The organism is Escherichia sp. 93.0816, from assembly GCF_013368855.2.
GTDB classification, from domain to species: domain Bacteria; phylum Pseudomonadota; class Gammaproteobacteria; order Enterobacterales; family Enterobacteriaceae; genus Escherichia; species Escherichia ruysiae.
The window spans coordinates 1-57,671 of sequence record NZ_JABWNC020000006.1; the positions used below are offsets into that span (position 1 = coordinate 1).

50 protein-coding genes, 1 other RNA gene and 2 pseudogenes (1 of these 53 running past the window's edge) are annotated in these 57,671 nt (G+C 51.2%); 27 read left to right on the forward strand and 26 right to left on the reverse strand.

From position 1 onward, the window contains the following. Window positions 1-69: 69 nt before the first annotated feature. Both ibsC and HEM79_RS08920 read left to right on the forward strand, forming a co-directional pair. On the forward strand, window positions 70-129 hold the full coding sequence (gene ibsC / locus HEM79_RS08915) for a type I toxin-antitoxin system toxin IbsC (RefSeq protein WP_071524576.1): 60 nt from the start codon (window positions 70-72) through the stop codon (window positions 127-129). A 333-nt stretch (window positions 130-462) separates the two neighbouring features. Continuing rightward, window positions 463-522, forward strand: a pseudogene (locus tag HEM79_RS08920) (type I toxin-antitoxin system Ibs family toxin). A 100-nt stretch (window positions 523-622) separates the two neighbouring features. On the opposite strand, the gene HEM79_RS08925 reads toward HEM79_RS08920, so the two are convergent. The 3 genes from HEM79_RS08925 to zapA all read right to left on the reverse strand — a co-directional run bounded on the left by HEM79_RS08925 (window position 623) and on the right by zapA (window position 1,800). Further along, entirely contained in the window at window positions 623-1,225 is a 603-nt protein-coding gene (locus tag HEM79_RS08925; RefSeq protein WP_176242638.1) for a 5-formyltetrahydrofolate cyclo-ligase, read from the reverse strand. A gap of 20 nt (window positions 1,226-1,245) precedes the next feature. Then, window positions 1,246-1,429: non-coding RNA, 6S RNA (gene ssrS, locus HEM79_RS08930), on the reverse strand. 41 nt (window positions 1,430-1,470) lie between these two features. Next, the gene (gene zapA / locus HEM79_RS08935) at window positions 1,471-1,800 is read right to left on the reverse strand and encodes a cell division protein ZapA (RefSeq protein ID WP_001276008.1); all 330 of its coding nucleotides are present in this window, start codon (window positions 1,798-1,800) and stop codon (window positions 1,471-1,473) included. Window positions 1,801-1,966: 166 nt separating this feature from the next. Here zapA and ygfB point away from each other — a divergent pair, with 166 nt between their 5' ends. The 4 genes from ygfB to ubiI are packed head-to-tail and all read left to right on the forward strand — an operon-like array spanning window position 1,967 to window position 6,296. Continuing rightward, the gene (ygfB, locus tag HEM79_RS08940) at window positions 1,967-2,545 is read left to right on the forward strand and encodes a UPF0149 family protein YgfB (RefSeq protein WP_001295378.1); all 579 of its coding nucleotides are present in this window, start codon (window positions 1,967-1,969) and stop codon (window positions 2,543-2,545) included. 25 nt (window positions 2,546-2,570) lie between these two features. Continuing rightward, window positions 2,571-3,896, forward strand: a complete 1,326-nt coding sequence (gene pepP, locus HEM79_RS08945) for a Xaa-Pro aminopeptidase (protein WP_176242636.1) — start codon at window positions 2,571-2,573, stop codon at window positions 3,894-3,896. Further along, window positions 3,893-5,071 (forward strand): 2-octaprenyl-6-methoxyphenyl hydroxylase, encoded by a 1,179-nt coding sequence (gene ubiH, locus HEM79_RS08950; RefSeq protein ID WP_176242634.1) that lies wholly within the window; start codon window positions 3,893-3,895, stop codon window positions 5,069-5,071. The genes pepP and ubiH overlap by 4 nt, the downstream gene beginning before the upstream one ends. 22 nt (window positions 5,072-5,093) lie before the next feature. Next, window positions 5,094-6,296 carry an FAD-dependent 2-octaprenylphenol hydroxylase gene (gene ubiI, locus HEM79_RS08955; protein ID WP_176242632.1) on the forward strand — a complete coding sequence of 401 codons (1,203 nt, stop codon included), beginning with the start codon at window positions 5,094-5,096 and terminating at the stop codon, window positions 6,294-6,296. A gap of 73 nt (window positions 6,297-6,369) precedes the next feature. On the opposite strand, the pseudogene HEM79_RS23170 reads toward ubiI, so the two are convergent. Next, window positions 6,370-6,429, reverse strand: a pseudogene (locus HEM79_RS23170) (hypothetical protein); the annotation flags it as partial. A gap of 313 nt (window positions 6,430-6,742) precedes the next feature. On the opposite strand from HEM79_RS23170, the gene gcvT reads away from it, so the two are divergent. The 4 genes from gcvT (at window position 6,743) to HEM79_RS08975 (ending at window position 12,188) form a co-directional block, all read left to right on the forward strand. After that, the gene (gene gcvT / locus HEM79_RS08960; protein ID WP_176242630.1) at window positions 6,743-7,837 is read left to right on the forward strand and encodes a glycine cleavage system aminomethyltransferase GcvT; all 1,095 of its coding nucleotides are present in this window, start codon (window positions 6,743-6,745) and stop codon (window positions 7,835-7,837) included. Between the two features lie 23 nt (window positions 7,838-7,860). Beyond that, entirely contained in the window at window positions 7,861-8,250 is a 390-nt protein-coding gene (gene gcvH, locus HEM79_RS08965) for a glycine cleavage system protein GcvH (RefSeq protein ID WP_176242628.1), read from the forward strand. A gap of 118 nt (window positions 8,251-8,368) precedes the next feature. Beyond that, window positions 8,369-11,242: an aminomethyl-transferring glycine dehydrogenase gene (gcvP, locus tag HEM79_RS08970; RefSeq protein ID WP_176242626.1), complete on the forward strand. Its 2,874-nt coding sequence runs from the start codon at window positions 8,369-8,371 to the stop codon at window positions 11,240-11,242. Between the two features lie 202 nt (window positions 11,243-11,444). After that, window positions 11,445-12,188: an SDR family oxidoreductase gene (locus HEM79_RS08975; RefSeq protein WP_176242624.1), complete on the forward strand. Its 744-nt coding sequence runs from the start codon at window positions 11,445-11,447 to the stop codon at window positions 12,186-12,188. Between the two features lie 61 nt (window positions 12,189-12,249). On the opposite strand, the gene bglA is transcribed toward HEM79_RS08975, so the two are convergent. After that, window positions 12,250-13,683 carry a 6-phospho-beta-glucosidase BglA gene (gene bglA, locus HEM79_RS08980; protein WP_176242622.1) on the reverse strand — a complete coding sequence of 478 codons (1,434 nt, stop codon included), beginning with the start codon at window positions 13,681-13,683 and terminating at the stop codon, window positions 12,250-12,252. 44 nt (window positions 13,684-13,727) lie between these two features. Here bglA and yqfB point away from each other — a divergent pair, with 44 nt between their 5' ends. Together yqfB and trhA are read left to right on the forward strand one after the other, a co-directional pair. Further along, window positions 13,728-14,039, forward strand: coding sequence for a N(4)-acetylcytidine aminohydrolase (gene yqfB, locus HEM79_RS08985; RefSeq protein ID WP_105285495.1), 312 nt, complete (start codon window positions 13,728-13,730; stop codon window positions 14,037-14,039). A 163-nt stretch (window positions 14,040-14,202) separates the two neighbouring features. Next, window positions 14,203-14,862: a PAQR family membrane homeostasis protein TrhA gene (gene trhA, locus HEM79_RS08990; protein WP_176242620.1), complete on the forward strand. Its 660-nt coding sequence runs from the start codon at window positions 14,203-14,205 to the stop codon at window positions 14,860-14,862. A gap of 195 nt (window positions 14,863-15,057) precedes the next feature. Here the strand turns inward: trhA and ygfZ are convergent, their stop codons facing one another. After that, entirely contained in the window at window positions 15,058-16,038 is a 981-nt protein-coding gene (ygfZ, locus tag HEM79_RS08995) for a tRNA-modifying protein YgfZ (protein WP_021551332.1), read from the reverse strand. Between the two features lie 32 nt (window positions 16,039-16,070). On the opposite strand from ygfZ, the gene HEM79_RS09000 reads away from it, so the two are divergent. The 3 genes from HEM79_RS09000 to HEM79_RS09010 are packed head-to-tail and all read left to right on the forward strand — an operon-like array spanning window position 16,071 to window position 16,945. Next, window positions 16,071-16,301 (forward strand): hypothetical protein, encoded by a 231-nt coding sequence (locus HEM79_RS09000; protein ID WP_176242618.1) that lies wholly within the window; start codon window positions 16,071-16,073, stop codon window positions 16,299-16,301. Further along, complete coding sequence (sdhE, locus tag HEM79_RS09005; protein ID WP_000354046.1) at window positions 16,291-16,557, forward strand: FAD assembly factor SdhE; 267 nt, start codon at window positions 16,291-16,293, stop codon at window positions 16,555-16,557. The genes HEM79_RS09000 and sdhE overlap by 11 nt, the downstream gene beginning before the upstream one ends. Then, entirely contained in the window at window positions 16,538-16,945 is a 408-nt protein-coding gene (locus tag HEM79_RS09010; protein ID WP_000244787.1) for a protein YgfX, read from the forward strand. Before sdhE ends, HEM79_RS09010 begins: the two co-directional genes overlap by 20 nt. A gap of 39 nt (window positions 16,946-16,984) precedes the next feature. On the opposite strand, the gene fldB is transcribed toward HEM79_RS09010, so the two are convergent. After that, window positions 16,985-17,506, reverse strand: coding sequence for a flavodoxin FldB (gene fldB, locus HEM79_RS09015; protein WP_001055874.1), 522 nt, complete (start codon window positions 17,504-17,506; stop codon window positions 16,985-16,987). 111 nt (window positions 17,507-17,617) lie between these two features. Here fldB and xerD point away from each other — a divergent pair, with 111 nt between their 5' ends. The 5 genes from xerD to lysS all read left to right on the forward strand — a co-directional run bounded on the left by xerD (window position 17,618) and on the right by lysS (window position 23,704). Continuing rightward, entirely contained in the window at window positions 17,618-18,514 is an 897-nt protein-coding gene (gene xerD, locus HEM79_RS09020; protein ID WP_000806649.1) for a site-specific tyrosine recombinase XerD, read from the forward strand. A 24-nt stretch (window positions 18,515-18,538) separates the two neighbouring features. Continuing rightward, the gene (gene dsbC / locus HEM79_RS09025) at window positions 18,539-19,249 is read left to right on the forward strand and encodes a bifunctional protein-disulfide isomerase/oxidoreductase DsbC (protein ID WP_000715234.1); all 711 of its coding nucleotides are present in this window, start codon (window positions 18,539-18,541) and stop codon (window positions 19,247-19,249) included. 5 nt (window positions 19,250-19,254) lie between these two features. After that, window positions 19,255-20,988, forward strand: coding sequence for a single-stranded-DNA-specific exonuclease RecJ (gene recJ, locus HEM79_RS09030; RefSeq protein ID WP_176242616.1), 1,734 nt, complete (start codon window positions 19,255-19,257; stop codon window positions 20,986-20,988). A 90-nt stretch (window positions 20,989-21,078) separates the two neighbouring features. After that, window positions 21,079-22,177 (forward strand): peptide chain release factor 2 gene (gene prfB / locus HEM79_RS09035; protein WP_001701073.1). Its coding sequence is split into 2 segments (ribosomal slippage): window positions 21,079-21,153 and window positions 21,155-22,177, totalling 1,098 coding nucleotides; the frame shifts between segments, so codons are not numbered across the junction. A gap of 9 nt (window positions 22,178-22,186) precedes the next feature. Continuing rightward, complete coding sequence (gene lysS, locus HEM79_RS09040) at window positions 22,187-23,704, forward strand: lysine--tRNA ligase (RefSeq protein WP_176242613.1); 1,518 nt, start codon at window positions 22,187-22,189, stop codon at window positions 23,702-23,704. A 43-nt stretch (window positions 23,705-23,747) separates the two neighbouring features. On the opposite strand, the gene idi is transcribed toward lysS, so the two are convergent. Then, window positions 23,748-24,296, reverse strand: a complete 549-nt coding sequence (idi, locus tag HEM79_RS09045; RefSeq protein WP_176242611.1) for an isopentenyl-diphosphate Delta-isomerase — start codon at window positions 24,294-24,296, stop codon at window positions 23,748-23,750. A 54-nt stretch (window positions 24,297-24,350) separates the two neighbouring features. On the opposite strand from idi, the gene HEM79_RS09050 reads away from it, so the two are divergent. Next, window positions 24,351-24,422, forward strand: a complete 72-nt coding sequence (locus HEM79_RS09050; protein WP_123056740.1) for a hypothetical protein — start codon at window positions 24,351-24,353, stop codon at window positions 24,420-24,422. Here the strand turns inward: HEM79_RS09050 and yqfG are convergent. Together yqfG and uacT are read right to left on the reverse strand one after the other, a co-directional pair. Continuing rightward, window positions 24,419-24,544: a protein YqfG gene (gene yqfG, locus HEM79_RS09055; RefSeq protein ID WP_016159664.1), complete on the reverse strand. Its 126-nt coding sequence runs from the start codon at window positions 24,542-24,544 to the stop codon at window positions 24,419-24,421. The two genes, HEM79_RS09050 and yqfG, sit on opposite strands and share 4 nt — an antisense overlap. Window position 24,545: 1 nt before the next feature. Then, a complete protein-coding gene (gene uacT / locus HEM79_RS09060) occupies window positions 24,546-25,994 on the reverse strand; it encodes a urate/proton symporter UacT (RefSeq protein ID WP_010347966.1) in 1,449 nt (482 codons plus the stop codon). Window positions 25,995-26,428: 434 nt separating this feature from the next. Between uacT and ygfT the strand changes: the two genes are divergently transcribed. Further along, complete coding sequence (ygfT, locus tag HEM79_RS09065) at window positions 26,429-28,351, forward strand: formate-dependent uric acid utilization protein YgfT (protein ID WP_176242609.1); 1,923 nt, start codon at window positions 26,429-26,431, stop codon at window positions 28,349-28,351. Further along, window positions 28,348-28,836, forward strand: coding sequence for a 4Fe-4S dicluster domain-containing protein (locus HEM79_RS09070; RefSeq protein WP_176242608.1), 489 nt, complete (start codon window positions 28,348-28,350; stop codon window positions 28,834-28,836). Before ygfT ends, HEM79_RS09070 begins: the two co-directional genes overlap by 4 nt. Before the next feature lie 35 nt (window positions 28,837-28,871). Here HEM79_RS09070 and ghxQ read toward each other — a convergent pair whose 3' ends face one another. From ghxQ to mocA, 8 genes are all read right to left on the reverse strand, one after another. After that, window positions 28,872-30,239, reverse strand: a complete 1,368-nt coding sequence (gene ghxQ / locus HEM79_RS09075; RefSeq protein WP_000012141.1) for a guanine/hypoxanthine transporter GhxQ — start codon at window positions 30,237-30,239, stop codon at window positions 28,872-28,874. 25 nt (window positions 30,240-30,264) lie between these two features. Further along, window positions 30,265-31,581, reverse strand: coding sequence for a guanine deaminase (guaD, locus tag HEM79_RS09080; protein ID WP_010349348.1), 1,317 nt, complete (start codon window positions 31,579-31,581; stop codon window positions 30,265-30,267). A gap of 17 nt (window positions 31,582-31,598) precedes the next feature. Beyond that, window positions 31,599-32,999, reverse strand: a complete 1,401-nt coding sequence (gene xanQ, locus HEM79_RS09085; protein ID WP_176242606.1) for a xanthine/proton symporter XanQ — start codon at window positions 32,997-32,999, stop codon at window positions 31,599-31,601. Window positions 33,000-33,332: 333 nt separating this feature from the next. Then, window positions 33,333-36,203 (reverse strand): molybdopterin-dependent oxidoreductase Mo/Fe-S-binding subunit, encoded by a 2,871-nt coding sequence (locus HEM79_RS09090; protein WP_176242604.1) that lies wholly within the window; start codon window positions 36,201-36,203, stop codon window positions 33,333-33,335. Continuing rightward, complete coding sequence (ygfM, locus tag HEM79_RS09095; RefSeq protein WP_176242601.1) at window positions 36,200-36,979, reverse strand: molybdopterin-dependent oxidoreductase FAD-binding subunit; 780 nt, start codon at window positions 36,977-36,979, stop codon at window positions 36,200-36,202. The genes HEM79_RS09090 and ygfM overlap by 4 nt, the downstream gene beginning before the upstream one ends. Window positions 36,980-37,029: 50 nt before the next feature. Then, window positions 37,030-38,358: a putative aminohydrolase SsnA gene (ssnA, locus tag HEM79_RS09100; protein ID WP_176242599.1), complete on the reverse strand. Its 1,329-nt coding sequence runs from the start codon at window positions 38,356-38,358 to the stop codon at window positions 37,030-37,032. 2 nt (window positions 38,359-38,360) lie between these two features. Continuing rightward, on the reverse strand, window positions 38,361-41,459 hold the full coding sequence (gene ygfK, locus HEM79_RS09105; RefSeq protein ID WP_176242598.1) for a putative selenate reductase subunit YgfK: 3,099 nt from the start codon (window positions 41,457-41,459) through the stop codon (window positions 38,361-38,363). Between the two features lie 322 nt (window positions 41,460-41,781). Next, window positions 41,782-42,360 carry a molybdenum cofactor cytidylyltransferase gene (gene mocA / locus HEM79_RS09110; RefSeq protein ID WP_176242595.1) on the reverse strand — a complete coding sequence of 193 codons (579 nt, stop codon included), beginning with the start codon at window positions 42,358-42,360 and terminating at the stop codon, window positions 41,782-41,784. A 104-nt stretch (window positions 42,361-42,464) separates the two neighbouring features. Here mocA and yqeC point away from each other — a divergent pair, with 104 nt between their 5' ends. Together yqeC and yqeB are read left to right on the forward strand one after the other, a co-directional pair. Then, window positions 42,465-43,235: a selenium cofactor biosynthesis protein YqeC gene (gene yqeC / locus HEM79_RS09115; RefSeq protein WP_176242593.1), complete on the forward strand. Its 771-nt coding sequence runs from the start codon at window positions 42,465-42,467 to the stop codon at window positions 43,233-43,235. 47 nt (window positions 43,236-43,282) lie between these two features. Beyond that, on the forward strand, window positions 43,283-44,908 hold the full coding sequence (yqeB, locus tag HEM79_RS09120) for a selenium-dependent molybdenum cofactor biosynthesis protein YqeB (RefSeq protein WP_176242591.1): 1,626 nt from the start codon (window positions 43,283-43,285) through the stop codon (window positions 44,906-44,908). Window positions 44,909-44,948: 40 nt separating this feature from the next. On the opposite strand, the gene arcC is transcribed toward yqeB, so the two are convergent. The 5 genes from arcC to ygeW are packed head-to-tail and all read right to left on the reverse strand — an operon-like array spanning window position 44,949 to window position 51,076. Then, window positions 44,949-45,881: a carbamate kinase gene (gene arcC, locus HEM79_RS09125; protein WP_176242589.1), complete on the reverse strand. Its 933-nt coding sequence runs from the start codon at window positions 45,879-45,881 to the stop codon at window positions 44,949-44,951. Between the two features lie 47 nt (window positions 45,882-45,928). Then, the gene (hyuA, locus tag HEM79_RS09130; RefSeq protein WP_176242587.1) at window positions 45,929-47,314 is read right to left on the reverse strand and encodes a D-phenylhydantoinase; all 1,386 of its coding nucleotides are present in this window, start codon (window positions 47,312-47,314) and stop codon (window positions 45,929-45,931) included. 52 nt (window positions 47,315-47,366) lie between these two features. Next, the gene (locus tag HEM79_RS09135) at window positions 47,367-48,578 is read right to left on the reverse strand and encodes a YgeY family selenium metabolism-linked hydrolase (RefSeq protein WP_001107129.1); all 1,212 of its coding nucleotides are present in this window, start codon (window positions 48,576-48,578) and stop codon (window positions 47,367-47,369) included. A 56-nt stretch (window positions 48,579-48,634) separates the two neighbouring features. Beyond that, a complete protein-coding gene (dpaL, locus tag HEM79_RS09140; RefSeq protein ID WP_176242585.1) occupies window positions 48,635-49,831 on the reverse strand; it encodes a diaminopropionate ammonia-lyase in 1,197 nt (398 codons plus the stop codon). Between the two features lie 57 nt (window positions 49,832-49,888). Next, window positions 49,889-51,076, reverse strand: a complete 1,188-nt coding sequence (ygeW, locus tag HEM79_RS09145) for a knotted carbamoyltransferase YgeW (protein WP_001360948.1) — start codon at window positions 51,074-51,076, stop codon at window positions 49,889-49,891. Between the two features lie 479 nt (window positions 51,077-51,555). Here ygeW and HEM79_RS09150 point away from each other — a divergent pair, with 479 nt between their 5' ends. Continuing rightward, on the forward strand, window positions 51,556-53,334 hold the full coding sequence (locus HEM79_RS09150; RefSeq protein ID WP_000424616.1) for a sigma-54 interaction domain-containing protein: 1,779 nt from the start codon (window positions 51,556-51,558) through the stop codon (window positions 53,332-53,334). 39 nt (window positions 53,335-53,373) lie between these two features. On the opposite strand, the gene xdhC is transcribed toward HEM79_RS09150, so the two are convergent. The 3 genes from xdhC to xdhA are packed head-to-tail and all read right to left on the reverse strand — an operon-like array spanning window position 53,374 to window position 57,036. Then, window positions 53,374-53,853: a xanthine dehydrogenase iron sulfur-binding subunit XdhC gene (gene xdhC / locus HEM79_RS09155; RefSeq protein ID WP_176242583.1), complete on the reverse strand. Its 480-nt coding sequence runs from the start codon at window positions 53,851-53,853 to the stop codon at window positions 53,374-53,376. Further along, window positions 53,850-54,728 carry a xanthine dehydrogenase FAD-binding subunit XdhB gene (gene xdhB, locus HEM79_RS09160; protein WP_176242581.1) on the reverse strand — a complete coding sequence of 293 codons (879 nt, stop codon included), beginning with the start codon at window positions 54,726-54,728 and terminating at the stop codon, window positions 53,850-53,852. The genes xdhC and xdhB overlap by 4 nt, the downstream gene beginning before the upstream one ends. A 10-nt stretch (window positions 54,729-54,738) precedes the next feature. Continuing rightward, window positions 54,739-57,036, reverse strand: a complete 2,298-nt coding sequence (xdhA, locus tag HEM79_RS09165) for a xanthine dehydrogenase molybdenum-binding subunit XdhA (RefSeq protein WP_176242579.1) — start codon at window positions 57,034-57,036, stop codon at window positions 54,739-54,741. Window positions 57,037-57,425: 389 nt separating this feature from the next. Here xdhA and actS point away from each other — a divergent pair, with 389 nt between their 5' ends. After that, window positions 57,426-57,671 carry the beginning of an amidase activator ActS gene (actS, locus tag HEM79_RS09170; protein ID WP_176242576.1) on the forward strand. 510 nt of this gene lie beyond the right edge of the window, so 246 of the gene's 756 nt are visible here — the first part of the coding sequence; its start codon is at window positions 57,426-57,428; its stop codon lies off the right edge, out of view.

Sequence of the window (57,671 nt, forward strand, 5' to 3'; positions counted from 1 at the left end):
GATGGCGGGGCAGCACAGGGCTGTAACGGTAAAGCCCTCACCGAAGCGAGGGCTTGAAGGAGAAGGGGTATGATGCGACTTGTCATCATACTGATTGTACTGTTACTCATAAGTTTCGGAGCTTATTAACAGTCAGTCACAGGGGAGGAGCAATCCTCCCTTACCCTTACTCACTAAATTAGGTCAAAGAATCAACGATGTCAATCAGGGCGATGCGGGAGGCGTCGCCCTGAACCGATCTTTTTGATAGTCACATCACTGTCCTCGTTTACTGCCGTAATAAATCTCTTTTGCCCACAATGTATTCATACCTTGCATGACGTTTTACGAGCGCGCTCGAAGAAAAGATTTAAAGCCAGATCAAAGCGTTGTGGTTATTTAAAGAGAGTTTACGATGGCGGGGCAGCACAGGGCTGTAACGGTAAAGCCCTCACCGAAGCGAGGGCTTAAAGGAGAAGGGTTATGATGTGACTTGTCATCATACTGATTGTACTGTTACTGATAAGTTTGCCAGCTTATTAACAGTCAGTCTCAGGGGAGGAGTAATCCTCCCTTACCCTTACTCACTAAATTAGGTTAAAGAATCAACGATGTCAATCAGGGCGATGCGGGAGTATCGCCCTCACCACTCCCAGACTTTCGACGGTGTAACCACCGCAGGCAGTGGGATATCCCACTCTTCAACCGGCAGTTTTTCTACTAACTGACAATCATGCGCATAACCTACTGGCTGCATTTTGTAGTGCTGCCAGTTTTGCAATGTCCGATCATAAAAACCGCCGCCCATTCCCAGGCGTTGACCGTACTCATCAAAGGCGACCAGCGGTGTGACCAGCACATCTAACCGGGAAAGGGGAAGCACATCGCGCACGTCCAGTTTTGGCTCGTGGATCTTTAACCTGTTCACTACCAGTTCACTTTGCGGATGGTAATTCAGGAATAGTAAGTTACCGGCACTAAAGGGATGCAAAACTGGAAGATACACGCGCTTACCGGCACGCCAGAGTTGTTCTATGAGCGGTTGGGTGTCGAGCTCGCCATCAAAAGAGAGGAATACAGCGACCGTATGCGCCATCACCACCGGGGGATAAGTCATCATCCGGGTAGCGGCTTGTTGACCCATTTCTTTCTGTTGTTCCGGCGTTAACGCACGACGACGTTGCCGAATCATTTTACGGATTTCTTGTCGGGATAATGTCTGTGGGAGTTCTGGTAGTTGCGTCATGGCTGGTGCCAGATAAGAAGGGAATCTCCGAGATGCCGCCGCAGGCTGTAACCCTTGAACCCTTGGTTCAAGGTGAATGTGTCGTCGCAGTTTTAAGGCTTCTCGGACGAACCGAGCATGCTCACCAACCACGGAGCGCCACATTCTTGTGGTATGAAATATCGGCTCAGGGGACTGGCCCGCTTGCGAACATCTCAGAGAAATTTTGTCTTCACGGTTACTCTACCACAGTAAACCGAAAAGTGTCATTCAAAGTTTTGGTTCGTTTTTTCGGTGATGCGACCTTGTTCAAGTAACGCTTGTTCTATGGTCTGTTGCAGCATCCGAATACGCTGTTCCATACTTGCCGCGTAGTCACGAGTCTTCGCTTTTTCTTGCGCTAACTCATAGCTGATATTCAATGCAGCAATGAAGACCAACTGTTCAGTATTTGTGACTCTAGTGCGTTCTTTCAGATCTTGCAACCGCTGATTCAGATCGTCTGCGGCCTGATTCAACGCATCCCTTTGGTCAGGCGGGCAGTTCACACGCAGTGAACGGCCAAAAATTTGGATATCGACGGGTTGTGCAGACATGCCACCTTCCTGCTGATTGACTGCGCTTCCTTCGTCTTCAGACCCATGGTCTGCGAAGGGGCGAACTATAGCTACCCTGATGAGAAGAGACAAGCCCTTTTCTGGTTCACCAGGGTCCAAAGTGGTAGCATATCATGAATCTTCCTCCCTTTGATGACGAATGCTTATGTCTATACAGAACGAAATGCCTGGTTACAACGAAATGAACCAGTATCTGAACCAACAAGGGACGGGTCTGACCCCTGCTGAGATGCACGGTTTAATCAGCGGGATGATTTGCGGTGGCAATGATGACAGTTCATGGTTGCCGCTGCTTCACGACCTGACGAACGAAGGCATGGCTTTCGGTCATGAGCTGGCACAGGCATTGCGCAAAATGCACTCAGCCACCAGCGATGCCCTGCAAGATGACGGCTTCCTTTTTCAGCTTTATCTGCCTGATGGCGATGATGTCAGCGTTTTCGATCGCGCTGATGCGCTGGCAGGCTGGGTAAATCACTTCCTGCTTGGTCTTGGCGTGACTCAGCCGAAGCTGGATAAAGTGACTGGCGAAACCGGTGAAGCCATCGACGATCTGCGTAACATTGCGCAACTGGGATATGACGAAGACGAAGATCAGGAAGAGCTGGAAATGTCGCTTGAAGAGATCATCGAGTACGTCCGTGTTGCCGCGCTGTTATGCCACGACACCTTTACTCATCCGCAACCGACTGCGCCAGAAGTACAAAAACCGACTCTACACTAAAAACAAAAAACGTAAGGAGAGTGTTATGAGTGATATATCCCCGCAAGAATTTCAGCGTCGCCGTCAGGCTTTGGTGGAGCAAATGCAACCCGGCAGCGCCGCGCTGATTTTTGCCGCGCCGGAAGTGACCCGTAGCGCCGACAGCGAATATCCGTATCGTCAAAACAGTGACTTCTGGTACTTCACCGGCTTTAACGAACCGGAAGCGGTGCTGGTGCTGATTAAAAGCGATGACACTCATAACCACAGCGTTCTGTTTAACCGCGTTCGCGACCTGACGGCGGAGATCTGGTTTGGCCGTCGCTTAGGTCAGGATGCCGCGCCAGAGAAACTGGGCGTTGACCGTGCGCTGGCGTTCAGCGAAATCAATCAGCAACTTTATCAACTGCTCAACGGTCTGGATGTGGTTTACCACGCTCAGGGCGAATATACCTATGCTGATGAAATCGTGAACAGCGCGCTGGAAAAACTGCGTAAAGGCTCACGGCAAAATCTCACCGCTCCGGCAACGATGATCGACTGGCGTCCCATTGTTCATGAAATGCGCCTGTTCAAATCACCAGAAGAGATTGCCGTACTTCGCCGCGCGGGGGAAATCACCGCACTGGCGCACACCCGGGCGATGGAAAAATGTCGTCCGGGAATGTTCGAGTACCATCTGGAAGGCGAAATTCACCACGAATTTAACCGCCACGGCGCGCGTTATCCTTCCTACAACACCATAGTCGGCAGCGGTGAAAACGGCTGCATTCTGCACTACACCGAAAATGAGTGTGAAATGCGTGATGGCGACCTGGTGTTGATTGATGCGGGTTGTGAATACAAAGGTTACGCTGGCGATATTACCCGCACCTTCCCGGTCAACGGCAAATTCACTCAGGCTCAGCGTGAAATCTACGACATTGTGCTGGAGTCTCTTGAAACCAGCTTGCGCCTGTATCGTCCGGGAACTTCCATTCAGGAAGTCACCGGTGAAGTGGTGCGCATTATGATTAACGGCCTGGTAAAACTCGGTATCCTGAAAGGTGATGTCGATGAGCTGATCGCTCAAAACGCCCACCGTCCTTTCTTTATGCATGGCCTTAGCCACTGGTTAGGTCTGGATGTCCATGACGTAGGTGTTTATGGTCAGGATCGCTCGCGCATTCTTGAACCTGGCATGGTGTTGACCGTAGAGCCAGGTCTGTATATTGCACCGGATGCGGATGTGCCAGAACAATATCGCGGTATCGGCATTCGTATTGAAGACGATATTGTGATTACCGAAACTGGCAACGAAAACCTCACTGCCAGCGTGGTGAAAAAGCCGGAAGAAATCGAAGCGTTGATGGCAGCTGCGAGAAAGCAATGAGCGTAATCATCGTCGGTGGCGGCATGGCGGGCGCGACGCTGGCGCTGGCTATTTCCCGGTTAAGTCACGGGGCGCTGCCAGTACATCTGATTGAAGCGACCGCGCCAGAGTCTCATACTCATCCGGGCTTTGATGGCCGGGCTATTGCGCTGGCGGCGGGCACCTGCCAGCAGCTGGCACGTATCGGCGTCTGGCAATCTCTGGCTGATTGCGCAACCGCCATCACTACCGTGCATGTCAGCGATCGCGGTCATGCCGGATTCGTCACCCTCGCCGCAGAAGATTACCAACTGGCGGCGCTGGGGCAGGTTGTCGAGTTGCATAATGTCGGGCAACGGCTGTTTGCGCTGTTGCGCAAAGCGCCAGGCGTAACGCTGCATTGCCCGGATCGCGTTGCTAACGTTTCCCGTACACAGGATACCGTTGAAGTGACGCTGGAGAGCGGCGGGACGCTGACGGGGCGCGTGCTGGTAGCCGCTGACGGCACCCATTCAGCATTAGCCAGCGCCTGCGGCGTTGACTGGCAGCAGGAGCCTTACGAACAACTGGCGGTAATTGCCAACGTTGCGACCTCCGTTGCGCACGAAGGCCGTGCTTTTGAACGTTTCACGCAATACGGTCCGTTGGCAATGTTGCCGATGTCTGACGGACGTTGTTCGCTGGTCTGGTGTCATCCACTGGAACGGCGCGAAGAGGTACTGGCGTGGAGCGACGAGAAGTTTTGCCGTGAACTCCAGGCTGCGTTTGGCTGGCGGCTGGGGCAAATTACCCACGCCGGAAAACGCAGTGCTTATCCGCTGGCGTTAACCCGTGCCGCCAAACCTATTACCCATCGCACCGTGCTGGTGGGCAATGCGGCGCAAACCCTGCACCCGATCGCCGGGCAAGGATTTAACCTCGGTATGCGTGATGTTATGAGCCTTGCGGAAACCCTGACTCAGGCGCGGGAGCGCGGAGAAGACATTGGTGATTACAGCGTATTGTGTCGTTATCAGCAGCGTCGACAGAGCGATCGCGAAGCAACCATTGGCGTCACGGACAGCCTTGTACATCTTTTTGCCAACCGTTGGACGCCGCTGGTTGTCGGGCGCAACATCGGGCTGATGACGATGGAATTATTCACCCCGGCACGCGATGTGCTGGCGCAGCGCACCCTCGGTTGGGTGGCGCGTTGAAGGCGGTTTTAAGGAATAAACAATGCAAAGTGTTGATGTAGCCATTGTTGGCGGCGGCATGGTGGGGCTGGCGGTTGCCTGCGGCTTACAGGGTAGCGGCTTACGCGTTGCCGTACTGGAGCAGCGCGTACCGGAACCTCTGGCGGCGGATGCACCACCACAACTGCGCGTTTCGGCTATCAATGCCGCCAGCGAAAAATTACTTACCCGTCTTGGCGTCTGGCAGGACATCCTCTCCCGCAGAGCCAGTTGCTATCACGGCATGGACGTGTGGGACAAAGACAGCTTTGGTCACATCTCGTTTGACGATCAAAGCATGGGCTATAGCCATCTTGGGCATATTGTTGAAAATTCAGTAGTTCATTACGCGCTGTGGAACAAAGCGCAGCAGTCGTCAGATATCACTCTGCTGGCCCCCGCAGAATTACAGCAGGTCGCCTGGGGAGAGAACGAAACCTTCCTGACGCTGAAAGACGGCAGTATGTTAACGGCGCGTCTGGTGATTGGCGCGGACGGCGCTAATTCCTGGTTGCGCAACAAAGCCGATATCCCCCTGACTTTCTGGGATTATCAGCATCACGCGCTGGTGGCGACCATTCGCACGCAGGAGCTGCATGGCGCTGTGGCGCGCCAGGTTTTCCACGGCGAAGGCATTCTGGCCTTTTTACCGCTTAGCGATCCGCATCTGTGCTCGATTGTCTGGTCACTGCCGCCAGAGGAAGCGCAGCGGATGCAGCAGGCAGGTGAAGACGAATTTAATCGCGCGTTAAATATCGCTTTTGATAATCGCCTGGGCTTATGCAAGGTTGAGAGCGAGCGTCAGGTATTTCCGCTGACGGGGCGTTATGCGCGCCAGTTTGCCGCGCACCGTCTGGCGCTGGTGGGCGACGCCGCGCATACCATTCATCCGCTGGCGGGGCAGGGCGTTAATCTCGGCTTTATGGACGCCGCAGAGTTGATTGCTGAACTGAAACGGTTGCATCGTCAGGGTAAAGACATCGGGCAGTATATTTACCTGCGTCGCTATGAGCGTAGCCGCAAGCACAGTGCTGCGCTGATGCTGGCTGGTATGCAGGGCTTTCGCGATCTGTTTTCCGGAGCCAATCCGGCGAAAAAACTGCTGCGCGATATTGGCCTGAAACTGGCCGACACGCTTCCTGGCGTTAAGCCGCAACTTATCCGTCAGGCAATGGGATTAAACGATTTGCCTGAATGGCTGCGTTAAAAATTTCTCCTCTTCTGTTTATTTGATACCCATCACACTTTCATCTCCCGGTTTTTTCGCCGGGAGATTTTCCTCATTTGAAATAAACTAATTTCACCATCAATTTCGCATTATATTTTCTAATGTTACGATTTTTTCATTGAGTGATTTTTGACATATTTTCAGTTCTTAATATTGGTTTATCCAAATCTGTTTCTTGAAAGCATCATATTTATATAAAAATAAAATAAATTTTTGGTTTTTTATTCTGTTGAGATTTTTGTATTTTTTAACCATAAGCTAATGTGATGATCAATTTTACCTTATGGTTAACCGTCTGTTTCGGTGGTAAGTTCAGGGAAAAGAGAACGATTGCGTTGGGGACCGGGAGTGGCTCCGATGCTGGGTTTCGTGGTGATAATTTCGCCATGAAAAGTTGTCAGCCCCGTTTATTCAATGAGGACAAGATGGCACAACAGACTCCTTTGTACGAACAACACACGCTTTGCGGCGCTCGCATGGTGGATTTCCACGGCTGGATGATGCCGCTGCATTACGGTTCGCAAATCGACGAACATCATGCGGTACGTACCGATGCCGGAATGTTTGATGTGTCGCATATGACCATCGTCGATCTTCGCGGCAGCCGCACCCGGGAGTTTCTGCGTTATCTGCTGGCGAACGATGTGGCGAAGCTCACCAAAAGTGGCAAAGCCCTCTACTCCGGGATGTTGAATGCCTCTGGCGGTGTGATAGATGACCTCATCGTCTACTACTTCACTGAAGATTTCTTCCGCCTCGTTGTAAACTCCGCCACCCGCGAAAAAGACCTCTCCTGGATTACCCAACACGCTGAACCCTTCGGCATCGAAATTACCGTTCGTGATGACCTTTCCATGATTGCCGTACAAGGGCCGAATGCGCAGGCAAAAGCTGCCACACTGTTTAATGACGCTCAGCGTCAGGCGGTGGAAGGAATGAAACCGTTCTTTGGCGTGCAGGCGGGTGATCTGTTTATTGCCACCACCGGTTACACCGGTGAAGCGGGCTATGAAATTGCGCTGCCCAATGAAAAAGCGGCGGATTTCTGGCGCGCGCTGGTGGAAGCGGGCGTTAAGCCCTGCGGCCTGGGCGCGCGTGACACGCTGCGTCTGGAAGCGGGCATGAATCTTTATAGTCAGGAGATGGACGAAACCATTTCTCCTTTAGCCGCCAACATGGGCTGGACCATTGCCTGGGAGCCGGCAGATCGTGACTTTATCGGTCGTGAAGCCCTGGAAGCGCAGCGTGAACATGGCACAGAAAAACTGGTTGGTCTGGTGATGACCGAAAAAGGCGTGCTGCGTAATGAACTACCGGTACGTTTTACCGACGCGCAGGGCAACCAGCATGAAGGTGTTATTACCAGCGGGACTTTCTCCCCGACGCTGGGTTACAGCATTGCGCTGGCGCGCGTGCCGGAAGGCATTGGCGAAACGGCGATTGTGCAAATTCGCAACCGTGAAATGCCGGTTAAAGTGACGAAACCTGTTTTTGTGCGTAACGGCAAAGCCGTCGCGTGATTTACTTTTTTGGAGATTGATTGATGAGCAACGTACCAGCAGAACTGAAATACAGCAAAGAACACGAATGGCTGCGTAAAGAAGCCGACGGCACTTACACCGTTGGTATCACCGAACACGCTCAGGAGCTGTTAGGCGATATGGTGTTTGTTGACCTACCGGAAGTGGGCGCAACGGTTAGCGCGGGCGATGACTGCGCGGTTGCCGAATCAGTAAAAGCGGCGTCAGACATTTATGCGCCAGTAAGCGGTGAAATCGAGGCGGTAAACGACGCACTGAGCGATTCCCCGGAACTGGTGAACAGCGAACCGTATGCAGGCGGTTGGATCTTTAAAATCAAAGCCAGCGATGAAAGCGAACTGGATTCACTGCTGGATGCGACCGCATACGAAGCATTGTTAGAAGACGAGTAACGGCTTTAATCCTCTTCTTTGGGAGAGGATAAGGGTGAGGAAATTGTACGCCTCACCCTCACTCTCTTCGCAAGGAGAGAGGTTCACAATTCACTGCACGTTTCAGGAACCATCGCTCATGACACAGACGTTAAGCCAGCTTGAAAATAGCGGCGCTTTTATTGAACGCCATATCGGACCGGACGCCGCGCAACAGCAAGAAATGCTGAATGCCGTTGGTGCACAATCGTTAAACGCGCTGACCGGCCAGATTGTGCCGAAAGATATTCAGCTTGCGACTCCGCCTCAGGTTGGCGCACCGGCGACCGAATACGCCGCACTGGCAGAACTCAAGGCTATTGCCAGTCGCAATAAACGCTTCACGTCTTACATCGGCATGGGGTACACCGCCGTGCAGTTACCGCCGGTTATCCTGCGTAACATGCTGGAAAATCCGGGCTGGTATACCGCGTATACTCCGTATCAACCTGAAGTCTCCCAGGGCCGCCTTGAAGCACTGCTCAACTTCCAGCAGGTAACGCTGGATTTAACCGGGCTGGATATGGCATCGGCTTCTCTTCTTGACGAAGCCACCGCTGCCGCCGAAGCAATGGCGATGGCGAAACGCGTCAGCAAACTGAAAAATGCCAACCGCTTCTTTGTGGCTTCTGACGTGCATCCGCAAACGCTGGATGTGGTCCGTACTCGTGCCGAAACCTTTGGTTTTGAAGTGATTGTCGATGACGCGCAAAAAGTGCTCGACCATCAGGACGTGTTCGGCGTGCTGTTACAGCAGGTCGGCACTACTGGTGAAATTCACGACTACACTGCACTCATCTGCGAACTAAAATCACGCAAAATTGTGGTCAGCGTCGCCGCTGATATTATGGCGCTGGTTCTGTTAACTGCGCCGGGCAAACAGGGTGCGGATATTGTCTTTGGTTCGGCGCAACGCTTCGGTGTGCCGATGGGCTACGGTGGCCCGCACGCGGCATTCTTTGCGGCGAAAGATGAATACAAACGCTCCATGCCGGGGCGCATTATCGGCGTATCGAAAGATGCGGCTGGTAATACTGCGCTACGCATGGCAATGCAGACTCGCGAGCAACATATTCGTCGCGAGAAAGCGAACTCCAACATTTGTACTTCCCAGGTACTGCTGGCAAACATCGCCAGCCTGTATGCCGTTTATCACGGCCCGGTTGGCCTGAAACGTATCGCTAACCGCATCCACCGTCTGACCGATATCCTGGCGGCAGGCCTGCAACAAAAAGGTCTGAAACTGCGTCATGCGCACTATTTCGACACCTTGTGTGTGGAAGTGGCAGACAAAGCGGGCGTACTGACGCGTGCCGAAGCGGCTGAAATCAACCTGCGTAGCGATATTCTGAACGCGGTGGGGATCACCCTTGATGAAACTACCACGCGTGAAAACGTGATGCAGCTTTTCAGCGTGCTGCTGGGCGATAACCACGGGCTGGACATCGACACGCTGGACAAAGACGTGGCTCACGACAGCCGCTCTATTCAGCCTGCGATGCTGCGCGACGACGAAATCCTCACTCATCCGGTGTTTAATCGCTACCACAGCGAAACCGAAATGATGCGCTATATGCACTCGCTGGAGCGTAAAGATCTGGCGCTGAATCAGGCGATGATCCCGCTGGGTTCCTGCACCATGAAACTGAACGCCGCCGCCGAGATGATCCCAATCACCTGGCCGGAATTTGCCGAACTGCACCCGTTCTGCCCGCCGGAACAGGCCGAAGGTTATCAGCAGATGATCGCGCAGCTGGCTGACTGGCTGGTGAAACTGACCGGTTACGACGCCGTTTGTATGCAGCCGAACTCTGGCGCACAGGGCGAATACGCGGGCCTGTTGGCGATTCGTCATTATCATGAAAGCCGCAACGAAGGGCATCGCGATATCTGCCTGATCCCGGCTTCTGCGCACGGAACTAACCCCGCTTCTGCACATATGGCAGGAATGCAGGTGGTGGTTGTGGCGTGTGATAAAAACGGCAACATCGATCTGACTGATCTGCGCGCGAAAGCGGAACAGGCGGGCGATAACCTCTCCTGCATCATGGTGACCTATCCTTCCACCCACGGCGTGTATGAAGAAACGATCCGTGAAGTGTGTGAAGTTGTACATCAGTTCGGCGGTCAGGTTTACCTTGATGGCGCGAACATGAACGCCCAGGTTGGCATCACCTCGCCGGGCTTTATTGGCGCGGACGTTTCGCACCTTAACCTGCATAAAACTTTCTGCATTCCGCACGGCGGTGGCGGCCCGGGTATGGGACCGATCGGCGTGAAAGCGCATCTGGCGCCGTTTGTACCGGGTCATAGCGTGGTGCAAATCGAAGGCATGTTAACCCGTCAGGGCGCGGTTTCTGCGGCACCGTTCGGTAGCGCATCCATCCTGCCAATCAGCTGGATGTACATCCGCATGATGGGTGCCGAAGGGCTGAAAAAAGCAAGCCAGGTGGCAATTCTTAACGCCAACTATATTGCCAGCCGCCTGCAGAATGCCTTCCCGGTGCTGTATACCGGTCGCGACGGTCGCGTGGCGCACGAATGTATTCTCGATATTCGTCCGTTGAAAGAAGAAACTGGCATCAGCGAGCTGGATATTGCCAAGCGTCTGATCGACTACGGTTTCCACGCGCCGACCATGTCGTTCCCGGTGGCGGGTACGCTGATGGTTGAACCGACCGAATCCGAAAGCAAAGTGGAACTGGATCGCTTTATCGACGCGATGCTGGCTATCCGTGCAGAAATCGACCAGGTGAAAGCCGGTGTCTGGCCGCTGGAAGATAACCCGCTGGTGAACGCGCCGCACATTCAGAACGAACTGGTCGCCGAGTGGGTGCATCCGTACAGCCGCGAAGTTGCGGTATTCCCGACAGGCGTGGCAGACAAATACTGGCCGACGGTGAAACGTCTGGATGATGTTTACGGCGACCGTAACCTGTTCTGCTCCTGCGTACCGATTAGCGAATACCAGTAATTTACTGATTCGACTATCTTCAAAAGGCGCTTCGGCGCCTTTTTAGTCAGATGACAAAGTACAAAAGTGCTCAGACAGTCCCCTCGCCCCTTCGGGGAGAGGGTTAGGGTGAGGGGGAAAAGCGTGCCAACATTGAAGATTGAGCCAGTTTGTTAGCAATCTCAAAGATACGTCAACGACTTAATTTTTCTCGTAAAAACAAATGGCTATAGCACTTGTGACTGGTGGCAGTCGCGGCATCGGGCGGGCAACTGCGCTGCTGCTGGCAAAAGAAGGATATACGGTGGCGGTTAATTATCAGCAAAACCTCCATGCGGCGCAGGAGGTGGTGAACTTAATAACTAAAGCCGGTGGTAAGGCATTCGTGCTCCAGGCGGATATCAGCGACGAAAATCAGGTCATCGCAATGTTCACAGCAATCGATCAGCACGATGAACCGCTAGCTGCGCTGGTCAATAACGCCGGGATCTTGTTTACCCAGTGCACCGTAGAAAACCTTACCGCAGAGCGAATCAACCGGGTGCTTTCCACCAATGTGACGGGATATTTTCTCTGCTGCCGCGAGGCGGTAAAACGCATGGCGCTTAAAAACGGCGGTAGCGGCGGCGCTATCGTCAATGTTTCTTCGGTAGCCTCACGGCTGGGATCTCCGGGGGAATATGTTGATTATGCGGCATCGAAAGGGGCGATTGATACGTTAACCACCGGACTATCGCTGGAAGTCGCCGCGCAGGGGATCCGTGTTAACGGCGTGCGGCCAGGGTTTATTTATACCGAAATGCACGCCAACGGTGGCGAACCAGGACGCGTCGATCGCGTTAAGTCGAACATCCCCATGCAGCGCGGCGGACAGGCGGAAGAGGTCGCGCAGGCCATTGTCTGGCTGTTAAGCGATAAAGCCTCTTACGTCACGGGAAGTTTTATCGATTTGGCGGGCGGAAAATAAGATGGGAAAGTGGTCTGGGCGGATGCAACGCAATCGGCGTCGCATCCGTCATGTCATCTAATCAAAGCTTCTCGCCGTTGCTGGCAATCACCTCTTTGTACCAGTTGAAGCTCTTCTTACGTGAACGCGACATATCACCAGTACCGTCGTCGTGCTTATTCACATAGATAAAGCCGTAGCGTTTGCTGTACTGCCCGGTGGTAAACGATACACAGTCGATGCAGCCCCACGGCGTGTAGCCCATCAGATCCACACCATCGTAAGTTACCGCTTTTTTCATCTCTTCAATATGGGCGCGCAGATAGTCAATGCGGTAGTCGTCGTTGATGCTGCCATCTTCTTCCACTTTGTCGTAAGCGCCAAAACCGTTTTCGACAATAAACAGTGGCTTCTGGTAACGCTCATACAGTTCGCAAAGTGCGTAACGCAGACCCACAGGATCAATCTGCCAGCCCCAGTCAGACGCTTTAACATACGGGTTCGGTACGCTGCCTTCGAAACCAGAAATCGCATCGCCGGTGCCGCCTTCGGCCTTCACCGCGTTGGTCATGTAATAGCTGAAGCCAAGATAAGCGCAGGTGCCTTCGCGCAGCACATTCAGATCGCCATCTTCCATTTTGATGTTAAATCCGCGACGTTCCCACTCGTTCAACACATAAGAAGGGTAGTAGCCGCGTAGCTGGATATCGGTAAAGACGTAACGTTCGCGCATCGACTCCTGGGCAAACATCACATCATCCGGGTTACAGGAGTAAGGATAGAGCGGCACCATCGCCAGCATACAGCCAACTTTCATCTCAGGATTGATACGACGCGCGACTTTCACCGCCAGGGCGCTGGCGACAAACTGGTGATGCAGCACCTGATACATCGTCTCTTCCGGGTTTTCATGCTCGGTATAAACCACGCCAGAGCAGCAGTAACCGAACAGCGGCGCGCGCCAGTTACGCTGGTTGTTAATTTCGTTGAAGGTCATCCAGTATTTGACTTTGTGCTTATAGCGTTCAAATACCACTTCCGCGAAACGGACAAAGAAATCAACCACTTTACGGTTGGTCCAGCTACCGTATTGCTGCACCAGATGCAGCGGCATTTCAAAATGGGAGAGGGTGATCACCGGTTCGATGTTGTATTTCAGCAGTTCATCGAACATATCGTCGTAAAACTTCAGCCCTTCTTCGTTTGGCTGAGCTTCATCGCCTTTCGGAAATATGCGCGTCCAGGCGATGGAAGTACGAAAACATTTGAAGCCCATTTCGGCAAATAGCTTGATGTCTTCCTTGTAGTGACCGTAAAAATCTACCGCTTCATGGTTCGGATAGTATTTGCCCGGCAAGACTTCTTTGGTGATTTCGCGCGGCACGCCGTGTGCGCCGCCGGTCAGTACGTCACAAATACTCGGCCCTTTGCCGCCTTTGTTCCAGCCGCCTTCGACCTGATGAGCGGCAACTGCGCCGCCCCATAAGAAATCTTTCGGTAAGGTGAGTTTTTTCACTATCATAGGCTCCAGATGAGTCAATTCTTACAGGAAATAGTACCATGCAGCCAAACAACATCACTTTTTTTCAACGATTCCAGGATGACATTCTGGCTGGGCGTAAAACCATCACTATCCGTGACGAGTCTGAATCGCACTTTAAAGCTGGCGATGTGCTTCGCGTCGGGCGCTTTGAAGATGACGGCTATTTTTGCACTATTGAAGTCACTGCAACCTCAACGGTGACGCTGGATACTCTCACAGAAAAACACGCGCAACAGGAAAATATGACCCTGGCTGAATTGAAAAAGGTCATTGCCGATATCTATCCCGGTCAGACACAGTTTTATGTAATTGAATTTAAATGTCTTTAAATTGAACTCACGCCTGTTAGTTGAAATTTCGCATTTAATTTCATGATTTTTCGGAGATTAGTCTCAAATCAGAATTTATTTTAGCTAACAGGTGTTCACTGGAACTATTCTCAGTTACGCTGGAGAGGTATACATGTGCGTGTACGTTTCTCCGGAGTAAGTTATGGTTCAGAAGCCCCTCATTAAGCAGGGATATTCGCTGGCAGAGGAAATTGCCAACAGCGTCAGTCACGGTATTGGACTGGTGTTTGGTATCGTCGGGCTGGTATTGCTACTGGTTCAGGCGGTGGATCTCAATGCCAGCACCACGGCGATAACCAGTTACAGCCTCTATGGCGGCAGTATGATCCTGCTGTTTCTTGCTTCGACGCTTTATCACGCCATTCCTCATCAACGGGCAAAAATGTGGCTGAAGAAATTTGACCACTGCGCCATTTATCTGTTGATTGCCGGAACCTACACGCCGTTTTTGCTGGTGGGGCTGGATTCTCCGTTAGCGCGCGGGTTGATGGTTGTTATCTGGAGCCTGGCATTGCTGGGGATTCTGTTCAAACTGACCATCGCGCACCGATTTAAAATCTTATCTCTGGTAACTTATCTGGCTATGGGCTGGCTGTCGTTGGTGGTGATTTATGAAATGGCAGTTAAGCTCGCGGCGGGCAGCGTTACCTTACTGGCCGTAGGCGGTGTAGTTTACTCGCTCGGGGTGATTTTCTACGTCTGCAAACGCATTCCCTACAACCACGCCATCTGGCACGGCTTTGTGCTCGGCGGCAGCGTGTGCCATTTCCTGGCGATTTATTTGTATATTGGGCAGGCGTAATTGGTATGCCTTTGTTGGAATGAAAAGACACACCAGCGTCGCATCAGGCATCGGAGCGCAACTGCCGGATGCGGCGTGAACGCCTTATCCGACCTACGGGCTGCGTCCCTGTTGTGATAAAGGCACCAAATCCCAGGCCTGATAAGACGCGTCAGCATCGCATCAGGCAATAGGTGCCTGAAGCGATACAGAAATTTACTCTTCCAGCGAATACGGCAGCGGCTCGATATGCAATGTATTCGCATCGTCACGAACGCGGAAAACGCTGTCCGGTTCCATGTCATTATTCATGACTACCTGAACCACGACCTGCCCATCTTCCAGTTTGACCGCCGCCAGCACGGTTCCGGTACGACGCCAGTTTTCGCCCATTTTCAGCTCTAAGTCTTCACCTGCTTCCGGCAGTCGGCTGGCGCTACCTGCCAGCAACCAGAGCGCGCGTTTGTTGGCACCACGGAATTTTGCTCGCGCCACCATCTCTTGCCCGGTATAGCAGCCTTTCTTAAAGCTGATGCCGCCCAGCGCCTGGAGATTGGTCGCCTGGGGGATAAACTGCCCGCTATTAGCCGCATCAATCACCGGGAAACCTGCTTCAATGTTTAATGCCAGCCACTGTTGGCTATTGTTCAGTTCCGCTTCGCCGCGCAGTTTATCTGTCAGCGCACTGGCGGTAGTTTCATCGGTCACGATCAGAAAACGTTCTGCTGGATGTTCAAACCATAGCAGGGTAGTTGCACCTTCTCTGACTACCTGTTTTTCCTTCGAAGGCAGTTCACTAAAGAGATTCGCCAGCGCGGCGCGTGCCTGAAAACCGGCAACACCAAGCAGCACGCGCTCGTCGTCTGGCGCGATGGTCACTTTAGAAAATACCGCATATTTTTTCAGTTCGGTAAGCTGCGACTCACGCACGCTGCGCCGTTCAATCCATGCGAAACCGTCGCCATCGTGGAACAGACGCAAATTGCTCCACATCTTACCTTTGGCATCGCAATGTGCGGCGAGCAGGTGCTGATCTTCTGTCATCTGGCTGACATCTGCTGTCACCTGACCCTGCATATATTTTTCACTGTCCGCACCAGTAATGGTGGCAAGCGCCCAGTCATCAAGCGTCATCAGCGTCAACGGTAAACGGGCAGAAGCCGTAGGCTGACGGGGAGGAAAAGGTGTAAAAGCCATAATGGAGTCCTGTTTTACAAACGGCGTAATTAATGACTAATGGTAAAAGAGCTATGGGGCATTGCAAGTGCTTTCACTACGCGATCCGTGCCTTCAGCCAGGCTTTGCGAGGTGACTTCCAAAAAAATGAAGCCATTGAATTGTTGTGGATTAATTTCGCGATCGTGATTGTGTTTACCGATATTCCCGCAAAAGAAGTCGAAAAACACGTTACAATAGCCAGGTACTGGATTTTCGTGAGACAGGAAGAAGATGGACATTAACAACAAAGCCCGCATTCATTGGGCATGCCGCCGTGGTATGCGCGAACTTGATATTTCGATCATGCCGTTTTTCGAACATGAGTACGACAGCTTAAGCGATGACGAAAAACGCATCTTTATTCGTCTGCTGGAATGTGACGATCCCGACCTGTTCAACTGGCTGATGAATCACGGTAAACCGGCCGATGCAGAACTGGAAATGATGGTCCGACTCATCCAGACACGGAACCGGGAACGTGGTCCTGTGGCAATCTGAACTGCGCGTCTCCTGGCGCGCGCAGTGGCTTTCCTTGCTGATTCATGGGCTGGTTGCCGCTGTTATTTTACTCATGCCCTGGCCGCTTAGTTACACTCCGTTATGGCTGGTGTTGCTTTCGCTGGTGGTGTTTGATTGCGTCCGTAGTCAGCGGCGTATTAATGCTCGTCAGGGCGAGATTCGTCTGCTGATGGATGGGCGTTTACGCTGGCAGGGGCAGGAGTGGAGCATCGTTAAAGCGCCGTGGATGATTAAAAGCGGCATGATGTTGCGTTTACGTTCTGATAGCGGCAAACGTCAGCATCTGTGGCTGGCAGCAGACAGCATGGATGAAGCCGAATGGCGAGATTTGCGGCGGATTTTGTTACAGCAGGAGACGCAAAAATAATGGCGACGGCAAAGCGAGTGCGCTATGCCGTCAGTAATCTCAGGCGTAATGCTCAGCCATTTCGTTGAGGATTTGCTCGCACCAGCTCTGAATACGCTCGTCGCTGAGGTCATACTGGTTAGTTTCATCCAGCGCCAGACCTACGAACAGTTGCCCGTCAGCAATCACCGGTTTCGGACTGGTGAACTCATACCCTTCCGTTGGCCAGTAGCCGACGAACTTCACGCCTTTGGTCGAGAGTTTGTCATGCAGCATACCGAGTGCATCGAGGAACCACTCACCATATCCCAGTTGATCGCCTAGCCCATACAGCGCAACAATTTTACCTTCGAGGTTCAGGTCGTCGAGCTGATCCCAGACGGCTTCCCAGTCTTCCTGGATTTCACCAAAATCCCAGGTCGGGATTCCCAGGATGAGCACATCGTACTGCTCCATTAATTTAGGGGAGTCGTCCTTGAGGTTATGTAAGGTCACCAGTTCTGGGCCGATAATATCGCGGATTTTTTCCGCTGCCATCTCGGTATAACAGGTGCTGGAACCGTAAAAAAGACCCATATTCATAACGTAAGCTTCTCGATTCTGCTGTGGCTTTTGCGGCTAGTGTATCAGAATCGCTTTAGTCACGGCACAATAAGGCATAATGGATCAAACGAGTAACGATAAGGGGCGCAAGTGAAACAGGATCTGGCACGCATCGAGCAGTTTCTTGATGCCCTGTGGTTGGAAAAAAATCTGGCAGAAAATACGTTGAACGCATATCGTCGCGATCTGTCAATGATGGTGGAGTGGTTGCATCATCGTGGACTGACGCTGGCAACGGCGCAAAGCGGCGACTTACAGGCATTACTGGCAGAACGGCTGGAAGGCGGGTATAAAGCCACCAGTTCCGCTCGTTTGCTGAGTGCGGTGCGCCGATTGTTCCAGTATCTTTATCGCGAAAAGTTTCGTGAAGACGATCCCAGTGCGCATCTTGCTTCGCCAAAATTACCCCAGCGTCTACCGAAAGATTTAAGTGAAGCGCAAGTTGAAAGGTTATTGCAGGCACCGCTGGTTGATCAGCCTCTGGAGCTACGCGACAAAGCGATGCTCGAAGTGCTGTATGCTACCGGATTGCGTGTCTCTGAACTTGTAGGGCTGACGATGAGCGATATCAGCTTGCGTCAGGGCGTGGTGCGGGTAATTGGTAAAGGCAACAAAGAACGCCTGGTGCCGTTAGGTGAAGAGGCAGTTTACTGGCTGGAAACCTATCTGGAACACGGGCGACCGTGGTTGCTAAACGGTGTGTCAATTGATGTACTGTTTCCCAGCCAGCGTGCGCAGCAGATGACGAGACAAACTTTCTGGCATCGCATTAAACATTATGCCGTGCTGGCGGGGATCGACAGCGAAAAGCTGTCACCGCATGTGTTGCGTCACGCCTTTGCCACCCATTTGTTAAATCATGGTGCGGATTTACGCGTTGTGCAGATGTTGCTGGGTCATAGCGATCTCTCGACGACTCAAATTTATACGCATGTCGCTACTGAGCGTCTGCGGCAACTTCATCAACAGCATCACCCTCGGGCGTGATAGCTGAAAAGAACGGGATGATTTATGAAGAAAGGTTTTATGTTGTTTACTTTGTTGACGGCGTTTTCTGGCTTTGTTCAGGCGGATGACGCGGCAATACAACAAACGTTAGCCAAAATGGGCATCAAAAGCAGCGATATTCAGCCAGCACCCGTGGCAGGCATGAAGACAGTTCTGACTAACAGCGGTGTGCTGTACATCACCGATGATGGTAAACACATCATTCAGGGGCCAATGTATGACGTTAGCGGCGCGGCACCGATCAACGTCACCAACCAGATGTTGTTAAAGCAACTGAACGCGCTCGAAAAAGAGATGATCATCTACAAAGCGCCGCAAGAAAAGCACGTCATCACCGTGTTTACCGACATTACCTGCGGCTACTGCCACAAAATGCATGAGCAGATGGCTGACTATAATGCGCTGGGGATCACCGTGCGTTATCTCGCGTTCCCGCGTCAGGGACTGGAAAGCCAGGCGGAGCAACAAATGAAAGCCATCTGGTGTGCAAAAGATAAAAATAAAGCCTTTGATGACGTAATGGCAGGCAAAGCCGTTACCCCGGCAAGTTGCGATATCGATATTGCCGACCATTACGCACTTGGCGTCCAGCTTGGCGTTAGCGGTACTCCGGCAGTTGTGCTGAGTAATGGCACACTTGTTCCGGGTTACCAGCCGCCGAAAGAGATGAAAGAATTCCTCGACGAACATCAAAAAATGACCAGCGGTAAATAATTCGCGTGAAACAACAGATACAACTTCGTCGTCGTAAAGTCGACGAAACGGCAGACCTGCCCGCTGACCTGCCCCCCTTGCTGCGGCGTTTATACGCCAGCCGGGGCGTGCGCAGCGCGCAGGAACTGGAGCGTAGCGTTAAAGGTATGCTGCCCTGGCAGCAACTGAGCGGTGTTGAAAAGGCCGTTGAGATCCTTTACAACGCTTTTCGCGAAGGAACACGGATTATTGTGGTCGGTGATTTCGACGCCGACGGTGCCACCAGCACAGCTCTTAGTGTGCTGGCGATGCGTTCTCTCGGCTGTGACAACATCGACTACCTTGTACCGAACCGTTTCGAAGACGGTTACGGCTTAAGTCCGGAAGTGGTCGATCAGGCTCATGCGCGTGGCGCGCAGTTGATTGTAACGGTTGATAACGGCATTTCTTCCCACGCAGGTGTTGAACATGCCCGATCGTTGGGCATTCCGGTTATTGTTACCGATCATCATTTGCCTGGCGAAACTTTACCTGCGGCGGAAGCCATTATTAATCCCAATCTGCGTGACTGCGAGTTTCCGTCGAAATCGCTGGCAGGCGTTGGCGTAGCGTTTTATCTGATGCTGGCGTTACGCACATTTTTGCGCGATCGGGGTTGGTTCGATGAGCGTGGTATCGCAATACCGAATCTGGCGGAATTGCTGGATCTGGTGGCGCTGGGTACGGTGGCGGATGTAGTGCCGCTGGACGCCAATAATCGCATTCTGACCTGGCAGGGGATGAGTCGCATCCGTGCCGGGAAGTGCCGTCCGGGGATTAAAGCTCTACTGGAAGTGGCAAACCGCGATGCACAAAAACTCGCTGCCAGCGATTTAGGTTTTGCGCTGGGGCCGCGTCTCAATGCCGCCGGACGACTGGATGATATGTCCGTTGGCGTGGCACTGTTACTTTGCGACAACATCGGCGAAGCGCGCGTTCTGGCTAATGAGCTTGATGCACTAAACCAGACGCGAAAAGAGATTGAACAGGGAATGCAGGTCGAAGCACTGACTTTGTGCGAGCAACTGGAGCGTAGCCGCGATACGCTGCCTGGCGGGCTGGCAATGTATCACCCTGAATGGCATCAGGGCGTCGTTGGTATTCTGGCTTCGCGCATCAAAGAGCGTTTTCATCGTCCGGTTATCGCCTTTGCGCCTGCGGGCGACGGTACATTGAAAGGTTCTGGGCGCTCCATTCAGGGACTGCATATGCGCGACGCGCTGGAGCGGTTAGACACGCTCTACCCTGGCATGATGCTCAAGTTTGGCGGTCATGCGATGGCGGCAGGATTGTCGCTGGAAGAGGACAAATTCGAACTCTTTCAGCAACGCTTTGGCGAACTGGTTACCGAGTGGCTGGACCCGGCATTATTACAGGGTGAAGTGGTTTCCGACGGCCCGTTAAGTGCAGCGGAGATGACCATGGAAGTTGCGCAACTGCTGCGTGATGCCGGTCCGTGGGGGCAGATGTTCCCGGAACCGCTGTTTGACGGTCATTTCCGCCTGCTGCAACAGCGGCTGGTGGGGGAGCGCCATCTGAAGGTCATGGTTGAACCGGTCGGCGGCGGCCCGCTGCTGGATGGTATTGCGTTTAACGTTGATACGGCCCTTTGGCCTGATAACGGCGTTCGTGAAGTACAACTGGCCTACAAACTGGATATCAACGAGTTTCGTGGCAACCGCAGTCTACAGATTATCATCGATAATATCTGGCCACTTTAGCGTCGTCTTCTCTATAAAAAAGAGTGTGGATTGGGTACAATCCCGCTCTTATCACCGCATTTTGACTAGCTCAATAAAAGAAATCAGACCATGTTTGAAATTAATCCGGTAAATAATCGCATTCAGGACCTCACGGAACGCTCCGACGTTCTTAGGGGGTATCTTTGACTACGACGCCAAGAAAGAGCGTCTGGAAGAAGTAAACGCCGAGCTGGAACAGCCGGATGTCTGGAACGAACCCGAACGTGCGCAGGCGCTGGGTAAAGAGCGTTCCTCCCTCGAGGCTGTTGTCGATACCCTCGACCAAATGAAACAAGGGCTGGAAGATGTTTCCGGTCTGCTGGAACTGGCTGTAGAAGCTGACGACGAAGAAACCTTTAACGAAGCCGTTGCTGAACTCGACGCCCTGGAAGAAAAACTGGCGCAGCTTGAGTTCCGCCGCATGTTCTCCGGCGAATATGACAGCGCCGATTGCTACCTTGATATCCAGGCAGGTTCCGGCGGTACGGAAGCACAGGACTGGGCAAGTATGCTTGAGCGTATGTATCTGCGCTGGGCAGAATCGCGCGGTTTCAAAACTGAAATTATCGAAGAGTCAGAAGGTGAAGTGGCGGGTATCAAATCCGTGACTATCAAGATCTCCGGCGATTACGCTTATGGTTGGCTGCGCACAGAAACCGGCGTTCACCGTCTGGTGCGTAAGAGCCCGTTTGACTCCGGCGGTCGTCGTCACACGTCGTTTAGTTCCGCGTTTGTTTACCCAGAAGTGGATGACGATATTGATATCGAAATCAACCCAGCGGATCTGCGCATTGATGTATATCGCGCGTCCGGTGCAGGCGGTCAGCACGTTAACCGTACCGAATCTGCGGTGCGTATTACTCACATCCCGACCGGGATTGTGACCCAGTGCCAGAACGACCGTTCCCAGCACAAGAACAAAGACCAGGCCATGAAGCAGATGAAAGCGAAGCTTTATGAGCTGGAGATGCAGAAGAAGAATGCTGAGAAACAGGCGATGGAAGACAATAAATCTGACATCGGCTGGGGCAGCCAGATTCGTTCTTATGTCCTTGATGACTCCCGCATTAAAGATCTGCGTACCGGGGTTGAAACCCGCAACACGCAGGCAGTGCTGGATGGCAGCCTGGATCAATTTATCGAAGCAAGTTTGAAAGCTGGGTTATAAGGAACCAACATGTCTGAACAACACGTACAAGGCACTGACGCGGTAACCGATCTTAACAATGAACTGAAAACACGTCGCGAAAAGCTGGCGAACCTGCGCGAGCAGGGGATTGCCTTTCCGAATGATTTCCGTCGCGACCATACTTCTGACCAACTGCATACAGACTTCGACGGTAAAGAGAACGAAGAGCTGGAAGAGTTGAACATCGAAGTCGCTGTAGCTGGTCGCATGATGACTCGCCGAATTATGGGTAAAGCCTCTTTCGTTACCCTGCAGGACGTCGGTGGTCGCATTCAGCTGTATGTAGCTCGTGATGATCTGCCGGAAGGCATTTATAACGATCAATTTAAGAAATGGGATCTTGGCGATATTATCGGCGCAAAAGGTAAGCTGTTTAAAACCAAAACCGGCGAACTGTCGATCCACTGCACCGAGCTGCGTCTGCTGACCAAAGCACTGCGCCCGCTGCCGGATAAATTCCACGGCTTGCAAGATCAGGAAGCGCGTTATCGTCAGCGTTATCTGGATCTCATCTCTAACGATGATTCCCGCAACACCTTTAAAGTGCGTTCACAGATCCTCTCTGGCATTCGCCAGTTCATGGTGAATCGCGGCTTTATGGAAGTTGAAACCCCGATGATGCAGGTTATCCCAGGCGGTGCGGCTGCGCGTCCGTTTATCACCCATCATAACGCGCTGGATCTCGACATGTACCTGCGTATTGCGCCGGAACTGTACCTCAAGCGTCTGGTGGTTGGCGGCTTTGAACGAGTGTTCGAAATCAACCGTAACTTCCGTAACGAAGGTATCTCCGTACGCCATAACCCAGAGTTCACCATGATGGAACTCTATATGGCTTACGCGGATTACAAAGATCTGATCGAACTGACCGAATCGCTGTTCCGCACTCTGGCGCAGGATATTCTCGGTAAGACCGAAGTAACCTACGGTGATGTGGTACTGGACTTCGGTAAGCCGTTCGAAAAACTGACCATGCGTGAAGCGATTAAGAAATATCGTCCGGAAACCGACATGGCAGATCTGGATAACTTCGACTCTGCGAAAGCGATTGCTGAATCTCTCGGCATTCACGTTGAGAAGAGCTGGGGGCTGGGTCGTATTGTGACCGAGATCTTTGACGAAGTGGCAGAAGCGAATCTGATTCAGCCGACCTTCATTACTGAATACCCGGCTGAAGTTTCTCCGCTGGCGCGTCGTAACGACGTCAACCCGGAAATCACCGATCGCTTTGAATTCTTTATTGGCGGTCGTGAGATTGGTAACGGCTTTAGCGAATTGAACGATGCAGAAGATCAGGCGCAGCGTTTCCTGGATCAGGTTGCGGCGAAAGACGCAGGCGACGATGAAGCAATGTTCTACGATGAAGATTACGTTACTGCGCTGGAACATGGTCTGCCGCCGACAGCTGGTCTGGGAATTGGTATCGACCGTATGGTTATGCTTTTCACCAACAGCCATACTATCCGCGACGTTATTCTGTTCCCGGCGATGCGTCCGGTAAAATAAGTATTATGCGTAAGCACATAACCCCGGCAAACGTCGGGGTTTTTTATTTAAGCTGTGTAAATGCAGACAATTGTTTTCTGACTTCGCTATTGGCTGCCTGCATCACCATCCACGGGCTGAATGCCCACGGCGTGGCATCAATACCGCGTAATACATCTGCTAAATCACACCATTGATAATCCATCACTTCATCATTGTTGGGCTGTAACTCGCTGATTACGCGAGCGGCAAATACCGGGCACACTTCATTTTCGACAATGCCACTCGGATCGGTGGCGCGGTAGTGAAAGTCAGGATAAAACGGTTCTGGTGATGTTATTTCCACACCCAGTTCAAAGCGGCAACGGCGGATCACCGCGTCTTCGTTGCTTTCTCCCAGTTGTGGATGCCCACAAACCGAGTTTGTCCACACACCCGGCCATGCTTTTTTGCTCAGCGCGCGGCGGGTAACTAATAATTGCCCTTTGGCATTAAACAGCCAACTGGAGAACGCGAGATGTAAGGGGGTATTTGCCGTGTGTGCAGCATATTTTTCCAGTGTACCCGAAGGGACTCCCTGTGCATTCAGTAAAATGACGTGTTCCGTTTGCATAATTTCTCACATGTAATTCTAATCACTCGTCATTATAGATAACAGAAGTGTTAAATGATTAACCAAGTGAGCGTTTATCGACAACCGCCCGTTTTGAGCGGATGCCGACAGAGAAAGACCATTTAAAAAAGCAACATCATATATTTGAAGCGGCTTTCAATAGCCATTGCAACGCAGTCAGAAATGACAGGAATGGAGATCATTAAGAGTAATAACAGACTGAATATAGCGCGCATTAAAAGATTCATATTATTCTCCATGCTCATTTTTCTTCAGCTTACGCATCAGAAGCCACATACGTACTGTCCTGACTTTTAGATCTTTATCAGAGACGGATTCCTTCACCAGGTCAGCATGATGCTGATAGCCATTAAAGAAGACGTTCAGCACAACGGCGCTAAGGGTTGCGAGCATAATGCCGCTATGCAGCAACGGTTGCAGTACGGCCGGTAATTTAGAAAAAAAATCGTGAGAAAGCGTCGGAGTCATGCCAACGCCGAGACTGATTGCCACAATATAGAGGTTGTAACGGTTGGTGGTGTAGTTACAGCGCGACAGAATCCGAATCCCTGTTGCCAGCACCATGCCGAACATCACCAGCCCCGCACCGCCCAGCACAAATTGCGGAATGGAAGCCACCAGCACCGCCATTTTGGGCACCATGCCGAACAGAATTAAAATAATCCCCGAAGAAATACACACCCAGCGGCTATGAACGCGCGTCACGCTGACCAGACCGACGTTTTGTGAAAAAGATGTATGCGGAAAACTGTTAAACGTTCCGCCGATCATGGTTCCTACGCCATCCACGCGCAGCCCGCGAATAATGTCGTGCGAAGAGAGCTTACGACCGACTATTTCACCCAGTGCCAGGAACATCCCCATCGACTCAATAAATACGATGATGAGAACTGCGGTCATGGTCAAAATAGAAACGGGGTCGAAAATCGGCATACCAAACGACATCGGCGTAACAATCGCAAACCACGAAGCATCATGTAGCCCGGATAAATTGACTTCATTCATCATCCACGAAAGTAAAAAGCCAAATACAATCCCCAGTAATACGGCAACATTGGACATAAAGCCTTTTGCATAGCGAGTAATAAGCAAGATGAAAATTAAGACTGCGAAGGAGATTCCTAAATAAACGGGATTACCATATTGCGGATTTCCTTTACCTCCCGCAGCCCAATCAATGCCCACCTGAATAATACTCAGCCCGATAGAGGTAATAACCACACCGGTAACCAGCGGTGGGAACAAAGGCATTAAGCGACCAATAAGCGGCGCTAATAATGTAGTGATAAATCCGGCTGCGATGGTTGCGCCAAAAATCCCCAGCAGCCCGATATCCGGGTTCATCCCGATAGCTATCATTGGCGTTACAGCTGCAAAGGTCACTGACATAATAACGGGCAGGCGAATCCCCATAAAACGACCGATGCCAATGCATTGCAAAAGTGTGACGATACCGCAGCAAAAGAGGTCGGAGCTAATAAGCATCGCTATCGCCTCTTTAGTAAGGCCGAGTCTGTCACCAATCATCAGTGGTACAGCGACTGCGCCTGCATACATCACAAGTACGTGTTGCAGACCGAGTATGATCAACTTTCCTGGTGATAATATGCGGTCAACCTCATCGGTGGGGCGGTCTTGCCCTGAAGATGAGGGAAGTTGGGAATCTATGGCGCTCATCAGTCATTCTCCTTTCGCTCGCCAGAGTGAAATGCAACCGTTTACGTTAATAAAACTGTTTAATGACATGCTCGTGGGATGCCAGTTTTAACGAGGAAGGAAAGTTATAGAATGGAAATGCGGAGGCAATCACATAATCCTGGTTAAACCGAGAAAATGAGAAAAGAATCAGACAATGGAATTATCTTTAATTTTCTCATATTGATATGTCTTTAATCATTCTGGCATGTCGCACTCTCGCATTTAATGCTTTTGAGTTGGATTACTCTGTTTTCAGCGATGGAGTTTAATTAATGAAAGCGGCACAGATTGAGGGGTAATAATTTGACCTCAGTCGCAAAATATCATTAAAGCGGACACGTTTTATAATATATGCCCGTTTATTGCATCGCGACATTTGAGAAGACATAACTCATCAAATGAAAGGGATGCAAATGAATAAGTTTATCGCTGCTGAAGCTGCGGAATGTATAGGCTGTCATGCCTGTGAAATTGCCTGTGCGGCGGCACACAATCAAGAAAACTGGCCGCAGAGCCACAGTGACTTTACACCCCGTATTCACATTGTTGGAAAAGGCCTGCACGCGAATCCGGTGGCCTGTCATCATTGCAACAATGCCCCCTGCGTTACGGTTTGCCCGGTAAATGCTCTGACTTTCCAGCCTGATAGCGTACAACTGGACGAGCAAAAGTGTATTGGTTGTAAAAGATGCGCAATCGCTTGCCCCTTTGGCGTAATCGAGATGGTCGGTTCTATTGCGCAGAAATGTGACCTTTGTAACCAGCGCAGTTCCGGCGCGCAAGCCTGTATTGAGGTCTGCCCAACGCAGGCGTTAAGGCTGATGGATGATAAAGGATTACAGCAGATAAAAATGACCCGCCAGCGCAAAACGGTAGAAGGAAAGGCGTCATCAGATGCTCAGCCATCTCGCCGTGCAGCGTTGCTCCCCGTTAACCCGCGCAAAGGCGCAGAGAAAATTACAGCGAGCGAGCGGAAGACTCACTTTGGCGAAATCTATTGCGGACTGGATCCGCAACAAGCGACTTATGAGAGTGACCGCTGTGTTTATTGTGCCGAAAAAGCCAACTGTAACTGGCATTGTCCGTTGCATAACGCCATTCCGGATTACATCCATCTGGTACAGGAAGGGAAGATTATTGAAGCGGCAGAACTCTGCCACCAGACCAGCTCCTTACCAGAAATCTGCGGCAGGGTATGTCCGCAGGACCGGCTTTGTGAGGGTGCATGTACTTTGAAAGATCACTCTGGCGCAGTCTCTATCGGTAATCTGGAACGCTACATCACCGATACCGCGCTGGCGATGGGCTGGCGTCCCGATGTTAGCCAGGTCGTTCCGCGTATGGAAAGAGTGGCGGTGATTGGTGCCGGGCCAGCAGGACTGGGGTGTGCCGATATCCTGGCACGCGCCGGCGTTCATGTTGATGTTTTTGATCGCCATCCAGAAATTGGCGGCATGTTGACCTTTGGTATTCCTCCTTTCAAGCTCGATAAAGCGGTGTTAAGCCAGCGGCGGGAGATATTCACCGCGATGGGGATCGACTTTCATCTCAACTGTGAAATTGGTCGTGATATCTCTTTCAACGACTTAACGACAGAATATGACGCTGTTTTTCTTGGCGTGGGGACTTACGGGATGATGCGTGCGGATCTGCCGCATGAAGATGCGCCCGGTGTGATTCAGGCGCTACCGTTTCTGACCGCGCATACTCGCCAGTTGATGGGGCTGCCAGAGTCTGCAGAGTATCCGCTGACGGATGTAGAAGGTAAGCGAGTTGTCGTATTGGGGGGTGGCGATACAACAATGGATTGCCTGCGCACATCCATTCGCCTGAAGGCCGCCAGTGTGACCTGTGCTTATCGGCGTGATGAAGTCAGTATGCCCGGCTCGCGAAAAGAGGTGATTAATGCGCGTGAGGAAGGCGTTGAGTTTCAGTTCAATGTTCAGCCGCAATATATCGCTCTTGATAATAACGGGCGTTTAAAGGCGGTGGGCTTGATTCGTACCGCAATGGGTGAGCCGGGACCTGATGGTCGCCGTCGTCCACGTCCGGTGGCGGGATCTGAGTTTGAACTGCCCGCCGATGTGCTGATTATGGCCTTTGGTTTCCAGGCACATGCCATGCCGTGGTTGCAGGGTAGCGGCATTAAACTTGATAAATGGGGGCTGATAAAAACCGGCGATGTAGGGCATTTATCCACCCAGACGCATCTGAAAAAGGTTTTTGCCGGTGGTGATGCCGTTCATGGCGCGGATCTGGTCGTCACTGCAATGGCCGCAGGAAGACAGGCAGCACACGATATGTTAGCCATGTTTAATACGAAGGCGTCGCGATGAAATCGTTAATTATCGTTAATCCAGCTGACTGTATTGGCTGCCGTACTTGCGAAGTGGCTTGCGTGGTCGCCCATCCGTTAGAACAGGAGTTGAATGCGAGTTTCTTTCTCCCACGTTTAAAAGTGCAGCGTCTGAACAACATTAGTGCGCCGGTGATGTGCCATCAGTGCGAAAACGCCCCTTGTGTTGGCGCTTGCCCCGTGCAGGCGCTGACGATGGGCGAACAGGTGGTACAGGCAAATTCTGCCCGCTGTATTGGCTGTCAGAGTTGTGTCAGTGCGTGCCCGTTTGGGATGATCACTGTCCAGTCCTTACCGGGTCATACCCGGCAACAAATCGTGAAATGTGATCTCTGCGAACTGCGGCAAGAGGGACCTGCGTGTGTAGAGTCCTGTCCGACGCAGGCGTTGCAGTTGATGACTGAGAGAGAACTCAGGCAAGTCCGCCAGCAGCGTATTGCTGCCAGCGGCGAGAATCTTCGCTGATAAAAATCTCCGCGCTGAAAGGCGCGGAGAGTCTATTAGATTGCCCAGCCACCGGCGTAAAATGCGACCAGTGCGGCAGTAATGATAACCGTACCAATATTCAGTTTTTGCCATTCGCGAGCAAAGACTCGGCCTACAACCAGCGTCACAAAGCCCAGCATAATACCGGTGACGATATTGCAGGTCAGGACGATGAACACGGCACACACCAGTCCGGCCATTGCATCAATAAAGTCGTTGAAATCCAGCTTCGAAACGTTGCTTAACATCAGTAGACCAACGTACATCAGTGCAGGGGCAGTGGCATAACCTGGGATCAGAAACGACAGCGGAGATAAAAACAGAATCAACAGGAACAACGCACCAACCACGGTAGCGGTCAAACCGGTTTTGCCCCCGGCGGCGGTTCCTGCCGCTGATTCGATATAAACTGCCGCAGGTGCTGCACCCACTAAACCGGAGAATATTGAGCTAACCGAGTCACTGGTCAGGGCTTTGCCGCCGTTGATTATCTGGTTGTCTTTATCCAGCAGATTCGCCTGACCGGCGACGGCACGGATGGTGCCGGTGGCGTCGAACACTGCGGTCATCACTAATGCCAGTACACTCGGAAGTACGGTTGGTTGAAGTGCGCCCATAATATCCAGGCTGAAAATCAGAGATTTTCCATCTTCGCCAGTCAGACTCGGCATTGCCACCAAACCGTGGTATTTCACCGCAGGATCAAAAATTAAGCCGATGATCGAGATGGCGATAATGACCAACAAGATCCCACCAGGTACGCGGCACTTCTCCAGGCCGAAAATCACCGCTAATCCCAGCAAGCTCATCAGCACCGGGAAAGAGGTAAATGCACCAAGCGCAACTGGTAAGCCTTCAATCGGGTTTTTGATGACCATCCCTACGCCGTTAGCGGCAATCAGTAGCAGGAACAGACCAATACCGATACCTGTACCGTGCGCAATACCCATTGGTAAATTGCGTAAGATCCAGGTTCGCACGCCAGTTACGGAGATAGCGGTAAATATCAGACCCATCAGAAAGACCGCCCCTAGTGCTACCGGAACGCTAATTTGTTGCCCAAGTACCAGGCTGAATGCGGTAAATGCTGTTAAGGAAATGGCGCAACCAATCGCCATTGGCAGGTTAGCCCATAACCCCATTAGCAGAGAGCCGAAGCCTGCGACCAGACAGGTGGCAACGAAGACCGCTGCGGGAGGAAAACCTGCTTTACCCAGCATTCCCGGCACTACGATAACGGAGTAAACCATAGCGAGGAATGTGGTCAGACCCGCCAGTACCTCCTGGCGAACGCTGCTGCCACGAGCGGTAATTTTAAAATAATTATCCAGCGCGCCCTGTGGCTTTGGCGCGTCCGGTGTTTGTAGGATGTCTCCAGACATAATGATGTCCTCACGAGGTTTATTATTAGTTACGTTCGTACACCAGACGACCATCAACGTAGGTGCGGTAGATAGAACGGTCATCGCCCAACGTCATCATCACGAACAATTTGTCGACTAAAGAAACAGAGTTGTCATAGCGCAGTTGCTGCAGCGGCGTGGCGGTGGGCTCCATCACCACGAAATCAGCCTCTTTGCCTGGTATAAAGTTGCCGATCAGATCGTCAAGTCCCAGAGATTTCGCGCCGCCGAGCGTGGCAAGGTAAAACGCCTCATACGCTGAGAGACGATAGCCCTGTAACTGCAATACTTTGTAGGCTTCGTTCAGTGTTTGCAGCATGTTGAAGGTGGTTCCTGCGCCAATGTCAGTCCCCATGCCAACTTTGACTTTCTTATTCCATGCTTTTTTCAAGTTGAATAAGCCGCTGCCGAGATAAAGGTTGGAGGTTGGACAAAACGCGATGCTGGATTTAGTTTCGCTGAGACGATCCCACTCTTTTTCTTCCAGATGGACGCAGTGAGCAAAGACGCAGTTTTTACCTGTCAGGCCATACTGGTGATAAACATCCAGATAGCCATCATGTTCAGGATAAAGCTCTTTCACCCAGGCAATTTCATCTTTGTTTTCACACAGATGGGTATGTATCCACGTATCGGGAAACTCTTCTTTCAGGCGTTGCGCCATTGCCATCTGTTCGGGAGATGAAGTCGGTGCGAAGCGCGGCGTAATGGCGTATAACAGACGTCCATTTTTGTGCCAGCGTTTGATCAGTTCTTTGCTTTGGTGATAGCTGCTTTCTGCGGTATCGAGCAGATAATCCGGCGCATTGCGATCCATCATCACCTTGCCGGCAATCATGCGCATATTGATATGACTGGCGGCTTCAAACAGCGCATCAACGGATTGCGGATGAACAGTCCCAAACACTAGCGCCGTGGTTGTGCCGTTGCGCAATAACTGTTTGATGAAAAATGCCGACATTTCGCGGGCATATTCTAAATCCTCATAACGACGCTCTGTGGGGAAGGTGTGTTTATTCAGCCATTCCAGCAACTGCTCGCCATAGGCACCGACCATTTCACTTTGCGGATAATGGATATGTGTATCGACAAAGCCCGGAACTATCAGTTTGCCGCGATAGTCGCGAACGCGAATGGTGTCAGGAATTTGATGCTTTCCGTCCTCCCATTTGCCAAACCACTCCACTTTCCCTTGTTTAATGAGTAGTAAACCATCCTCAATAAACCGCAGCGCAGAGGCGATCTCTTCCGGGTTATCGACTGTACGGGTGACATCAATAAAACTGCCTCGTACTGCTTTTAACGTGTGTTCTCCTGACATCATTGACTCCTTTACTTTTAATCCATCTCTTCCGCTGAGGTAATACCAGGCAGAACGTTTTCCTGTCGGTAGCCACCAGGGAGAATAATATTTAATAAAATCGCAGTTAACCCGCCTGCACAAATAGGGTTTTCAACTAATACATAAATAGAGGCAGGCAATATTTTAAAAATTTCGGGATCGTAGGAAACACCAAGACCTAAACCTAATGAGGTGGCGACGATAAGTGTTTCACGGCGTTTTAAGCCATTGGTGATAATGATGCGGATACCGGCAATGGCAATCATGGAAAACATTAACGTCATTGCGCCCCCCAGAACTGCTGAGGGGATAGTGGTGAAGAAACCGCCGATCATCGGAAATAACCCGAGGATAACCAACATAACCGCGATGGTTCGCCCGACATAACGTGAAGCGACGCCAGTCATCTGAATAACACCGTTATTTTGCGCAAACGTGGTTAGCGGTAATGAACCGACAGCGGAGGCGATAACAGAGACCAGGCCATCTGCCAGCACGCCACCTTTCAGTCGGGACTGATATTCATCACCCTGAATAGGATGGCGGGAAACCATTGCCGTGGCGGTGATATCGCCTACTGCCTCCAGTACGCTAAGCAGATAAATAGTGCCAACCACCAGGAACTGATGAAAGCTGAAACTAAACCCGTATTTGAACGGATGTGGGATAGTGATTAACGGCAGGTTGCGCATACTGCTGAAATCCACCATGCCAAGACATAACGACGCGATATAGCCGACGCAAAGCCCGATGGCGATCCCGCCCATGCGTAGCAACGGACTACGGCAGCAGTTAAAGCCGATCACCACAATCAAAACCAATAAACCAACGCCGAGATGTTCGTAATCGCCGAACGTACCGCTGCTTTTGGCTGCAAATCCACCGCCAAAATCGATAATGCCGACTTTAATCAGGCTTAAGCCGATCATCAGCACCACAATGCCGCTGACGGTGGGGGTGATAACCCGACGTAGATAAGGCAGGATAAAAGAAGAACCGACAACCAGAAATGCGCCAACGAAGGAAACGCCAAGCAGCGACGACATGATTAATTCTTCGTGGAAACCGTCGCTTTTCATGCTGCTGCCCAGCGCAATCATGACGGTAACAAATGAAAAATTGACTGACTGAATGGAGAGTAAACCGGAACCCACGATGCCATAACGGTTTACCTGTAACCATGTTCCAATGCCGGAGGCGATCATCGCCATTGAAACCAGATAGGCGGTCGTTTCTGCGGAAAGTTGTAAGGCCGCACCCACAATTAATGCGGGAGTCACCATCGGAACGAAAATTGCCAACAGATGGGTAATTGCGCCAACAATAGCCTGATGAAAGGGAGGGCGATCCTCCAGTTCAAATATAAGGTCGGAACCTGCATGGTTTATATCAGACATCCCTTCACTCCTTTTAAAGTAAATTTGATCATCTGAATCAGTAAAATAAATACCCACGAATTTGGGGCGCAGGACGCCTTGAGAACGGCTTATCTCATTTTCGCAGTTACTATTTAGTCATCGTTCAAACAGAGAAACAGGCCGCCGAAGCGGTAACAGATTGTTGATAAATCGCGCTTTGTTCATGCCGGATGCGGCGTGAACGCCTTATACCGCCTACAAAATCATGCTAACTCAATATATTGCAGTCGACATGTAGGCCTGATAAGCGCAGCGCATCAGGCAATTTCGCGTTTGTCAGCAATCCAGGCCGCCGAAGCGGCCATTTATTATTTATATTTTTTCCAGCGCGGTGAGTATTTTCTCCGGAGTGAAATGCCATTCGCGTAACCAGATGCCGCAGGCATCGTGAATTGCGGTAGCTATTGCTGGTGCTGCGCCATTTACGCCAATTTCCGAGATGGATTTCGCCCCGAACGGGCCGACTTTATCGTCGCTCGGCACCAGTACGGCACGGAAATCACGTGGGATGTCACCAATTTTCGGTGCGCCGTAACTGCGTAAATCGCGGGTTAACGGGTGACCTTCGGTGTCATAAATGATTTCTTCGCTCATACTGTGTCCGATAGCACGCAGGGTAGCGCCGTAGATTTGTCCCAACGCTAACTCCGGATTGACCGGCGTACCGCAATCCAGCAGGGCGTAGAATTTGTCCAGGCGGATTTCACCGGTACGCGTGTTAACGGCAACTTCGGCAAAGTTTGCGCCATACGGGAAGGCGAAATCAGGCGTGATGTAACTGGCTGTTCCCACCAGTGAACCAAAGCCAGTACCGGTTTCGCCTTTATGGGCAATATCCCCGAAACTCACTTCGCCTTTCTTACCGCGCACGACGCCCGGCGTTGCCAGTTGAACATCTTCCAGTGGCTCACCCAACATTTGTGCACCGTGGAACAGGATTTTCTCCCGCAGATTTTCCGCTGCCATACGTGCCGCGTTGCCTGAGAAGCAAGTACCGGACGAGGCATACGCGCCTTTATCAAACAGCGCATGGTCGGTGTCACCGGAGATAACATGCACGTCCTGCGGCGGGCAATGCAGCACTTCTGCCGCCAGTTTGGTCACCACAGTATCCAGACCAGTACCAATATCAGCGCCACCAGAATGGACAATAAAGGTGCCATCAGATTCCAGTTTGATCATGCAGTTAGCCTGATCGATATCCGGGATCCCTGATTTCTGCATGATAATGGCAACGCCACGACCGATGCGCCAGTCACCATTTTGCGGTTTCGGTGAAGACCATTGAATCATCTCGCGACCCTGACGCAGGATCTCTTCCAGCGCGCAGCTGGCGGCAGATGGAACGGATGTCGGTGCTTTACCTTCACCGATTGCACCGAGGATTTTCAGCTCTTGTCCTTCGTGTACCCGGTTTCGTTCGATAATTTCCAGTTGGTCGATCTGCAACTGTTCAGCCAGTTCCGCTAATGCCATGGTGATCGCGAAGTTACCTTTCGGTGCGCCATAACCCTGATAAGCACCATTTGGACAAATGTTGCTGTAGTAGGTGGTGACCTGGAAATCGACGTTATCGCACGGATATAACGGCAGCGACAGCGCCGGTCCGTTACAGGGTACGGTGAGTGAATGGTTGCCGTAAGGCCCCGTGTTAGCACGGAAATCCATCTTCACTGCCGTCAGGCGACCATCTTTTTTCGCCCCCAGTTTGACAGTGACTTTCGCGACGTGACGAGAGGTGTTGGCAATAAACTCTTCTTCACGGGTGTAGCGAAACAGCACCGGGCGCCCGGTCACGCAGGTTGCCCAGGCGCACACTTCTTCCAGCAGAATGTCTTGTTTAGAGCCGAAACCGCCACCTACGCGTTCTTTAATGACATGAACTTTATGCTGTTTCATACCTACAAGGCGCGCAACCTGGCGGCGTAAGTGCCACGGTACTTGAGTGGAGGCGTGAATAACCAGCCGATCGCCATCCATGCGGGTAAAGCAGATATGTGTTTCAGTCGGGCATTGCTGCGCCTGAGTTGAGTTATAGGTTCGCTCAATGATCACATCGGCATCGGCGAAGCCTTTATCCATATCGCCAATATGACCATGAATACTGGCGGCGATATTTTTGCGTGGGCGAGAACCGATAGGGAAGTTAATGATCATATGCTCGCCGCGCTGGGCTGCATGACTGTTGTCATCTTCCAGAGTATCTGGCGCACCAGCGACATACACCACCGGTTCATCGTGCACGACAGGTGCATCTTCCGCCATTGCTTCGTCGATCGACATTACCGGTTTAAGCACTTCATATTCAACATCAATGAGCTTTAGTGCTTCGAGCGCAATTTCTTCACTTTCAGCAACGACCGCAGCAACGCGATCGCCGACGTGACGCATTTTCTTGCCGAACATGCGGCGGTCAAGTGGTGACGGTTCCGGCGCGCTCTGACCACCAGGGGTGTAATAGATGTCCGGGCAATTCAGGTGAGTAATAACGTGAACAACGCCTGGTAATGCTTCGGCTTTGCTGACATCCAGATGGGTAATCAGTGCGTGAGCGTGTGGGCTACGTAACATTTTAATGACGCAGGCGTCAGCCGTTACGCGGTCTTCAACATAGCAGGGTTTCGCCTGCACCATTTTCGCGGCATCAGTTTTAGGATAGTGCTTACCAATGACTTCAAGGTCGTCGCGGAAAGTCGGGGCGATATCAATTGTGGCCTGCGGGTTATTTTTACGCGCAACCGCCAGTTCAATAACCTGGTAGTATTGCTGCCAGCCAGCATCGCGGCTGAACAGACCAGAAAGCGCGTCGTCGATCTCTTCGCGGGTAGGTGCAGCGATGCGATCGAGAAGATCGGTAATAATCAGAGCCGCAGCCGGATCGTTATAACCGGACTGCACCACGCCGACATCAACCATTGCCTGCTGAACCAGACTTAACTCGTTCCATTTGCCCAGCGATTCTGCGGTACGAATGTCTGCTTTTTCTAACTGTGCGGCAATAAGCAGGGATGCGTTGACGATATTACCGTTAAAGATAATTGCGTCAGAACCGGCAAAACCGAAACCATCATCACTGTTGCGTACAGAGTGCATTCCCATGTTAAACAACAGCTTTTGCACGTTTTCGCCAGGATTAACGGTTAGCGCCTGGGGCGCGCCATTTAAAGTAAAGTGGATAATCATACGGCTTCCTCCCCAGCCTGTTGGCAGTCGGCATACAGGTCGGCTACCAGAACTCCCGTGATATAGCGTTTATAGGCCACGCTGCCCCGCAAATCTTCCTGCGGGAAAATGGCGTTGGCGACGGTCTGCTCCAGTGCATTACCTTCCAGATTTTGTTTTTCGACATCGTGCAAACGCAGTGCTTTACTGGCGACGCCATCCAGCGCAATTCGCATACCGTCGTGGTCGGTTAACGCAACGGCTGCCGTCACCACCGTTAACCCAGCCTGGGAACGGCTAATTTTGCGAGTCGCGCAGGTGCGATACGGATCTTTAATGATGATTTCCGTCAACAGACGATCGCATGGGCAGGACAGGTAGTCCTCAATTGACAGCGTTTCACCGTTGCCAAAAACCAGTTCAGCATCCAGTGCCAGCAAGACGGGAAGCAACACCGACTCTTCCTGCCGGGCGGCGATTTCGCCACCAATGGTCGACTGATTACGAACATGGCGAGAGTAGACAAAGCCGAGGGCTTCACGCAAAGCTGCAGGAATAAATCGCGCATCACGCAGTGGCTGCAAGCGAGACATTGCGCCAATACGCAGTGCGCCGTTATCCCAGTCAACCCAGTCTAGCTCCAGATCCTGCAAGGAAATGGCAATCTTTTTATCTGTACGGGTTGGTGTGGCGTTGAGTTTGCTGCCCCCGGCAAACCAAACTGCTTCATCCTGGTAGCGGCGCTTCAGTTCCAGCGCCTGTTCGACAGAGTCGGGTCTGAAAAATTGTTCAATCATCTTCTTTCCTTATTTAACCCTCTTCCCTGAAGGAAGAGGGTATCTGTCATTTATGCCAGCGCATCCATCCGACGCCACATACCGGCGGCGGCTTTTCTGGCTTGCGCATAAATGGAATCGCAATCGAAGTTAAACTGACGGTCTTCATAGACCATCACTCCGTTGACCATCACGCTGTGAACGCTGCCTGAACCCATGCCGAAAGCGATATGACCTGCGATATTGTCCGCCAGCAACGGCGTTGGCGAGTTGTAATCGCAAATGGTTAAATCGGCTTTATAACCGGCTTCCAGCAGGCCGAATTTCGCACCAAAGTTACGACTCATTAGTTCGTTGCCGTTAGTCAGGGCTTTGGCAAAACTGTCAGGCCACAGCGGACCACCAGCGTCACGATGTTTAAAGAAGGCGAATTTCATCTCTTCAAACATGTCTGAACCGATACCGTCGGTTCCCAGTGCCAGATTGCGGATATCGCTAAGATGATGGTTGTAACCAACATGGTTATTCATGTTGGAGCGGGCGTTATGTACCAGGAACGCGTCATGCTGATTAAGCAGGGCGATATCCTCTTTCGACAGATACAGGCCGTGGGCGACCAGCGTTTTGCTATCGATAAGATCGAATTGCGCCAGCCGTACCAGCAGATCTTTGCCGTACCAGTGGTGACTGTGAGAAACGTCGTAAAGGTCTTCAGCAGCGTGAATGTGTAAACCACGCCCGGTGGCTTTTACGGCTTCGCGCAGCATTTCCAGACCGGCATCCGGCACAGTAAACGGCGCGTGAGCGCCAATATGCGCTTCGACCAGATATGGCTCGGTAGCCGCTTTCTTCGCGTCGTCAATCTGACGGGCGAAACGGATATTTTCTTCTACCCCTTCCTGTAACTCTGTGATGCCGTTGTTACGGTCAGTGGTTTCAAAACAGGTCATCGCACGCAGGCCAACTTTTAAAAATGCGTTGCGCAGCGTCGAGAGCGACCCGCCGATATAAGCCGGGGAAGCATGGTGATCGATAACCGACGTGCATCCGCTCTTGATTGCTTCGAGTGAACAAATCAGCCCGCTGTAATAGAGCGACTCTTCATCAAGGGCACGATCGAGCCGCCACCAGAGATTTTTCAGCGTTGAGATGAAATCCGGGCAGGGGGCGATGTTCGCCATAATTCCGCGCGAAAGTCCCGAGTAAAAATGGTTGTGCGAGCAGACAATCCCAGGCATCACAATCCGGCCATGCATCTCTTTGTAGCTGGCGTCAGGATAACGCTGCGTCAGAGCATCGCCGATCGCGACAATCACATCATTTTCGATAGCGATATCGACGCCTTCCTGCACTTTTGCCGGGTGTAACTGCACTGCGGTGACATTCTTCAGAATCAACATGATTACACCTCCACGCGGCCCAGCAGATAATGATGATGCTGGTGGACATGGCTGATAATGCGGCACATATCGTTCAGCTCTGGCGGTACGTTGTCGAACTGACCTTCGCTATTGATGTTCAACACCCAACTCTGGTTATTCAGACGGACACGTACACGCTCATCTTCCACCAGGAAGCCTGGATTGCTGCTGTTATCAAAGTCTTGCGACAGACTAAAGACGGTGATTTTGTCTTTGTACGGTTTACCGTTCCACGGGCAGAACTGGGCGCAGTTGCCGCATTCGTTGCAGTAAGCGTCAAGGTGCAGCGTCTGGAAACGGTTCTGGAAGCCAGGAACCGCAATTGAGACGTTGGCGCGGTTCGGGCAGACATCTACACACTTGCTGCAAACGTAGTTACATTCAAGGCAGCGAGCGGCTTCCTGGGCGACAAACGCGTCGCGATCGTCGCTGTTCACCAGGGTGACAGAGATATCACCTTTACGTTGGTAGATTTCCGCCGGGTTGACGTTGTTCCAGTGTTTATCGTTCTGGTGGGAGCGAATATTTTCCCGACTAAGGATGGCATCGGTAGCCCGACGAGCGGTGCCAACTGCGGCAACGATAGAGGACGGTCCGCGCTGTACGTCACCGATCATAAAGACGTCAGTCAGGCGGGTCTCACCGTTATGGTCGACATCAGGCCAGCCGTTTTTGTCCAGCGGCACTCCCATCGCATTCAGGGCTTCAGTATCCTGCTGTTCGCCAATGGCGGTGATCAGGCTGTCTACGTGCAGCGTTACCGTTTCGCTGGTTTCAACCGGACGGCGGCGACCTTTCTCATCAGGTTCGCCAAGCGACATGACGCGCAACGTTAAGGTTCCATCCGCATCAAAACGTTCTGGGTTATTGAGGAAACGGAACTCTACGCCATCGTGTAGTGCTTCTTCATACTCTTCGCGCCATGCTGGCATCTCTTGCAGTGAACGACGGTAAACGACAGTCGCTTTTTCAACGCCCGGCACGCGTAATGCCGCGCGGGCACAGTCCATTGCGGTGTTACCCGCACCGACAATCACCACATGTTTGCCCAGCTTGAGCGCCGTTCCTTTGTTGTACTCACGCAGGAAGGGGAGGGATTTCCAGACATTCTGGTTGTCGCCAGCCAGTTTCACACCGCTGTTTTTATCGGTGCCGGTGGCAATCAGAACATAGTGGAAACCCTGATTTTTTAACTGTTCGACGGTCAGATCCGGTGAGCAGTCATACTCAAATTTCACGCCGTGATCGGCAACAAAATCGATATCGTGCTGAATTAACTCAGCAGGAATACGGAATTGGGGAATGATATTTTTCACCACGCCGCCGGCGTTAGCTTCGCGTTCAAACAGTGTGACGGGATGACCCGCTCTGGCAAGGAAGTAACCTGCAGCCAGACCCGCAGGACCCGCGCCAATGACGGCAACCGGATGGCGAGAACCAGAACCCGCTGGTTTGTGCCAGCGTTGTTTGTATTCATCCCAGCCTTTTTCCAGGGCGACTTTTTTCAGTTCGCGGATATTCAGCGCACTATCGTAATCCAGGCGTGTACAGTTGTACTGGCACTGGTGATCGCAAATGTGACCAGTAATGGCGGGCAGGGCATTACGTTGGTAGATGAGTTCCAGCGCGTCGGCATAACGATGTTCGCCCAATAGTCGAATGTATTCCGGAATATCCTGTTTGATGGCGCAGGCAGTGACACAGGGGGCAACGTAGCAGTCGGTCAGCGGCAGGTCTTCTGCCACTTCTATACGCTCTTCTGGCTTCCAGTGTTTCTGGGTGTATTCCATGGTTAGCGCATCTGCGGCCAGCTTGCTCAGTCGTTCCACGTCAACGTGGTCAAGTCCCCAGGCGTCGGAGCCTTCCAGCTCGCGCATACAGGCACTTAAACGCAGATAGCCGCCTGGTTTCAGCAAGTCGGTTGCCATGGTGATTGGGCGAATGCCAGTATCGAAAATATCGCGGATAGTCAGCTGGCTGGCACCACCGGAATAAGAAATTGGCAGTTTGCCGTCAAAGGCGCGGGACAGAACTGCTGCGACATTGATAGAGAGCGGGAACAGCGCACGACCGGACATATACATCTCTTCACCTGGCAGTGCGCCTTTGTTATTGATGGTGCCGAGAGTGTTAGTCAGTTTGACGCCAAAGCCGAGTGATTTTTCTTTTGCCAGAGCCATCAGGCGTTCCAGCATTTCCAGCGCCTGCGTCAGCTTGAGGTCGTGATCAAACGACTCTTCTTTTAAGCCGATGTAATCGAATCCACATCCATCAAGAATCTCACGAACACGCGCGTACCCCAGTAAGGTCGGGTTGAGTTTCACAAAGGTGTTCAGCTCTTTTTCTTCCAGCATGTAGCGGCAAATGGCTTCGATTTCATGCGGAGGGCAGCCGTGCATGGTGGAGAGGGTAACGCCTTGTACCATGCTGGTGGGGATACGGGCTGGCAAGGCCTGCAAGCTTTCACGTTTTTCCTGCAATCCGTGGCGGGCTAAAAATGCGTCATCGTGGAGGAGTTTATTCAGCGTATCGCGGTATTGAGCGAATTTCGGATGGTCAGATGCGTCCATCATATTGTCGATGAACTGCTGCATCGGCGGCTGCTTAATGCCTTCGAGGTTGTAACCGACGCTCATATTAAAGATGAACGATTTACCGGAGTCAGAAGGCTGGAACATCGCTTCGAGAAGATGCAGGGCAAACCAGGCTTTGAGGTATTCATCCCAGGCTTTAAGCAGGGTAAATTCGGTGGACCATTCGGTGTTAAAGCACTCATCTTCGGCGTCGATACAAGGTTTTTCCAGCTCCAGACGGTCAAGAATCTGGACGGTTTTTAGTTCGATGAAGCGTCCGCCAGTCAGCCAGGAGGTGACGATGTTTTGCGCGAGTTGCGTGTGCGGACCAGCGGCAGGGCCGACGGGGGTGGCACAGGTTTCACCGAAGACGCCGACAGATTTACCTTTTACGGGTGAGTAAAACTGTTGCTCAGGAATACCAAAGATTGAGCGTTGTTGTTGGTATTCATCAAATATGCGCGTCAAAAGTTCCTCAAACGGAATGGGACGCATAATATCCCCCATAACCCTCTCCTTAGCTTATACAGATATCATTGAGTAACCGGTATTGATAAATCCGGTGGTTTAAGGAGACAGAGCAACAATCGCACCACTATTGCCAGGTTGGTCCTGAAATATAAAAAAATGTGAGGCGCCTCGAAACTTAATGGTTTTTTGTGAATGATCTCACAGGTGCTAAATGAGAATTAAAATCACTACTGAGAGTTATTATTGTCAGGGCTTTTATCATTTTTTCTCATTTCTCAAAATCAGTGACTCCTTATCATTATGATAAAAACGCGCTGAGTGGAATGGATATTTGAACGCAATCGTTTAACCTGATTTTCTAAAATTTAGTATGCCGCTTTTGCGCATAAATAAAGTCCTCGGGGGTATCAATATCTAAAATTATTTCTTCATCTTCTATTTCGACGGAATAATGCTCACCCATTTGCAATGCCTGACGCATATTGGTCACGTTGGGGCGTTGGATAGCCTGCATCAGACTCGACTTTGAGATTAAAATGGGATGACCAGGGATACCATTGTGGAGTGGAAGAATTGCACCGTTGTTGCGTAACTGCCAGATTTTATTAAATATATTGGCATTAAGACTTGGCATGTCACCATGAGTAATAAAGCAATGTTCAGTTTGCACTTCGGGAGCCGCAGCCTTCACCGAGGTCAGTAAGCCCTGCTCATAATCTGGATTATAAATAAGAGTAATATTGTCAGTGTTCTCGTAGCGATGATGCAGTTCATTAGCGCGAAAACCCGTAACTAAAATAATTCGACTACAAAACTGCAACGCGTTTTTGATACTTGCATCAAGAATTGTTTCCTGTTGCCAGGGTAACATCATTTTCCATTGTCCCATTCTTGATGATAATCCAGCAGCGGTAATTATACAGTCGATAGCTGACATAGTGATTCCATTATTTATATCGGTTAATAAGGCCTGAAAATTGCGTTACTTCCTGGTTAATGAATTTGTGGGCTAATTTATCCCAGAGAGGTCTATGAAGACTCGTGAAAAGTATAATTGACCCATCAGCATTATTCATTGATTTAGGCGTGCAGAACGCTCCGGCAGTCATTTCTGTTGTTGGTGCAGGGGGGAAAACCAGTCTGCTTTTTTGGCTGGCAGAGTTACTTCAGTCTAGTGGCAGGCGCGTGTTAATCACGACGACGACACATATGTTTATACCAACGTCTCACTGGCCCGTGGTTTTCTGTCGCGATCCCGCCCTGCTTCCTCATGCGTCTCTCACATCCCCCATTGCATTTTGTTTTCACCGCTTCAAAGCGAAACAGGGAAAAGCGCAGGGATTTACGCCAGATACCATTGATGTACTGGCGCAACGACCAGAATGTGACGTAATTCTCATTGAGGCAGATGGCTCGCGTGGAATGCCGTTAAAAGCGCCGAATGAGCACGAACCTTGCATACCAAAAAGCAGTTGCTGCGTGATTGCTGTGATGGGAGGGCATATTTTGGGCGCTAAAGTTGGCACCGAAAATATCCATCGCTGGTCGCAGTTTGCTGATATTACTGGGTTAACACCAGATGCAACCTTGCAACTTAGCGATCTCGTTGCGCTGGTTCGCCATCCGCAGGGCGCATTTAAAAACGTACCGCAAGGCTGTCGGCGAGTCTGGTTCATTAACCGTTTTTCTCAATGTGAGAATGCGATTGCGCAAAGCGAGCTATTCAAACCGCTGCAACAACATGACGTAGAGGCAATCTGGCTGGGCGATATACAAGAACATCCTGCAATCGCGCGCAGATTTGTGAATTAGCAACTCGGGCATTCCGGGTTACTGAAAGGATATCCATTGAGGTTGGTATGAATATTTTCACAGAGGCTGCAAAACTCGAAGAGCAAAATTGTCCGTTTGCGATGGCGCAAATTGTTGATAGCCGAGGTTCTACACCCCGTCATTCTGCACAAATGTTAGTGCGTGCCGATGGTTCTATCGTCGGCACAATTGGCGGCGGAATGGTTGAGCGGAAGGTGATTGAAGAGTCGCTTCAGGCATTGCAGGAACGTAAGCCGCGATTATTTCACGGGCGCATGGCTCGTAACGGCGCGGATGCCGTCGGGTCAGATTGCGGAGGCGCAATGTCAGTGTTTATCAGCGTACATGGTATGCGACCACGTCTGGTGTTGATCGGCGCGGGGCATGTCAACCGGGCGATAGCCCAGAGTGCCGCGTTATTAGGGTTTGATATCGCCGTTGCCGATATTTATCGCGAAAGCCTCAATCCTGAACTTTTTCCGCCGTCAACTACGCTTCTCCATGCCGATTCGTTTGGCGCGGCAGTAGAAGCACTGGAGATTCGCCCTGATAATTTTGTCCTGATTGCCACGAATAATCAGGATCGTGAAGCCCTCGATAAACTCATTGAGCAGCCTATTGCATGGCTGGGTTTGCTGGCAAGTCGCCGCAAGGTGCAGCTTTTCCTACGTCAGTTGCGTGAGAAAGGCGTGGCTGAAGAACATATTGCCCGTTTACATGCGCCGGTTGGTTACAACATTGGTGCGGAAACGCCGCAGGAGATAGCCATCAGCGTGTTGGCAGAAATATTACAGGTGAAAAATAACGCGCCGGGTGGGCTGATGATGAAACCTACGCATCCTTCCGGACACCAACTGGTGGTGATTCGCGGTGCGGGGGATATCGCCAGTGGTGTGGCGTTACGCTTGTATCATGCGGGGTTCAAAGTGATCATGCTGGAAGTGGAAAAGCCAACGGTGATTCGTTGTACCGTGGCGTTTGCCCAGGCCGTGTTCGACGGCGAAATGACGGTCGAAGGCGTTACAGCCCGCCTGGCAACCAGCTCTGCGGAGGCGATGAAACTTACCGAACGTGGATTCATCCCGGTGATGGTAGATCCTGCCTGTTCACTGCTTGATGAACTGAAACCGCTTTGCGTTGTGGACGCTATTCTTGCGAAACAGAATTTGGGTACGCGTGCAGATATGGCACCAGTGACGATCGCGCTTGGGCCGGGTTTTACCGCAGGTAAAGATTGTCATGCGGTGATTGAAACGAATCGTGGGCACTGGCTCGGTCAGGTGATTTACTCCGGCTGCGCACAGGAAAATACAGGCGTTCCCGGTAATATCATGGGGCACACCACCCGACGAGTTATTCGTGCTCCGGCGGCGGGCATCATGCGTTCCAGGGTGAAATTAGGCGATCTGGTGGAAGAAGGTGATGTGATTGCCTGGATTGGCGAGCATGAAATTAAAGCGCCGTTGACGGGGATGGTACGTGGCTTGTTGAACGACGGACTGGCTGTGGTCGGTGGTTTTAAAATTGGTGATATTGACCCTCGTGGTGAAACGGCTGATTTTACCAGTGTTTCAGATAAAGCCAGGGCGATTGGCGGCGGTGTGCTTGAAGCGTTAATGATGTTGATGCATCAGGGCGTTAAAGCGACGGAAGAAGTGCTGGAAGTGGCTTAAATGAAAACGGCCGGATGGTATTACCCATCCGGCCTTTAAATTACTGACGAATTACCGTTCCGGTTTTGCCTTCAATCCCTTCTTTCGCTTTGCTCAACACGGTAATCAGTGCTTCGCGACCTGCGCGAGAGCGAGCAAACGAGGCGGCTGCTTCCACTTTCGGCAGCATAGAACCTTTCGCAAAATGACCTTCTTCGATAAAGCGTTCTGCATCGACCAATGACAGGCGGTCGAGCCATTGCTCATTCTCTTTACCGAAGTTAATGGCCACTTTTTCTACCGCAGTCAGAATGATCAGCATATCGGCATCAATCATTTCTGCTAAACGGGCGCTGGCCCAGTCTTTATCGATAACCGCGCTGGCACCGCGCAGATGATTGCCTTCACGAATCACCGGAATACCGCCACCGCCAACGGTAATCACAACCTGACCTGCATCTACCAGAGCTTTAACCGTTTCTTTTTCAATAATATCAACAGGCTTTGGTGAGGCTACTACACGACGATAGCCACGACCCGCATCTTCTTTCAGGGTGTAACCCTGTTTTGTCAGTTGCTCGGCTTCCTGCTCGGTAAAGAACGATCCGATCGGTTTGGTCGGATTGAGGAATGCCGGATCGTTAGCGTCGACTTCGACCTGAGTAACCAGCGTTGCTACAGGTTTATTAATACCACGAGAAAGCAGCTCTTCCCTTAAGGCGTTTTGTAAATCGTATCCAATGTATCCCTGGCTTAAGGCGACACAGACAGACATCGGCAGCATCGGCGAGTGCGCTTCAGTTTTTGCAGCTGCTTCGAATGCCTGGTTAATCATGCCTACCTGCGGTCCATTACCATGAGTGACGATAACTTCATGCCCCTGGGCAATTAAATCAACAATTGCCTGAGACGTAATTTTTACCGCTTTCATTTGTCCGGCCAGATCGTCGCCCAGCGCATTCCCGCCGAGGGCGAGAACAATTTTCTTACTCATTTTTCCTCACTCATCATTCTTGATTGTGTATAGATCCCTGACAGTGGTTAGAGCACGGGAGGGACAAACGGTTTGCGTCGCAGGAAACGACCGCGTCCGGCTTTGCCTGTGAAGGCTCCGTCGCAGAAAATCGTTTCACCACGGGATAAGGTTCTGACAATCGTGCCCTGACAGGTAAAGCCCTCCCAGGGCGAATAGTCGGCATTGTCGTGGAGATGGCGATGTTGAATGTGTTGGCTCTGGCGTGGATCGATAATCACCACGTCGCCATCGGAACCGGGCGCTAACAATCCTTTTTGTGGCCACAGGCCAAACAGCCTGGCGGGCATCGCACTGGTTAACTCAACAAAACGTTCCGGGGTGATACGTCCGGTCATTACGCCGCTGGAAAACAGCAATTGCATACGATTTTCCACACCGGGTAAGCCATTTGGGCAGCGACTGAAATCGCCTTTAGAAATTTGCTGACGTTGAGCTATCGAGAAGGTGCAATGATCGGTCGCTACCACGTCAATCGCACCATCGCTGATGCCGCACCACAGCTTGTCCTGCTCGCGAACGTTGCGCAGCGGCGGGCTAAGGATAAATTTCATTCCGTCTTCTGTATCGTAACTGCGTTCGTCCAGCAGAAGATATTGTGGGCAGGTTTCAACCCAGACTGGCTGGTGATTCGCACGGGCAAGACGCAGATAATCCAGACCTAAGCCGTTAGACAGATGGACGATATAGAGTGGGGCGTTGCCGGCAAGTTGCGCCAGGTTAATCATGCGGGCGATAGCTTCTGCTTCGCATTCCAGAGGTCGACTCAATGCGTGATAGCGCGGCGCGGTTAGCCCGGCGGCAATAAACTCCGCCCGCTTACTGGCGATAGCTGCGTCATTTTCCGGGTGCACAGTGGTCAGGGCGCCGGACTCATGCAAGCGGCGTAATGCTTGCAACACTTCATCATCGTTGAGTTTATATTGATAGGTTAAATAGAGTTTAAAACTGCTCAGCCCTTCCTCGACCATCATCGGAATTTCGTCAAGGATGGCGTGATTAATATGCTGAATTACACCGTGAAAGCTGTAGTCGATGACCGCTTTATGAGCGGCATAGCCACGATAAACTTCCAGTTGATGGCGTAACCGGCAGCCATTTGGGCCAAATCCCATATGGTCAATAATGGTTGTTGTACCGCCACACGCGGCTGCGCGAGTACCGGTAAAAAAATCATCACAACTGCGCGCAATGCCGACATCAATATTAAAATGCGTATGGACATCGACGCCGCCAGGGAAAACGTAACAGCCAGTGGCATCAATTTCTTCATAAGGGAGCTGCGGCGAAATATCGGTGCCCAACTGGCGAACAATCCCGCTTTCAATCAACAAATCCTGTTTGGCTTGTCCATCTGCGTTAACGACAGTGCCGTTTTTGATCAATACGCGCATAGCAAACTCCAAAAAACCTCCGGCGAACCGGAGGGGAATAAGTTAAGAATAATTATTCGGTTGCCAGCCAGCTTAATGGGATCGCAGCGTACATAGCGGCACAGGTCACCAGATGAGATTTCCAGGTTTTTTCGTTTGGCGCGTGCGCTTCAGGTTCTTTACCCGGACCAAAGCCGATGACCGGAATGCCGTGACGACCCATGATGGATACGCCGTTAGTTGAGAAGGTCCACTTATCAACGACCGGCGCTTTGCCAAACAGACCTTCGTAGGCATTCACCAGGGCTTTAACAGTGAAGTGATCTTCTTCCACTTTCCAGGTCGGGAAGTAGCATTCGGTTGGGTAAACCAGGCCAGTCCAGGAAGGACGGTCGTAGTTGTACATAGAAACAACCGCGTTGGCTTTCTGTACCGCAGGCAGGGCGCGGATTTCGTCCAACGCGCCTTCCCAGGTTTCACCCCAGGTCAGACGACGGTCAATAGAAACTGCGCAGCTGTCTGCTACAGCGCAACGGCTTGGGGAGGTAAAGAAAATTTCAGAAACGGTGAGGGTGCCTTTGCCGAGGAATTCGTCATAGCCCAGACGCTGGGAGAGTTCTTGTAATTCGCCAAGAATCGGTCCCATTTTGAAAATGGCGTTATCACCGCGTTCTGGCGCAGAACCGTGGCAGCTAACTCCCTGAACATCTATACGAATTTCCATACGTCCGCGCTGACCACGGTATACCTGGCAATCAGTCGGTTCAGTACTGACCACAAATTCCGGGCGAATGCCGGATTGTTCAATAATGTACTGCCAGCACAGACCGTCGCAGTCTTCTTCCTGCACCGTACCGGTGACCAGCAGGGTGTATTCATCTTCCAGACCAAGGTCTTTAATGATTTTACCGGCATAAACCATAGATGCCATGCCGCCTTCCTGGTCGGAAGTACCGCGACCACCGATCAGCTCATCAGTTTCCATGCCTTCGTACGGGTCGAATTCCCAGTTTTTAATGTTGCCAATGCCGACAGTATCGATGTGAGCATCCATCGCAACCAGACGCGGGCCGTGGCCGATATAACCGAGAACGTTACCCATCGGGTCGATTTCAACTTTATCGAAGCCGACTTTTTCCATCTCTTCTTTAATACGATGCACTACGCGTTTTTCGTCGCAGCTTTCGCTGGGAATCGCAACCATGTCGCGCAGGAAGCGAGTCATGTCTGCCTGGTAATCTTTTGCTTTTTCAAGAATCAGTTTGAATGGAATATTCTTAGCCATTATTTTTCTCCAGTTTTTTACTCCCCGTTTTGCAGGGAGCAGTTCCAATAGGGTGATTAAGGTGCTACAGAGTGTTTGCCTTCCCAGACAACTTCGCGGTAGTGCTTCACGTCGGTGTCGCCTTCAGTGCTGATAACCAGCACCACGGCATCTTTATTCAGCGCCAGTTTTTCCATCAGGCTTTGACGTTGCGGGTGATAATGAACCGCCGCGAGAACGCCCAAACCGACAGCGCCAGACTCACCGGAGATGATGCGTGGATCGTTGCCATACGGATTACCCAGCACGCGCATACCTAATGCGGCAACGCTGTCCTGGCAGGAGATGAATTGGGTGGCGCAGTTACGTAGGATTTCCCAGCCCAGCGGGTTAGGTTCGCCGCAGGCCAGGCCCGCCATAATAGTGGCCATATCGCCGCCAACGTTGACGATATCGCCTTTGACGCCGGAGCGATAAATACAGTCAGCTTTGTCAGGTTCAACAATAATGCTGTGCAGATTTTGCGGGCTATAGACATCGACCAGATAACCCAACACACCACCGGCCATAGCACCGACACCGGCTTGCAGCAGAACGTGCGTCGGGGTTACGCCCATTTCACGCATTTGCTCGACAGCTTCATCTGCCAGCGTGGCATAGCCCTGCATGATCCAGGTTGGGATTTTGGTGTAGCCTTCCCAGGCTGTGTCTTGTACCACTTCCCAGCCGTGCTGCTGCGCGTGTTGCATGGTCAGGCGAACGGTGTCGTCATAGTTCATATCGGTGACGATGCACTCGGCACCGAGATTCAGAATGGCGTCAACGCGTTCCTGAGCGGAGCCTTTCGGCATGTAAATCACCGCATTCTGTCCGAGTTGATGCGCTGCCCATGCCACACCGCGCCCGTGGTTGCCGTCGGTGGTGGTGGCGAAGGTCATTTTTTCGCCGATAGCCTTTTTCAGGTGTTCAAATGACAGTGTTTCGATATCAAGATGATATTTTTCGCACAGTAACTGAGCGATGGCATACGCACCGCCGAGCATCTTGAAGGCGTTCAGACCGAATCGTTTTGATTCGTCCTTAACGAGAATTTTCTTCACACCAAAAAGGTTCGCGAGGTCGTCCAGCGCACAAAGCGGTGTTGGGCGATAGCCAGCAATCTTCTGATGGAACTGGCGCGCCAGTTTTGCCTGGCTTTGCGAAAAGAGCGGTGATGTTTCGCCGTTGAAAAATTTGTTATCGGCGATATCAATCTTCAATGAGAAAACGGACATATCCTATCCTTTTGGCCTCTGTAAATAGAGAGCCGATCTGTCGATCGGCCCGAGGGGTTATTTCACGCGTTCTTGCGCTTCTTTCAGCAGTTGTTCGAGCAGTGCACCCGGTTTGGAGTATTTACGGGACAGGATCATCGCGGCGATGATATAAGGCTTCCAGCTGGCTTCTTTGTAGGTCGCGATACGGTATTTTTCGAATACGCCCTCAGTGACTTCACCTTCTTTGCAGGATACGCCGCTGATATCGGCTGGCAGGCAGTGCATATACAGGGCTTCGCCATCACGGGTCAGCTCCATCATCTCTTCAGTACAATGCCAGTCTTTGTGCTGTGCGTTCTGCGCCAGACACTGTTTTTCCAGTGCTTTTAAGCCTTCGTGATCGTTAGCGCGCAGCAGTTCAGTACGCTCTTCCATCACTTTGTAAGGTGCCCATGACTTCGGATAAACGATGTCTGCATCTTTGAACGCTTCTTCCATGCTGGTGACCTGACGGAAGCTGCCGCCGGACGCTTTAGCATTGTTTTTCGCCACTTCAACCACATCCGGGATCAGGTCGTAACCTTCCGGGTGGGCCAGGGTGACATCCATACCGAAGCGGGTCATCAGGCCGATGATGCCTTGCGGAACAGAAAGCGGTTTGCCGTAGCTTGGTGAATAGGCCCAGGTCATGGCGATTTTTTTACCTTTCAGGTTTTCCAGCGAACCAAAGTGTTCACGCAACCATGCCAGGTCAGCCATCGACTGCGTCGGGTGGTCGATATCACATTGCAGGTTAACTAAAGCCGGGCGCTGCGGCAGCACGCCCTGTTTGTAGCCGTCGTCGAGTGCCGCGCCAACTTCACGCATATAGGCGTTACCCGCACCCAGATACATATCGTCACGAATACCGATAGCGTCGGCGCAGAAGGAGATCATATTAGCGGTTTCACGAACGGTTTCGCCGTGAGCGATTTGTGATTTACCTTCATCAAGATCTTGCTGTGCCAGACCGAGCAGGTTAAGCGCGGAAGCATAAGAAAAACGGGTACGGGTGGAGTTGTCGCGGAATACGGAAATACCTAATCCACTATTAAAGACTTTGGTCGAGATGTTTTCAGCACGCAGTGCTTTTAACGCTGCGGCAACGTCCAGTACTTGTTTCAGTTCATCTGGCGTCTGTTCCCACGTTAACAAAAAATCTTTCTCGTGAAGGTGAGAGGTCAGCGAATTGATATCCTTAATCAGCTCATTAACAGTTTTCATCATAAAGTCCCGATAGTGGAATGACAGGCAAAGTGGTTTATTTCACTGTGACTTGCCAAAGTGATTGGTGTTTTCACAGCTATACCAGGGACTAACAATAAGTGTGCCAGAATTATCTACGCGGCTGCGAAAGAGTAATTTGACAGGTAATGTGTGGGGTTGATCACAAATTAACATTGCACTATGGAGCATAAAAATATACGGAAACGATTGGCTTTTTTTCTGCCGTTATTTATTTGCTGCTAAGTATCGTAAATAAGATATAAGGGAGAGGAGAATCGTCGTCAGTTTGATAAATGCAGTCCCGTAATTCTCATATTGATATAGAAATGTGATATCACTTCCATAATTTCATTAGAAAGTGATAAAAATCCTATGTTTTTAGCAAAGCCATATTTGTCTGAGTTAATATCGTCATGACCTGTGAACCATCAACGTCTTCAATGATCGACTTTTAAGTGATTCTGGAAGGTAAAGCTATGGAGCTTGTTACTACGCAGTCAGTATTGATGCAAATTCAACCAACAATTCAGCGTTTTGCCAGAATGCTAGCCAGCGTTTTGCAGCTTGAGGTTGAGATCGTTGATGAAAACTTGTGTCGCGTCGCTGGAACTGGCGCATATGGGAAGTTTCTTGGGCGCCAGCTAAGTGGCAATTCACGTTTGCTCCGCTATGTCCTGGAAACCAAAACCGAAAAGGTTGTGACACAGTCTCGCTTCGATCCCCTTTGTGAAGGTTGTGACAGTAAAGAAAATTGTCGTGAAAAGGCATTCCTGGGCACGCCCGTTATTCTGCAGGATCGTTGTGTCGGAGTGATAAGTTTGATTGCTGTTACTCATGAGCAACAAGAACATATCAGTGATAATTTACGCGAATTTTCAGATTACGTTCGCCATATATCTACTATTTTTGTCTCGAAGCTTCTGGAAGATCAGGGGCCAGGAGATAATATAAGTAAAATATTCGCTACCATGATCGATAATATGGATCAGGGAGTGTTAGTTATTGATGAAGACAATCGTATTCAGTTTGTTAACCAGACTGCATTAAAAACTCTTGGTGTTGCTCAAAATAATATGGTTGGGAAACCTATTCGTTTCAGACCATTAACATTTGAGAGTAATTTTACTCATGGACATATGCAACATATCGTTTCGTGGGATGATAAAAGTGAATTAATCATTGGTCAGTTGCATAACATCCAGGGGCGACAGTTATTTTTGATGGCGTTTCACCAGTCACATACCAGTTTTTCTGTGGCGAACGTTTCTGATGAACCGCATATTGAACAATTAGTGGGTGAATGCCGGGTTATGCGGCAATTAAAACGACTTATTAGCCGTATCGCGCCCAGCCCATCCAGCGTAATGGTGGTCGGGGAAAGTGGCACCGGTAAAGAAGTTGTCGCTCGTGCAATTCATAAGTTGAGTGGAAGACGGAATAAACCCTTTATTGCTATCAACTGTGCCGCGATCCCGGAGCAGCTTCTGGAAAGTGAGCTGTTCGGTTATGTCAAAGGCGCTTTTACGGGTGCTTCTGCCAACGGCAAAACAGGGCTGATTCAGGCGGCGAATACGGGCACGCTGTTTCTCGATGAAATTGGCGATATGCCATTAATGTTGCAGGCAAAATTGTTACGAGCTATTGAGGCACGTGAAATTCTGCCGATTGGTGCCAGCAGCCCAATACAGGTCGACATCCGCATCATTTCTGCAACTAACCAGAATTTGGCTCAGTTTATTGCTGAAGGTAAGTTTCGTGAGGATCTCTTCTATCGCCTGAATGTTATTCCGTTAACGTTGCCACCTTTGCGTGAACGTCAGGAAGATATTGAACTGTTGGTGCATTACTTTTTACATCTGCATACCCGTCGTCTGGGGTCGGTTTATCCTGGCATTGCTCCTGATGTTGTTGAGTTACTGCGTAAGCATTATTGGCCTGGAAACCTGCGAGAGCTAAGCAATCTGATGGAATATCTGGTCAACGTCGTTCCTTCAGGTGAAGTCATCGACAGCACACTCCTGCCGCCCAATCTGGTAAATAACGGCGTGACAGAGCAAAGTGAGAGCCCAGAAGCCAGCGAAGCACATTTGGCACTTGATGATGCTGGTGGTACGGCGCTGGAGGAGATGGAAAAACAGATGATCCGCGAGGCACTTTCACGTCATAACAGCAAGAAGCAAGTTGCTGATGAACTGGGCATCGGCATTGCTACGCTCTATCGTAAGATTAAAAAATATGAATTGTTAAGTGCGTAACCGCAGTAAATCCGGCCTGAATGCAGGCCGGATTTCGTTTTACTTCGTTTCCTCGCAGTCCAGCACTGTATTCACAATCATCTGATAACCGGTGCAGCGACAAAGATTTCCCGCCAGGCCGCGACGAATTTCCGTAATAGTTAATGGTTTCTCGCGTGGTTTTGCCAGCATTGCCGTAGTGGCCATAATCAACCCGGGCGTACAAAAGCCACACTGTACCGCGCCTGATTTCGCATAAGCCTGTTGTACATGAGAAAGTTTGCCGCCTTTTGCTTCGCCTTCCAGCGTGCGTATCTCTTTTCCTTCAGCCCAGGAGGCAAGGTATAAGCAGCTATCTATCGCGGTGCCATCAACCAGCACAGTACACGCGCCGCATTCTCCAACGCAGCATCCTTGTTTGACGCTAAGTAATCCTTGTTCACGGAGTAGCTCTGAAAGCGGCATACCCGGCGCGGCGCGGAGCTGAAAAGGCATACCGTTAATGATGCATTCAATGGTAATTGTTTCGCTGTGGTTCATTGTAGTTTTCCCCCTGCCGCAGCGACGGCTTCGCTAATGACTTTTTGGGTCATCGTCTGGATAAGATGCAGACGAAACTCTTTACTCGCACGCCATGAGGAACGCGGGGCGACGTCTTGCAGGACAGACTCGCTGATGGCTTCCAGCGTTTGCAGGTTCAGTGGCGCGTTTTGTGCAGCCTGTTCGGCGTGTTGGCAGCGAATCGGCGTTGGAGCGGCAACACCAAATGCCAGGCGTAATTCACTGAAACTTCCATTATCCAGCCGACAATACGCGGCGCAGCCAATCGTTGAAATATCCATTGCGTCGCGCATGGCATATTTAAAATGCGCGCTACCAGCATGTTCTTTCGGTTGTGGCGGAAAATGAAAGGCGACAAGAATTTCGTCATGCTCAAGAGAGACTTTGCCTGGCCCTGTGTGAAAGCCATTAATCGGGACGAAACGAACTCCACGCGGTGAGTGGATCTCCAGCTTCGCGTCATAAATCAGCGTTGGTGTGGCGGAGTCTGCGCTGGTGGCACCGTTGCAAATATTTCCTCCGTAGGTAGCGACATTACGGATCTGCGGTCCGGCAATTGACGAAGCCGCAGCACATAACGCCGGAAGATGACGCTGGGTTAACGGATCTTCAATGAGCTGAGTAAATGTCGTCGCGGAGCCGATTCGTAGCGCGCCGTTTTCCTCCAGCGTAATCCCCCGAAGCTCCGCCAGATTGTGGATATCAACAATATGGCGATAACGGTCATTGTGATGGTGGAGCTGAATCAGTACGTCAGTGCCACCGGCGAGCAGTTTTGCCTGCGGATTGTGGGTCAGCAGGTTGATGGCATCGGCAATGGTGGTCGCGCGATGGTAAGAAGCAAAATCAAACATGATGTTATCCTCAAATCAATCCTGCCAGATGGAACTCTTCGTATAACCGTTTTGGCGTCAGTGGCAGTGTATTGATTGCAACACCGGTAGCCATCTTCACCGCGTTACGAATAGCAGCGGCAACAGGAATGATTGGTGGCTCACCCAGTGACTTATGTCCGTATGCGGATTGCGGTTCATTGATTTCGACAAACGCGCTTTCCAGTTGTGGCAGATCCGGCATGGTCGGCATTTTGTAATCCAACAGATTTGGGTTACGTACCACGCCGCTTTTCGCGTCGATGATCATCTCTTCAAATAGCGCCCAGCCAATGCCCATTCCCATCCCGCCGTGTACCTGGCCTTCTGCCAGCAGCGGATTAAGAATATGCCCCGAATCATGAACGTTGAGAATGCGATTGATAGTGACTTTGCACAGCGCAATATCGACTGTAAGGTCAACAAAGGTGCAGCCAAACGCCGGTGGGTTAGTGGTAGTTTTGATAGAACTTTCTGCAGAAAGCTGTCCGCCACGCTCGGGATGATAAAACGCATCCATTGCCAGATCTTTTAATGACAACAACGACTCTTCTGGTCTTTCAACCAGCACGATTTGGCCTTTTATCAAGGTCAGATTCATCGCTGACTGATGTAGCATGGCTGCGGCGTGAGCGATGATTTTCTCTTTCAGCAGCAGCGCCGCACTGCGCAACGCTGGCGCGGCAACGTAGCTCTGACGTGATGCAAACGCGCCGGGGTCGAATGGTGTAATATCGGTGTCTTGTGTCGAAATTACGCGGACATCGCTGACCGGGACACCCACGGTTTCTGCCACCATTTGTGAGAACACGGTGTCGGCACCCTGACCGATTTCTGTAGCGCCGCTTTGCACGTTGATGGTTCCATCCTGATTCATCAACAGACGGGCGCCCGCGATTTCGACCCCGACAGGCCAGGTGTTAGAGGTGTAGCTAAAACAGGCAACGCCAACGCCTCGCCGCAAATTGCCTTGCTGGTTCTGACACTCTGCGCGGCGTTTTTCCCATTCAAAGATTTTCCGCCCTTTTTCAAGACACTCTGGTAATCCGGCGCTGTAAATACGTTTGCCCGTGAGCGGATTTGCATCGCCTTCTCGAGCAGCATTACGTAAACGAATTTCTACTGGGTCTAGTTCTAACGCGGTAGCGGCGTCATCCAGCATTGATTCGACAGCAAAAACGACTTGCGGTGCGCCATAACCACGCATCGCGCCTGCCGAGGGCAGATTGGTATAGCAGGTCTTTGAACTGTAGGCATAAGCACAACGAGGATAAAGGTAAGCGACTTTGTTACCGCCTGCGGAAGCGATGGAGTGACCGTGGGAGGCATAAGCGCCGGTGTTGGACAGAACATCCAGACTATAACCTTTCAACGTACCATCACGATTCACGCCCATTTGCCCATCAATGGTAAAGGCGTGGCGGGTTCGGGTTGCGAGAAAACACTCTTCACGGCTAAGGGAAACTTTCACCGGAATGCCCCCGAGCTTGCTGGTCAGGAAGGCCGCCATTGGCTCTTCCAGCACATCCTGTTTATTACCAAAACCGCCGCCGACAAACGGTTTGATGACTCGCACACACGACCAGGGAATATCCAGCGCCTGACCGACAACGCGGCGAACAATATGTGGGATCTGCGTACTGGAGACGATGGTAATTCGCGAGTCATCCTCCATCCATGCCAGTGAGGTCACACTTTCCATATGGCAATGCTGAATGACCGGTGTCTGATAATGCCCCTCGATCTGGTAATCTGCCGCATCGATTGTTTGCTGGACATTGCCCGTCGACATCGTGCTTTGTTTAAGTAAATTGCCGCCGTTATGGATTGGTGCAGCGTCTTCTGCCAGTGCCGCTTCTGGTGTGGTGATAACGGGTAATTCTTGCCACTCAATGCTGACTAGTTGCGCCGCTTTTTCTGCCGTGAGCTCATCGCGGGCCACGACGATGGCAACGGCATCACCATGATGACGAACATGGCGGGTTAACAGTGCGCGATCGGCGGTATCGCGTTTGTTTTCGTCAAGTGTCCAGGCATGTCCTGCCGTAGCGAATGGGATATCCGGTACATCCTCCCAGGTAAAAATCGCCAGTACGCCCGGCAGGCTTCTGGCCTTTTCATCGTCAATATTTACGGCATAACCATGTGCGATAGGGCTACGTACATATTTTGCGTAACACATGCCCGCCATAACATAATCATCAGTATATCGTGCCCGCCCGGTAACCTTAGCAATGGCATCTACGCGCATACATGATTCACCTGTAGCGGTTGCTTCCCGCGCTTCCATAGAAATCCCCTTGATTTGAACATTTGGTTCTTATGGCAATGATTTAGTCTTTGCAGGCAAGAATTACGCCAGAAACGACTATAAGCATGGGGGGAGGAGGGAAGTGTGATGTTGTTAATAAAACGCCAGGGATGATGCGTTTTTATCAGCAAAGAAAGAGAGGGCTGTGTATCAATATGAGTGTGATAAAAATCATTGTGATAAATGAATATTAGGCGACAGTCAGGATGCCTTCTTTTGCGTTATGATGATGTGCAAATGGGGGATCGCTATCCTAATGGATTCATTCACAATTCTTGATTTGTACATCCATTTTCCGAGCAATGGATTGGGTATCTGACAGGTGGCTGCTATGATATAGCGTCTTGTTTTTTGAGCGAGGAAAGATTTTGAGCGCAGGACGCCCGAATAAAAAAACGCTGGGTATCGTGATGCTGTTATCGGCAGGGCTGCTTCTGGCGGGCTGTTCTGGTAGCAAATCATCAGACACAGGAACGTATTCCGGCTCCGTTTACACCGTGAAACGGGGGGATACGCTTTATCGTATTTCACGCACCACGGGAACAAGCGTAAAAGAACTTGCCCGGCTCAACGGCATTTCTCCACCCTATACCATCGAAGTTGGTCAAAAGTTG

Excerpts from the sequence above, each read along its gene's own strand:
- HEM79_RS08925 (WP_176242638.1), bottom strand. The coding sequence starts at position 1,225 with ATGACGCAACTACCAGAACTCCCACAGACATTATCCCGACAAGAAATC.
- zapA (WP_001276008.1), bottom strand. The coding sequence starts at position 1,800 with ATGTCTGCACAACCCGTCGATATCCAAATTTTTGGCCGTTCACTGCGT.
- ygfB (WP_001295378.1), top strand. The coding sequence starts at position 1,967 with ATGTCTATACAGAACGAAATGCCTGGTTACAACGAAATGAACCAGTAT.
- pepP (WP_176242636.1), top strand. The coding sequence starts at position 2,571 with ATGAGTGATATATCCCCGCAAGAATTTCAGCGTCGCCGTCAGGCTTTG.
- ubiH (WP_176242634.1), top strand. The coding sequence starts at position 3,893 with ATGAGCGTAATCATCGTCGGTGGCGGCATGGCGGGCGCGACGCTGGCG.
- ubiI (WP_176242632.1), top strand. The coding sequence starts at position 5,094 with ATGCAAAGTGTTGATGTAGCCATTGTTGGCGGCGGCATGGTGGGGCTG.
- gcvT (WP_176242630.1), top strand. The coding sequence starts at position 6,743 with ATGGCACAACAGACTCCTTTGTACGAACAACACACGCTTTGCGGCGCT.
- gcvH (WP_176242628.1), top strand. The coding sequence starts at position 7,861 with ATGAGCAACGTACCAGCAGAACTGAAATACAGCAAAGAACACGAATGG.
- gcvP (WP_176242626.1), top strand. The coding sequence starts at position 8,369 with ATGACACAGACGTTAAGCCAGCTTGAAAATAGCGGCGCTTTTATTGAA.
- HEM79_RS08975 (WP_176242624.1), top strand. The coding sequence starts at position 11,445 with ATGGCTATAGCACTTGTGACTGGTGGCAGTCGCGGCATCGGGCGGGCA.
- yqfB (WP_105285495.1), top strand. The coding sequence starts at position 13,728 with ATGCAGCCAAACAACATCACTTTTTTTCAACGATTCCAGGATGACATT.
- trhA (WP_176242620.1), top strand. The coding sequence starts at position 14,203 with ATGGTTCAGAAGCCCCTCATTAAGCAGGGATATTCGCTGGCAGAGGAA.
- ygfZ (WP_021551332.1), bottom strand. The coding sequence starts at position 16,038 with ATGGCTTTTACACCTTTTCCTCCCCGTCAGCCTACGGCTTCTGCCCGT.
- HEM79_RS09000 (WP_176242618.1), top strand. The coding sequence starts at position 16,071 with ATGACTAATGGTAAAAGAGCTATGGGGCATTGCAAGTGCTTTCACTAC.
- sdhE (WP_000354046.1), top strand. The coding sequence starts at position 16,291 with ATGGACATTAACAACAAAGCCCGCATTCATTGGGCATGCCGCCGTGGT.
- fldB (WP_001055874.1), bottom strand. The coding sequence starts at position 17,506 with ATGAATATGGGTCTTTTTTACGGTTCCAGCACCTGTTATACCGAGATG.
- dsbC (WP_000715234.1), top strand. The coding sequence starts at position 18,539 with ATGAAGAAAGGTTTTATGTTGTTTACTTTGTTGACGGCGTTTTCTGGC.
- lysS (WP_176242613.1), top strand. The coding sequence starts at position 22,187 with ATGTCTGAACAACACGTACAAGGCACTGACGCGGTAACCGATCTTAAC.
- idi (WP_176242611.1), bottom strand. The coding sequence starts at position 24,296 with ATGCAAACGGAACACGTCATTTTACTGAATGCACAGGGAGTCCCTTCG.
- yqfG (WP_016159664.1), bottom strand. The coding sequence starts at position 24,544 with ATGAATCTTTTAATGCGCGCTATATTCAGTCTGTTATTACTCTTAATG.
- uacT (WP_010347966.1), bottom strand. The coding sequence starts at position 25,994 with ATGAGCGCCATAGATTCCCAACTTCCCTCATCTTCAGGGCAAGACCGC.
- ygfT (WP_176242609.1), top strand. The coding sequence starts at position 26,429 with ATGAATAAGTTTATCGCTGCTGAAGCTGCGGAATGTATAGGCTGTCAT.
- HEM79_RS09070 (WP_176242608.1), top strand. The coding sequence starts at position 28,348 with ATGAAATCGTTAATTATCGTTAATCCAGCTGACTGTATTGGCTGCCGT.
- ghxQ (WP_000012141.1), bottom strand. The coding sequence starts at position 30,239 with ATGTCTGGAGACATCCTACAAACACCGGACGCGCCAAAGCCACAGGGC.
- guaD (WP_010349348.1), bottom strand. The coding sequence starts at position 31,581 with ATGTCAGGAGAACACACGTTAAAAGCAGTACGAGGCAGTTTTATTGAT.
- xanQ (WP_176242606.1), bottom strand. The coding sequence starts at position 32,999 with ATGTCTGATATAAACCATGCAGGTTCCGACCTTATATTTGAACTGGAG.
- HEM79_RS09090 (WP_176242604.1), bottom strand. The coding sequence starts at position 36,203 with ATGATTATCCACTTTACTTTAAATGGCGCGCCCCAGGCGCTAACCGTT.
- ygfM (WP_176242601.1), bottom strand. The coding sequence starts at position 36,979 with ATGATTGAACAATTTTTCAGACCCGACTCTGTCGAACAGGCGCTGGAA.
- ssnA (WP_176242599.1), bottom strand. The coding sequence starts at position 38,358 with ATGTTGATTCTGAAGAATGTCACCGCAGTGCAGTTACACCCGGCAAAA.
- ygfK (WP_176242598.1), bottom strand. The coding sequence starts at position 41,459 with ATGGGGGATATTATGCGTCCCATTCCGTTTGAGGAACTTTTGACGCGC.
- mocA (WP_176242595.1), bottom strand. The coding sequence starts at position 42,360 with ATGTCAGCTATCGACTGTATAATTACCGCTGCTGGATTATCATCAAGA.
- yqeB (WP_176242591.1), top strand. The coding sequence starts at position 43,283 with ATGAATATTTTCACAGAGGCTGCAAAACTCGAAGAGCAAAATTGTCCG.
- arcC (WP_176242589.1), bottom strand. The coding sequence starts at position 45,881 with ATGAGTAAGAAAATTGTTCTCGCCCTCGGCGGGAATGCGCTGGGCGAC.
- hyuA (WP_176242587.1), bottom strand. The coding sequence starts at position 47,314 with ATGCGCGTATTGATCAAAAACGGCACTGTCGTTAACGCAGATGGACAA.
- HEM79_RS09135 (WP_001107129.1), bottom strand. The coding sequence starts at position 48,578 with ATGGCTAAGAATATTCCATTCAAACTGATTCTTGAAAAAGCAAAAGAT.
- dpaL (WP_176242585.1), bottom strand. The coding sequence starts at position 49,831 with ATGTCCGTTTTCTCATTGAAGATTGATATCGCCGATAACAAATTTTTC.
- ygeW (WP_001360948.1), bottom strand. The coding sequence starts at position 51,076 with ATGAAAACTGTTAATGAGCTGATTAAGGATATCAATTCGCTGACCTCT.
- HEM79_RS09150 (WP_000424616.1), top strand. The coding sequence starts at position 51,556 with ATGGAGCTTGTTACTACGCAGTCAGTATTGATGCAAATTCAACCAACA.
- xdhC (WP_176242583.1), bottom strand. The coding sequence starts at position 53,853 with ATGAACCACAGCGAAACAATTACCATTGAATGCATCATTAACGGTATG.
- xdhB (WP_176242581.1), bottom strand. The coding sequence starts at position 54,728 with ATGTTTGATTTTGCTTCTTACCATCGCGCGACCACCATTGCCGATGCC.
- xdhA (WP_176242579.1), bottom strand. The coding sequence starts at position 57,036 with ATGGAAGCGCGGGAAGCAACCGCTACAGGTGAATCATGTATGCGCGTA.